The sequence below is a fragment of the Aquimarina brevivitae genome (assembly GCF_004216895.1).
GTDB lineage: Bacteria > Bacteroidota > Bacteroidia > Flavobacteriales > Flavobacteriaceae > Aquimarina > Aquimarina brevivitae.
This window is the reverse complement of record NZ_SGXE01000002.1, coordinates 230,687-288,357: the sequence shown is the minus strand read 5'-3', so window position 1 is coordinate 288,357 and position 57,671 is coordinate 230,687. Positions and strand designations below refer to the sequence as shown.

Below are 57,671 nucleotides of genomic sequence, written 5' to 3'. Positions count from 1 at the left end.
AAATTCGATGGTAAACCCCTTTCGGATAATTGGGATTTGAGTTCCCTACAAGCTGCGGCAGTAGCTAGAGCGCTGCAAAAAGATTTCAAGGTGGACCCTAAGCGCATCGAAGTAGTTGGTAAAAGTGAGTATGGTATGGAAAGTATAGAAACCGTTACCAGAATCATTATTGATCCTAATTTTGATAACTTTTACCAAACAGTTAAAAATAATATGAAAAACGATAAAGGATAAACTTCCTTTACGTTGAATTCTAATAGAATTTAAGGTGCACCATAACAGTGCACCTTTTTTATGACTAAGATTATTTCGATTTCATAAATTAAAGTAACTTACCTACTTTATATGCTGCTGAAATGAAAATAAAAACCATCGGACTTTTATTAGGACCACTATCTTTTGTGATACTGAATTTCTTTCTGCATCCCAAGGGATTAAATCCAAAAGGTATTGCTACACTAGCCATTGCCGTATGGGTGGCAGTCTGGTGGATTACTGAAGCGATACCCATTGCGGCCACTGCATTATTGCCGTTAATTTTATTTCCATTAACAGGAGTACTTTCGGCAAACGAAACTTCATCAGCTTTTGCAAATCAAATGCTATTTCTATTTCTTGGTGGATTTATCATCGCGGCAGCCATAGAAAAAACAAAGCTGCATAAACGCATTGCTTTAACTATTATCTATAGGGTTGGTACCAACTGGAACAAAGTGATTTTAGGTTTTATGATGGCTACAGCATTTCTAAGCATGTGGATTTCCAATACCGCTACTGCAGTAATGATGTTGCCTATTGGACTAGCCATAGTCACCAGTTTAGAGGTTTCTAAAAAACAAAAACAAGTGATGGGACGATCCCTAATGCTCGCAATAGCTTATGGATGTTCTATAGGGGGTATTGCGACCATTATAGGGACTCCAACCAATATCATCTTTGTAGGTATTGTGGAAGAACTCTATGGACAAACTATCAGTTTTACGCAATGGATGTGCATAGGTTTACCTTTTAGCCTCTTAATGCTAGTAATTGGTTGGGTTTATCTAACTCAGTTCAAATCTTTTCATAAGTTGCAAGAGATACCCGGGGGCAAATCCGCTATTTATAAGCAACTAAAAGAATTAGGTACAATGCAATATCAGGAGAAAGCAGTTTTCTTCATATTCATCGTAATAGCAATTTCTTGGATTTGTAGTTCATTTCTATTGAAAAAAATACTTCCAGGCATCAACGATACCGTAATAGCCATTATTGGCGTGCTACTATTATTTTTAATTCCTTCAGGGAAAAAGAAAAGATTAGGTATTATAGACTGGAAAACTGCAGAACGAATACCTTGGGGGATCCTACTACTATTTGGAGGAGGACTTGCATTGGCAGAAGGTTTTAAAACCTCTGGGCTAGCAGCCTGGATAGGAGATCAGTTGGTGATATTTAAATCACTGCCAATGCTATTAATGCTGTTAGGGATTGTAGCTGTAGTTAATTTTCTAACAGAAATCACCTCCAACGTAGCCACCGCAGCAATGCTCATGCCAGTGTTAGCTGCTCTGGCATTTTCAATTGATATTCACCCCTATTTTCTAATGATTGGGGCAACTATTGCAGCATCCTGTGCCTTTATGCTTCCGGTGGCAACACCCCCCAATGCAGTTGTATTTGGCTCTGGGTTACTTTCCATAAAACAAATGGTTCGTGCAGGATTGTGGATGAATATAATTTCTATCCTTATTGCTACAGTGATGGTTTACTATTTACTTCCGCTTGTTTGGCAAATAGAGTTCTCCACGTTTCCTGAATTATTTAAATAACCTATGTTGTTTAATGTGGCAGCTTATCTTTAAGTAGTCCGTAAACATAGGTTCCTAAAATTGCAGAAGCTATCACTACTAAAATAGGACTATAGCCGGCTCCTATCAAAGTAAACATGGGTCCTGGACACGCTCCAGCCAGCGCCCAACCTAATCCAAATAAAATACCTCCAAACATGTACCTGCTAAAACTCCGCTCTTTTGGCATAAAAACAATTCGCTCCCCGTATATTGATTTTAGTTTAAATCTTTTGATCAAAAATATCAGTAGTGCACCAACAATCAAAGCTGAGCCAATAATGCCATACATATGAAAGGATTTAAACTGAAACATTTCATAGATCCTAAACCAAGACGCTGCTTCTGATTTATACATGGTTATACCAAAAATGACTCCGATAACTAAATAAACGACTGCTCTCATATCTTAAAATAATAAAGGAAATAACAAATGAACCATGACCAAACCGCCTATAAAAAAGCCGATAACGGCTATAAGTGATGGTAATTGAAAATTGCTTAGTCCACTAATGGCATGACCAGAAGTACATCCACCTGCATAGCGTGCTCCAAAACCTACTAAAAAACCTCCTACAATTAAGAATATAAGGCTAATACCATCTCCAAAAACACTTGTGTCAAATAATTTCTCTGGTAAATAGGCAGATCCAGCATCATTAAATCCTAATGTGTTCAGTTCATGGATTACCTCTGGGTGTATGGCTACATCTGTTGTTGTACTTAGCAAATGAGCACCGATAAAACCGCCAATAATGGCACCGAGTACCACAAGTAGATTCCAGCGTTGAGATTTCCAGTCAAACCTAAAAAAATGGGTTGTTCTACCTGCTCCACAAATCGTGCAAAGTGTTCGAAGGTTGGATGACATTCCAAAATTTTTACCGACAAAAATCAACATTCCCATTACCAATGCAATCATTGGACCCGATATATACCAAGGCCAGGAATCCATTAAAATTTCCATATTTTTCTTTTTGACAAAAATAATCGATACCCACCCAAATGTCTGTAACAAATGTTACCTAGCACCTAAAAAGTAGCAAATTGCTTGTTGTAACTACTAGATCAAAACTTAGTAACTGGTTTCATCCAATTGAACTTTTCCTTTAAATGTTCTATACACAAAAATGGTATATCCCAAGACCAGCGGCCCACCTATCGCCACGAAAGTCATCATTATTTTCAACGATTTGGTAGACGAAGCTGAATTGTAGATATCAATATGGTACTTAGGGTCAATAGAAGACATCAAAAGATTAGGATATAGCTCTATAGCTACCAACATCAACAAAAATGCTATGGTTAACGAAGAAAAGAAAAAAGCAATTCGAAACCTCTTCTTATTAGCTAATCGCGGCACATTTGCAATACTCAAAAACGTTAGTACAGGAATTATAAAAAGGTAAGGGTTTTGTTTAAAATCATCTGATAAATGCGGAATATATAATAAGGTATACAAGGTAGTAATACCAAAACTTACCATAAAGAAAATCATTCCTTTCTTTAACAAAAGGGTAAGTTTTGCAAACATTCTTCCCTCTGTCTTAAGCAGCAAATAAATAGCTCCGTGTGCCATAAATAGCGCCAAGGAAGTACATCCCGTCATTAAGGAATAAGGATTAAGAAATTCAAAAAAGCCAGCTTCTTGATACAAATAGTTTTCGCCAATAGCGATTCCTTGAAGCACATTACCTAATACAATACCTAATAAAAATGCAAGCATGATGCTGGAGATACTATAACACGTATCCCAAAGTTTTCGCCACCATTTCATTTCTTCTTTACCCCTGAACTCTATGGCAATTGCTCTAAAAATAATAAATACTAAAAAGAGCATAAAAGGAATATACATTGAGGAGAAAAAGGTAGCATACATCAATGGAAAACCAGCAAATAATGCTCCACCTCCAATAACCAGCCAAACTTCATTACCATCCCAAACCGGTCCCACAGCATTGAGGGCAATTCGTCTTTGATACCCGCTTTTAAAAAATAAGTGCCACGCTCCTGCTCCAAAATCAAATCCATCCAATATGGCGTAGCCAGAAAATAAACCTCCTACAACTAAAAACCACCAAGTGGGATAATCTATTCCTAAAAATGTTTCCATAAATTAAGCGTTTCCTGTGAGTACTTCAGTAATACCTTTGGTTAGTGGTCGATCATCATCTTCAGACTCATCATAAGGCCCATGCTTAATTTTTTTATTGAGCAAGTAGACAAAGAGTAAAAACAACAAACTATACACCGCAAAAAATAGGATTAATGAAAACAAAATCTGATTGCTTGTTACCGCCTGCGAAAAAGCTTCAGAAGTTCTCAAAAGTCCATACACCACCCAAGGTTGGCGCCCCATCTCTGCAGTAAACCAACCTACTTGATTGGCTATTTGTGGTAATATAGCGGCAAATACAAATATCCACAACAACCATTTTTTTTCAAACAAAGATTTTTTAAACCAAAAGAAAACCGCTAAACACGTTAACAGAATTAACGTCATCCCTATGGCTACCATAATATGATAAAACTGAAAAACTGCATTTACCTGAGGCGGACGTTCATCTTTAGGAAAAGCGGTAAGCCCCGTAACTGGTGAATTAAAATTATAATGCATTAAAAAAGATAGTCCTCCGGGAATTTTAATCCCCGACACCCTTTGCTGTTCCTTATCTACCCAACCTAGTATATACATATCTGCCGGTGCATTTGCAGCAAAATGCCCTTCCATAGCAGCCAATTTAGCCGGTTGATATACCGCAACGCCTTCCGCAGAACTGTGACCTGAAGCCAATTGACTTAGCGAAAACACTGTGGCTACAACCAATGCTATTTTAAATGCTTTTTTAGAAATATCCACATACCTTCCTTTTATCAAATAATAAGCGTGTACACTCAGCACCAGGAAAGCACCTGCCAAGAAGGCACCCAACCATACGTGTAGTAATCGATCTACACTAGATGGATTAAATACCATCGCCCAAAAATCAGTAATCTCTGCCCGAGCGTTCAATCCTTCGCCTACGATATGATAACCTGCTGGTGTTTGTTGCCAACTATTTGCCACCACAATCCATATGGCCGAAAACATAGACCCTAAGAACACACCTACCGTAGCTACCAGGTGCACCCAAGGTTTGACTCGGTTCCATCCAAATAAGAGCACGCCCAAAAAACCACTTTCTAAAGCAAATGCGAAAATACCTTCTGCGGCTAAAGCGCTACCAAAAACATCCCCTACGTATCTGCTATACACCGCCCAATTGGTTCCAAATTCAAATTCCATAACGATTCCTGTTACCACACCAATCCCAAAGGTTAAGGCAAATATTTTAGTCCAAAATTTAGCGAGCACGTGATACTCTTTCTTTTTGGTGCGTACGTAAATACTTTCGAAAATGACCATCAACAGCCCCAAACCAATACTTAATGGCGGGTAGATGTAGTGAAATGCAACAGTAAAAGCAAATTGGATTCTGGCAAGAATTTCTGTATCCATAGAAGAGAAACTTTGTGTTTCAAAGATACGGTACAAAAATCAAAAAACTACTGCTGACCATCAGATTCTCTTTAAGAATCCCGCAAAAATAATTGCCTATTATTCAAAAAATAGCAGCGATCATTTTTACAATATCCATAAAAACACCCCACCACTTATTCCTCAAACTGTAACCAGAGTTACAAAGGTACTCATCAAAAAATGGTACTTTTGTACCTTATCTATGTTGATGATTATGGAGTATTATATTGAAGGCTTTTTAAATGCACTACTGGGCACTGTTAATTACACCTGGAAATCTATACTATTCCAGGTAAGCTGGTATCATAATTATTTCTGGGGGCTAATTCTAATTTCCGTCGTAGTTTGGGGATTGGAGTTATTGTTTCCGTGGCGAAAAAATCAGGCTGTTTTTAGAAAAGATTTTTGGTTAGATGCCTTTTATATGTTTTTCAACTTCTTTGTTTTTGCCATTGTTATCAGTGGGTTTTATAAACTAATAGCACTTTTTTTTAACGATTTAGGCATCAGCGCCACTTCTCTGGCAATAATTAATACAGCTAACTGGCCGATGTGGCTACAATTATTAGTGTTTTTTATCATATTGGATTTTGTGCAGTGGTTTACCCACCTGCTTTTACATAAATATCCAGTACTGTGGAAATACCATCAAATTCACCATAGTGTAAAAGAAATGGGGTTTGCAGCGCATCTGCGTTATCACTGGATGGAAAACATCTTTTACAAACCACTTAAAACACTTGGTGTAATGCTATTGGGAGGTTTTGAACCAGAGCAGGCTTACATCGTACATTTTATTGCGATAACCATAGGTCATCTCAATCACGCCAACCTTAAAATTACCTGGGGGCCCTTAAAGTATATTTTTAATAATCCTGTGATGCATTTATACCATCATGCCTATACTTTACCAAAAGGCAGTTTTGGTGTCAATTTTGGTATCAGTTTAAGTGTATGGGATTATCTGTTTAAAACCAACTATATTCCAGAAGACAGCGGAACTGTTGAAATTGGTTTTCCTGGTGATGAAAAAATCCCTAAGGATTTTCTGGGACAAGTAAGCTATGGGTTTAAAACAGAAAATAAGAAATCATAATCAAATTTTTGAATCCAATATCTATGTAGTTTCCAATTTATTTTAACCTATCATTTTTAATCTTAATCTCCAAATCAAATGAGTTATTGTACTTGCCAGGAAACCAAATAACCATAGAGCCAAGGTGATTCCTAAAATCGGCATACCACATTTAATATCGTTCTCAACAGTTTTTGGGTAAAGGAATTTTGGGAAAATAAAAATGTAACCTCCTAATATTAGTACATAAATAAAAAGATCTGAGAACCTTAATTTATATCTATTCTTAACGTAGTAGATTAGGAATTGAAACACTGAAATAAAGAAGATAAATAGTAATATCATGTTTGTACTTCCTTACCTTAAATTTTACTTATTATTTGATAGAGCAAAATAATATTTTTAAACAAAACCATTAGCTTCTAAAGTATTAGTTACCCAAAATAAAATCCACAGCCATCTGGGCGTGTAGATCTGTGGTAGAAAGTAAAGGAAGTACTGTTGCTTCATTTTTCATTAGTATAGGAAGCTCAGTACAGCCCAAAATAATACCATCCGCACCCTGCGTTTTTAATAGCTCTATTTGCTGCTTATAAAATTCCTTTGCTTCCGCTGTAAATTTACCTTGCGTTAATTCATCAGCTATATACTTATGACATTGCTCTAAATCCTTGGGTAGTAGGGTTTGGATACCAAAATCTGTTGCCAACACATTGCTTATAAAATCTCGCTGCATCGTAGGCTTAGTACCTAACAATCCTAATTTTTTCAATCCTTTATTAGCAGCCTCTTTACCTGTGGCACTTGCAATATGTAGTATCGGAATCTTAATTTTAGGCTGCACATATTCGTACACCATATGTGGCGTATTGGCACAGATAACAATAGCTTCAGCACCAGCTTCCTGTAGGGTTTGTGAGACTTCAAGATATTTTGCATTGATCTCATCATCATCTCCTTTTCGCATCACCTCAACGTTGAGACTGTAGAGTAATAACTCGGGATTAGCCTGTGCACCAATTTCGTTAGCCACCAAAGTATTGATCAATCGATAATATTCAACTGTAGCGTGCCAGGAAGTACCGCCTATAAGTCCTAGAGTTTTCATAAAAAGTTTTGTTTACAATCCTAAGATACCGCAATCTTTTTGTTTTTTGAAATATCTAGGGTTACTGATGGTACAAAAAGGGTATAAACCTCATAAAACCAAAAAAGTCCGCAAGTTGCGGACTTTCTATATTTATTATACAATTTATTTTAAGGTTGTTGGACACACATAATCAGTAACCGGTATAGCTGCTTCTTTAATTGCTTTAAAGCCACCAGCAACGTCGATTAGGTTATGAATTCCTCTACTCTTCAGGATTGAAGCGGCGATCATACTTCTATATCCCCCTGCACAGTGTACATAGAAGGTTTCTTTTTCTGGAAATTCAGTTAGATACTCATTTAAAAAGTCCAATGGCGTATTTTGCGCATCAGCAATGTGCTCTGATACATACTCACCTTCCTTTCGTACATCGTATACTGGAGTTTTATCGTCGGCTTCTAATTGTTTTTTAAAGGTATCTGCTGATACACTATCCACCGTATCATAATCCTTACCTGCTTCTTTCCAGGCTTCGAAACCACCTTTTAAAAAACCAAGCGTTTGATCAAATCCAACTCGGCTCAGTCTAGTTACTGCCTCTTCTATTCTACCCTCTGGAGCGACCAACAAAATTGGTTGTTTTACATCCGCAATCAATGCGCCTACCCAAGGTGCAAATCCACCATCTAACCCAATAAAAATGGACCTGGGTACGTGCCCTTTGGCAAATTCATTTTGATGACGAACATCTAAAACTATAGCTCCGGTTTCGTTGGCTGCCGTTTCAAATGCATCTGGAGATAAAGCTTGCGTACCCCGTTCTAACACCTCATCAATATCATCATAACCTTCTTTATTCATCTTCACATTTAGCGGAAAGTATTGTGGTGGAGGTAACAAACCATCGGTTACTTCCTTTACAAACTCTTCTTTTGTCATATCCTCTCGAAGTGCATAATTCATTTGCTTCTGGTTGCCTAAGGTATCTACGGTCTCCTTCATCATATTTTTACCACAAGCAGAACCAGCCCCATGTGCAGGATAAACGATAACATCATCAGCTAATGGCATTATTTTAGTGCGTAAACTGTCATATAGCGTTTCCGCCAATTGCTCCTGGGTCATGTTCGCTGCTTTTTGTGCCAGGTCTGGCCTACCTACATCGCCAAGAAACAAGGTATCTCCACTAAATATAGCGTAATCTTTACCGTCTTTGTCTTTTAATAAATAGGTTGTACTTTCCATAGTATGTCCTGGAGTGTGTAAGGCAACTATGGTTACGTTACCTAATTTAAACTCTTGTCCATCCTTTGCGATAATCGCATCAAAACTAGGGTTAGCTTGTGGACCAAAAATAATAGGTGCTCCAGTTTCTTTAGATAAGGTAACATGACCACTCACAAAATCAGCATGGAAATGCGTCTCAAAAATATAAGTGATTTTTGCGTTATTTTTCTTCGCTTTTTCTATATAAGGCTTTACCTCTCTAAGTGGATCTATAATGGCAACTTCACCTTCACTCTCAATATAATATGCGCCTTGTGCCAGGCATCCTGTATAAATTTGTTCTACTTTCATATTTCCTTAATTTTACGATGTAAAGATACTAATGCTATTAATTATATACCGTAACTTTTGTTACAGATATAACACCAGTTAATCTAAATATAGTTTACTTTTATTTTGCCAGGCTATTTTTCGCTGCAATTCTGTTTTTGTTGTAATTGAAGTACAATACTGATAAGCATCAACAGTTTTTACAAATAGATTATTGCGACCGATAAGATCAATCAGTCCACTACTAAAAATAATATCTCTTGCTGGCCCGATGGCTCCGCTTACCAAGAATGAAATGTTTTTCTTCTTCAAATCCATAATTACTTGTTTCAGCATATGTATAGCACTGCTGTCAATATAATTGATACTTTCAGCATTTAAAATGACCGTGCTCAGTTTGGCATTTTTTCTTTGAATTTCTTTGTATAATTCTTTTTTGAAATAATCCTTATTACCAAAATACAATTGAGCATCAAAGCGTAAAATAAGCACCTTTTCATCAATAATCACTTCATCCCCGAAACGATTAATATTTTTAAAATAATCTGTGCCTTTTATATTTCCTAAAATCGCAATATGTGGTTTTGAGGTTCTATAAACCAACAACAGCAAAGACGCTAAAACTCCTATTAAAATTCCCTCTTTGATGCCTATGAGTAGGGTTAATCCAAACGTAAGTAACAATAAATAAAATTCATCTTTGCTGTTTTTGTATAAAGTTATAGGATAAGAAATATCAATTAACCCGAATACTGCAACCATAATAATGGCAGCCAAAATCGATTTTGGTAAGTAGTAGAAAATAGGCGTTAAAAATAGTAATGTTAATCCGACTATTAATACACTTACTAATGCGGCTACCCCTGTTTTAGCTCCTGCCTGATCATTAACAGCAGTCCTCGAAAAGCCCCCCGTTACCGGATACGATTGAAAAAGCGATCCAACTATATTAGCCGTTCCTAAAGCAATTAGCTCTTGGTTGGCATCTACTTCATAATCTTGATGCTTTTCTTCTATTGCTTTTGAAACTGAAATAGCTTCCATAAATGCTATAAGGGCAAGGGTTATGGCTATGGTAAAAAGTTCTGGGAATTTCGTTGTATCTAAGGTTGGTAATACAAAAGATGGCAACCCCTCTGGAACATTCCCTACGATTTGTAATCCAAAGGCTTCTAAATTAAAAAAATATGTGGCTACAATACCTAAAATAACAATAACTAAAGCTGCTGGAATTTTGGTATGAATTTTTTTTAACCCTAAAATAATGAAGATGGAAATCAGACCAATGCTTACCGCTATTAAATTAATAGTGTGCAGTTTCTCAATTATATGTTGAAATAAGCTTATTAATTGTGTAGTGTTGGTTACGTTTATACCAAGCAAATGCTTCACTTGACTCATTCCTATGGTTATTGCGGCTGCCGAAGTAAAACCACTGATTACAGGTTTAGATAAAAAGTTTACCAAAAATCCCATCCGTAATAGCCCCAAAAGCAATTGTATAGCTCCCATAAATAAAGCCAGGAAAATAGCCATAGCAATGTATTCCTCGATCCCAGACAAAGCAAGTGCCCCTAATCCTGAAGCTACTAATAGCGAATCCATGGCAACGGGCCCTACAGCCAACTGTTTGGAAGTACCCATAAAAGCGTACATAACTTGTGGAACTAATGCCGCGTATAAGCCAAATACAGGTGGTAGACCAGCAATCATGGCATAGGCCATACCCTGAGGAATTAACATGATACCTACGGTGATCCCTGCGGCAATATCACCAGATAACCAGGATTTCTTATAGACAGGTAACCATTGTATAATTGGGAATATTTTTTTTAACATATGATACTTTCATTAACGCTGCTACAACTGCTTAGCTTTTTAACTTTTCAAAGGTAAGGTTCAGTTAGCAAAGGTTCAGTAACATGAGTTACAGTCCTTATTGAATACTATTTCGAACTAAATTATGTCTACTAAAAACAATTATGGTTTGAATGTTTTCTTCATGATCTACAAAAACATGATGCTTAATTACATCAATACCATAGGTTTTCACCTCATTCGCAATGGGTTCTTTTCCCCTTTAAACCTTAAGATCAAAAAAACAAATACGATTTCAATTGAAAACAACAAAACACAATACAACATCAGTATTTCTAATACTTTCAAGACGTTTTTTACCCAACTCATTATAAATAAATTACCAAAACACCATAAAATTTATACGTAAATACTGTAAATCAATCAGTTATATCAATATTTGAACTACCTTTAAGTACAAATGAACAAATCATTCAACCACATTTTCACACATGAAACGCTTTTTTGCTCTATTATTAATAGCAGCGCTAATTTTAGCGGTTGTAATTTTCTTTACTAATCCTAAACTACTCGACAAAGTTTGGCTTTGGCTGATTGGTTTTGCAGGAAGCATCATTGGTTTTTTTAGAAATATTTTTGATCAGCTGAAAGGTGCTTTTGGTTCTAAAGAAAAAGAAGAACCAACTGTCGATCAACTTACCCATACACACCAAAAGGAGGTTACTTCTCAACTCAAGGATGCAGAGCAAAAATTAAATGAATTAAAAAAAGAGATTGAAGAACAAGAAGCTGTTTTAAAAACAACTACACCTTTTTTAGGTACAACCATAACTTTGATTCGATACACCTATGATGAACACACTACGCTAGGTTTATTGTATGTCCGAGATAAATTTACCGCATATACTTTAGAGGATACCTATAGAGAAGAAAAAATTAAAGGAAAAACCAGGATACCATCGGGCACCTATCAAATAGGATTTAGAGAGATCACAGATCCTCCATCACCATTAACCCAAAAATATAGGAATAGGTCCGATTTAAAGGATTTCTTTACCCATCATTTGGAAGTAAAAAACGTGGAAAATTTCAATTTTATCTACATTCATATCGGTAATGATCACGGAGATACCGATGGTTGTATCTTAATTGCAGATGGCATACACGCCTCTTCTTTAGAAAAGAAAATACTTAGCTCAGTAAAAGCTTATACTAAATTTTATAAACACATCAAAGCGCTCCTGGAAGTCGGAGAGCCTGTTAGATTAGTGATTTATGATGAAGACTGGATCGAACAACTACACCTTAACAATCTTAAAGTACAGTCAGCATGAAAAATAATGATATAAACCAATCGGACAGCATGAAATCAAATGCTACCACGGATACCAATAAAAAGAAAAGTGAACTTATAGATGGGGACTACAAAAGATTCTTTTTTAGACACGCTAGTGTATTGACCTGGATTCTATTTGGCCTGGGACTGATATCAGCTGTTCTCATTTTTTTGATTACCAAGGACCCTTTTAAATCTGCAGCAGTAATCTTTTTATTAATCTGGTTAGTGGTTTTTTTACGCTATTTTTTATGGGCAGTTTATCACTACAATGTCAATTATGGCTATACGATTAGAGATTGGGAAAAAATAGAAGACGCTAAGCAACGACTCAAAAATGGCGAAGTGGTTTTACAAAGCGAATTAGAAGAACCAAAATTTAACCCATACCGCAGTCAAACCTTCGGCGTTCCTCCTGGAACAGTACGGGGTATGCTGGCATTTACGTTATTATTTGGTGCTATCTCAATTTTGATATCTAGTATGGGGATGGAACAAGGACTTTTGGAAAACCCCACGCTCCGCTATCAGTTTGAATTTTTTGAAACTGCCTTTTTGATGATGATGGCTTTTTATTTTGGAGATAAGTCCTTACGCTTTTTGCAGTCGAGGTGGAAAGATAATACACCTACATCGAACAATACGCCAGAAAACAATAGCCAGGATAGACCATCTGACGCAGCTCCGGGTGCTAAAACTACCAATTTAGCGGGCAACTTAAAATCACAAGATGAACAATTTATTCAAGAAGATGCTGCCTTCGCTGCGAAAGAAGGGTTGGAAGACAAAACCAAAGACCTGTCATTACTAAAGGACACACTAAATACATTCTCCGCAAGTACCATTGCTTCTACGGAGAAAGAATCAGCAAAGGTAGAAGAAGAAGATCTGGTTGCCGAATTTGGTGAAGATGGGCAAGGCCAACGTAATTATCCCTGTACTCCCATTATTGATGCCGGCCACGGCGGTACGATAGATGGCGAATATACCACTGGTAATAAAAAACGTTATAAGTTTATAGGAACAGATGAAGAGTTTGAGGTTTTAGAAGGTGTTGTAAACCGTAAGATTGCCAAAAAGCTAATTAAAAAATTAGAAGAAAACGGAATCCCATATTACAGCTTAAATGTTTTTGAAGAAGAGGACCTAAAGCTTAGTGAGCGTGTGGCAGAAGCCAATAGAATGTACACTAAGGATAAATCTGTTTATTATTTATCGCTGCACAGTAATGCAGCTTCTCCCTCCTTACAAGGCAAGGGTACTACTGCCAATGGTATTGAGATTTGGACCAGTGTTAATGAAACCCCTAGTGACCAGTTGGCAAGAATTGCTAAACGTGAATACCAAAAGTTTTTTAATGGCAAATTTAAATTTAGAGGGCTCAAAGAAAAGAACCTGTATGTACTCAAACACACACGATGTCCTGCGATGCTTGTAGAGAATTTATTTTTTGACAATTATCAGGAAGCAAAGTATCTAATGTCTGATGAAGGACAAGATGAACTGGCAGAATGTTTGTTCAACGTAATCAAAAGTATTCTGTATTATTATGAGGATTAGGTTAGTAAACATAATACTGTTGTTGATGATTTATTGCTTGTTTTGCGCTTGCGAAAAAGATCAACGTCCACTGGTTGTAGGAAAAATACAAGCAGCTTCTAAACTCGCCACAACAGAATTTACTATAGATAAAATTGTACACGGCACCAAAACAAAAAAATTATTCTGGGTAGTTAAACTCAATGAAGCACGATTTTTAGCCTATTCCAAAGCCATCATCAAAACCGGAATCGATCTCAATGACATTAAACCTGAAGACATTAAAATAGATGGTTCTAAAATTGAATTACAATTACCGCAAGTAACAGTACTCAACTTTTCGTACCCTCCAAGAGAGTTTCGGTTGGATGAAGAAATCACCGATAATAAATTCTTAAATGTTATTTCTTTAGAAGATCAAGAGGAGTTTTTTAGAAGAGCTGAGCTGGATATCCGAAATAACCTGGAATATATGGGGCTGGTAGAAACCACCCAGCAACATACCAGAACTTTACTTAGAGGCTTATTAAAATCCTTGGGGTACCAAGAAATATATATCAGTTTTACGAGTAATGAATTAGCCATTGACAAAGTAGATTTAGGCACAGCTAAAAGCGAATGATATGTTTTGGAGCTTTTTTATAAAATACGGCAAGCTACTCATCGATATTTTAATTATCGCTGCTATCATCTTTATTATAGTGCTAATCAACCCCTGGAATCTTTTTGGTGGAGGACTCAAACTTCAAAATACAGCTAATAATGTTACTGCCATAAAAGAAATCGGACAGCTTATTACAGCAGAGTACTATGGTGAAGCTATAGCAACCTACGACCAAACCGTATTAAAATTAATCGAAGAAGAAGATATTAGCGATCAGGCCAATGATATCTTTCGAGATATGAAACAATATGTATTAGATGTTCATCTGGAAGGTTTAAAGGAAAAAGATATCCTCGGAGAGCCTCAAGAGGAGAAGAAAAAAGGCTTCTTTTCATTCAATTGGCTGCCTTGGGTAAGTAAACCCAAAAAAGACTTCAAAGAAAAACTCAAAGACATACCCCAGACCGATTCTTTGTTTTATCACAAACCCATGAGTCCCGAAATACTAGGATTTTATTTTGACAAAAGAGTGCCTACGTCTACTGATAAAAATAGATATAGAAATTTGCTTTGGTCACTTTTTCAAGAAGTAAAAGCGAAAAGTCAGGAATTAAATGAAGCGGCATTTAATGAATACATGTTGAGCGATTTACCAATTAAAGAAGGTAAAGTATTCTCTGAATTTCATTATAATATCAAAAAGAAAGACAAGGACATTAAAAAAGAACTAAAGACCGATCTTGCGATAATTGGTAGAGGTTGGGTAAAAGCAGGTATTGATTTTGGTGAATTAAATGATCAAAACTTTGTGTATGATGAGAAACATCAAATTATACATATCTATGGCGTATACCCCAAAATTTTAGCCAAAGACATTAATCCCTGGTTTATCCCTGAAAAGCAAATACCAGGATTTCAAATCCTCGAAGCTAGAAATGCCAACTTTGAACACGCCAAAGTAGTCAAACAGTATTGTATCGATAAACTTGAAAAAATGGCATTGAAAGCCGGAATCATTGAGCAAGCAGAGCGACAAAGCAAAGAAACCATTAAAAATTTTATGGCCTTATTAACCGGTAATGAAATTAAAGAAGTACACTTTCATCACGACACCATTTCACGAATTACAAATCAAATTTTTGATGACAAGTTTGTAAGCTTTGAAGAAGCTAAACTATTGGATTCTATAATTCCGGGAGAAATTGAACATATTTTGGCCATAGATACCGCTACCGAGCAATGGTTGACCAATCAAAAAAACAAAGAGCTAAAACAAGCACGTTTACAAAACATTATTAGGGAGCTCAAAAAATGTTACTATCAAAAAAGACCAACAACTTACAACAGGTTGTCTTATTTGACCACTGCGGTTATTGCTGATAACATAGTGACTGCATCAGAGATAGCACAACTCACTGAAGCGAAATGGTCTATAGAAAATATCCTTATGGATAACATGAATGACTCTTTAGCGTTAATGCACGCTACTTGGTATACGGATAGTACACTTGCATTCATTACGAATTACAATACGATGATCGATAGGATATATGACAAAACGGATATTGTTGGTCAATCCGTTAATGACACCTTGGTTGATACAGATTTTAGTATTGACACTACGGCTACAAAAAAATATTACCAAATTGGTGTTTATGAAAATAAAATCAAATATCGCATAGTAGAGGACACCTTGTCTAAAGATGCTATACAAAAGCTAAAATATAGTATAAACGTTCCCAAAAATTGGAAAGAAAAATTAGCTACTCAAAAAGGATATTTTAAAAGAAAGGAAATCAGAAATGCTGAATTTTCTGGTGATTCCATTCGCAAATTAATTAATAATTTGAATGCTTTTAATTCCAGCATTAATCAAATTGACTGTGATTCGGTTACCCTAACTAGAAGTAATGACGACGACTCCTGGGTAATCCAAAACGATCCCTGCTTTTCAAATGAAGATCAGAAACTTGTTTTACAATACATTTTAAATCATTTTATCACTAAAAGCCAAGAATTCAATTGGTTTAGTACCTCCAGTAAAAAGGTAAAAAATAACCTCAGCGATGTCAATATTAGGGATAACTTAAAAGATGTGAAAGACATGGTTTTTGGTAATAATTAAAATTTTTTTTAATCAAAAAAGCTCCAGAACGATATGTCCCGAAGCTTTTTATCTCCCCTCTTTGCCTAACTAATAAACGCTACTAGTCTGGACAATTCACAAATAATTCAGTGTACTCTGCAACACAAACTGCTTGAGAAGCACAACATTAATTAAGTTTTTCTTAAATGTTTTTTTCTATTCTTAATAGTAATACTGTTAATGACAGAGATGAGATACCCTCTATTTAGTTACATAATACAACTACGTTAAGGGCATCCCTTACTAATCTCTGGCACATTCTAATTATAAATGAAATATTGCCATAACATAAACACTTTATAATATAGAATTGATCTCCCCTTGTAGGTTAACACCAATGAAAGCTACAGATTTGGGCAATGGCTAACATAGAAAACTTACTTAACAAACATTTTCAGTTGAGTTGAGGTAGTCGTTTTAACTTGAATAATATATTGTCCACTTGGAAAATCAGCAACATCGATATATTCTGTATTACTTTTGGCAGGTCTCTTAAGCACTTCTTTTCCAAGCAAATTCACAATTCTTATCTGCTCGTTTCCTCTATAGTTAGGTATGTTAATGGTAAGCACATTCGCTGCACCCACAGGATTAGGATATGCCATTAACTCCCCTTTAGCTGAAGTGCCGAATTGAGAAAAATTACTTAAAGTATTTCCTATTTTACCTACTCCAGCGTGAGCTATTACAATGGAAGGTACATCCTCAGTAGCATGCAATGAGGTACTATACGGGTACGGAATTGATAATTGACAAGAACCTGGTTCATTGACACTATCACTAGAAAAATCCCAACTAACATTCTCAAAAGTATTGTTACTTTGATCAACACTACCTGCGACATCTCCATAAGCCCAAACTATCGGGTTTATTGCGTCTTTAAAATAATTATTCTCAACCTTTAGACAAGCTCCCGCTCTGGTATTTATCCCTGTAGATCCTATACCGCTATAATAATTATTAAATACGTGACCGGATCCACCTCGATATAATGGAGTTCTGGAATTGACATTATCAAAATAGTTATGATGCATCGTCAATTTTCTATCATAAGTATCGCTACTAGAACTACCTACCAGCATCATTTTCCAACTATCATGTAAATAATTAAAAGAATAGGTAATAAACTCCACATCTCTTTTGCAGTCTAACAATCCATCATAATAATCTTTATCCACATTTTGATACTCTGCATAAAGTTCACAATGATCTATCCATATGTGATCTGCCGGACCTTCGATACCAATTGCATCTTTATCTCCGATAGTTACATTTCTTACGGTTACATTTTGAATAATGATATTACTAGCTTTATATATCTTGATCCCGATACCATCAAATAACCCATCGGTTTCTACCCCAATAATGGAAATATCCTGGACTTCTTTAACATCAATTTTTGAAGCGGATGTATTTGAAGGTGTTACCGTTCCATTAACATAAATAATAAGAGGCTCAGTAATATCTCCATCTTTTTTCTGCTGTATCGCTTCTAAAATACAATCACCCGTACTACAAGTGATACTAATACCTCCTTCTCCTCCTGTAGTTCCGCCATTTAATGTCGCATATCCAATTAAATCATAATTTACCGTATTGTCTTCGTTAGTAGGAGTTGCTGAAGCAGTATTCGAATTTAAAAAAGCATTTGCTTTGATCCAATAGTAATATGTGGTTCCCGGTATTACATTACTATCTGTATACGCTCTGGAATCTGTGGGAGAATACGCGATTCTAGATCTTCCCTTAGGGTCAGGATCTGTATCTCTATATATCTCAAGCGATGACACCGATAAGTCTTCTATATCCCAGAAGAGCGTAACGCTATTGTTTTCAACACTGGTGGATAAACGTACTGCTGAACCGCTTTCTGTTGCCGCTGAAGCAATATTAGAATTTAGTGAGGCATTCGCCTTGATCCAGTAATAATAAGTTGTCCCTCTGATGATTTCATTATCCGTAAAATTTCTACTATCTGGTGATACCATGGCAATTCTTGATCTTCCTTGAGGATTGGAATCCGTATCTCTATAGATTTCTAAGGAAGATACTGCCAAGTTTTCTATAGACCAGGACAAAGTAATGTTATCACCCCCTGCATTAGCAGATAAATTAATTTTAGAGCTACCTACGGGTTGGGCTGAAGCAACATTAGAATTTAATGAAGCATTAGCTTTTATCCAGTAATAATAGGTCGTTCCATTATCTAAGTTAGTATCCGTATATGTGCGGCTATCTGCGGATACCATAGCTATACGTACTCTACCCTTAGGGTCTGCATCTGTATCTCTATACACTTCTAATGCAGTAGCGCTCAGATCTTGTAACCCCCAATTCAATGCTACACTACCATCTCCAGCTTCAGTAGTTAAATAAATTGCTGGATTTCCCGGAGTGCCTGAAACTCGATTTGAGTTTACAGAAGCATTAGCTTTTACCCAATAATAATACGTAGTTCCATTGCTGACATTAGTGTCTCTAAAATTTCTAGAGTCACTTGCAGGAAATGCTATTCGGCTTCTTCCCTTAGGATCTGGATCTGTATCTCTATATACTTCTAATGCTGAAACGTCTAAATTTTCTACCGTCCAACTTAAATCCACCACTCCATCTCCTGCAGTACTAGAAAGGATTATTTCTGGATCTTTGGGCGGTTCAACTGCTCCAAATTCAATAGCACCTAGATCAGGGCTTGATCCATTATAACTGATACCTGTAACATTTGTACCGGCATCGATTAAATTACTACCTTCTTTTAACATTAAAAATCCATTAACAGTAGGGTCAGAGTTTGGTCCTTGAGCCAAAGTTTCAAAATCTGAATTATCTATTGCAAAACCACCCTCTTCTCCTACGAAAGAATTAGGTGCCGTATAATTTCCTCTTAGTCTATCTTTCTGAGTAGTACCAAAAGAAATGTTGTTTACAAAAGTATGGCCTCCTCCATCTCGGGTATGAAAATTATAACCTTCATTGTTAAATGAAGTGTTATTGCTAAATTCAATATTCCCTATATTACCATTATCCGTAAAGCCGTGTTTTCCATTATTGAAAGCGATACAACGACGAACGATATGATTAATTTTATGAGCGGAAGAGCCTAATTTATATCCATTTTTATCCCCTGCCCCAGAGGTGATACCGTCCGTTAACTTACCGTTATTATGGGCAATACAACCTTCTAGTGTAATAATGCCTATTGGACCGGTTTCACTTTTGGTATACAAATCCCATCCGTCATCAATATTATGATGTGCAATACAGTCTTTAAATACATTTCCGGTTCCACAAGTCAGTTTTGCTGCAAATCCATCTGCATCTTCATTATCGCTGTCTTTATTGTCATAAGATTCACATCTTAAAATCAAATTATTGGAAGGCCAATCACCAATAGTATTAGCGCTGGAGCTATATCTGCTTAACTGAAGCCCAGTATCCCTATTATTTCTAAAAATACAGTCTTCAATAATATTATTATTTCCGGAGAGTAACATTCCGTTATCTCCGGCTCCTTGAATAGTGATGCCCTTCCAATGCCAGTAATCTCCCTCAAGTACAACCCCTCTATTTGATGAGTTTTCACTCATCGCAAAGTTTAAAACCGCATTTTCGCCATTGTAGGCAAAAACTTTTATAGGATTTGAAGAGTTTCCATTTTTAGTGATTATGACTGAATTGCTGTAATTGTGATTTCCTCCTCTTAGATAGATTATATCGCCAGAAGAGACCAAGTCTATCGCTCTGTGTAAAGTTTGTAAAGGATCCGATAAATTACCTGAATTGTTATCGTTGCCATTCGGCGAAACATAGTAGGTTTTTGCACCAATCGATAGTGTGGCAAAAAGAAATACCAGTAAAGTGGTTAAAAAATTAAATTTCATGTGAATATGTTTAAAGTAAGTTTTAGCATCAACACCGGTGTTTTTTTAGTATTGATAAGTCATAATTATATAATTGAGTACGTTTAGGCATTGATCCAAAATGAAACTCAATCAGTAGGGCTGTCTACATCAAAATCTTAAAATTCATGACTTTTAATACTTTGACAACAAGACGTTTAATTGCGGTGCTAAGTAAAGGAGATATTCTATTTCTTAAAAGTATTTTTTGGATTCGGTACTCCTAATTTTAAAATGACGAGCTTTACACAATGCTTCAGTAACTTGAATTTTAAGCACTTAAGATGTGAATTGTTTTATAAACTCCGAAGGGTAAAAACCGGTCCTTTTTTTGAATAATTTGGAAAAAGGTTCTGCAGTTTTGAAACCTACTTCTCTTGCCATAGCTTCAACTGAAAAGTTTTTAAATGATTTATCGTTTCGCAATTTATTTAGGGCAAGATCCAGTCTTAAATCATTTAAATAATTTCTAAAACTCTTTTGATAATGAAATTTAATAATTCTACCCAGGTAATTTGCGTTAGTTCCTAATTTCTTTGCTAATGATGATGCCGTGATATCAGCATCTACAAACTTTTGTTGATCTTCAAACCTTCGCAGTCCCTGGAGTACAGATGTTATAATTTCTTTAGAAATATCGAGCTCATCAACAGGCATTCTGGCAGTTACATCTAATACCTCTTTTTTATTATGCTCTATGGTATGAATTTCATTCTTTGCAATTAAGAAATCGAACTGTTTTTTATAATAGTCGTGTAACTCATCCTTTTCTCTATTTTTTTTGCGTATGATTCGCTTTCTCCTCAGTATTTCGAAAATTAGAATTAGAATTAATCCAATTCCTATCACATACCATTTTTTAGATTTTTTAGACGTATCAGCTAACTGCTCCTGAAGCTCTTTATGCTCCTGTAATAAATTAGGCTTGTCAATTTTTTCGGTAATTTCATTTGAAACAAAAGCATAATTGGTGTGTGCGATACTGTCAAAACGTAAAAGTTGTTCAACAAAATACAATTGATTTTTGAGTTCTCTTCTGCTAGCATAGTATTTTTTGAGATATTCATATCCTGGTCGTACCGCCGGATAGATATTGCCTAATACCACGTAGATACTATCCATTTTTCTTAAATCTCGTACACCCTCTTTCTTTTGACCCAGCTTTATTTTAGACATCCCAAGTATATAATAGCATACCGCGACACTTTTAAAATTTTCATTTTCTATAAATTCTGGTACAGCTAATGCCGCACTATCTATAGCCAGTGCATATTCGGATTTATCAAAATGCACTTCTGCTCCATTAAGTCTTATTTTATTAAGGTTTGGTTTAGCCCAGGGATATTTTCTATATTTTTGGGCTTCCATATTTAGTTGATTTGCTGAGTCAAGTATTCCGTTTAATCGGTAAGAATTTGACAATAAATGCAATCGATTGAGATAAGCAATACCCATATTTTTATCGATAGTGTCTCCTGGAGCATTGTATAATAATTGTCGATTGTACAGATAACTTTTTTTAAAGTCTTTTAAGGCTTCTTGATTATTACCTACCTTTTGTTTCAAAATTGCCAGACTTGTAAGCGACATATCCTCATAATGCTCCAATTTACTGTCTACTGCTATCTGATATGCCTTGATTTCATTTGCTAATGCCTTTTTAAATTCTCTTCGATCACTGTAGTAGGTACCTTTTCGGTAATATGCCGCCCACAACCAAAACTTCTTATCAATAAATTGGGCATATTTAATTAAGCTATCAAGACCAGTAAAATATTTATCCTCACTCCTATAGGTCTTATTAAAATAGCCTCTTGCCATTTTAACAGTGTCTTTTTCTTGATATGCTTTTTTTAAAAAAGCGTTGGCATACAGGTCATATAAATCGTCATTGGTTAAATTATCATAAAAGGCATCATTTAATTCTTGATAACTTTTTGTTATTAAAGAATCGGCTTCTACAATCTCTTTGCTCCTATGAGTTTGAGCATAACTATTAGGTAGCCAACATAGGAACAGAAGATAAACACTACCAAAATATAGGTTATTCATGGGGCGACACGACTTTATATAGAATGTTTTTACTAGATAAATATAAAATTATAAATCGTATAGCAAACCTTGATTTCACTTTTATCAGCAATTAAAAAATCCAACCACTTCGGTGATTGGATTATATTGGTCGGGATGACTGGATTACCAAAGTGATCCAGATACTAGGGGTTGTTGCTCAACATAATCCTACACAGCCTTGCGGCTGTTTAGCTTTTTTAATTTCCTACCTTAAAGCTTTACAAGCCTACGTCTGGAAATTAAAAAATCCAACCACTTCGGTGATTGGATTATATTGGTCGGGATGACTGGATTCGAACCAGCGATCTCGCGCCCCCCAGACGCGCACTTTAACCGGGCTAAGCTACATCCCGCAATTTTTCGGAATGCAAATATAAAAAGTTTAAGAAAATAGCAGCCTTATTTCTTATCTAAATAAAAAGAACATTACATCATATATTAAACCCAAGTTAGAAATATAAAGTCTACTTTTTAACAATTGATTTGACCAATTTTCCTTTTTCGCTTTGGATAATCACTAAATATACTGCATTTTCCAGCCCAGATAAATCTAACATTTTTTCATTCCCCATATCTTCTAAATTAAATTTTTCAACTATCCGGCCCGCAATATCAAATACGGTTAGGGTATTTAGCTTGATAGCGTTATTACTTTGAATATATAGGAAATTACCTATTGGATTAGGATAAATTTTAATTTCATTTGACAACTCGGTTTCCTCCTCAATTCCGAGGGTATTTTCTACAGTTAATTGAAAACTACAAGATGCTGGGTTTCCGTTAGCATCCTGAACACTAAAACTTATCGTAAAGACTCCTTCGGATAACTGGGTACCAGGAATAGGATCCTGAGAAATCTGAGAAGTTCCACTACAATTATCACTAGGTTCAATTTGAAAATCTGCAATATAATCAGGCAGAACATATGTTTCACCGCTATTAATATTAACGGTTTGATCGGTTGGACAATTAAGTTGAGGATTTTCAGTATCTACAACAGTAACGATTTGTGTGGTGCTTTGTACGTTTCCTACATTATCAGTTACTGTCCAGGTAACGGTATTTTCTCCAGGTTCTAAGCTAGATGGACTAACAACAACACTTGCTACACCACAATTATCTGATGTTGAGGGTGGTACCAATTGAGAACTATCATACGAGCATTGTCCTAAATCTGTATTAACGGTAACAGCGCTTACCGTAACTATAGTAGGATTTTCATTATCCACAACAGTTACGGATTGTATAGAACTATTGGTATTACCTGCATTGTCTGTTACTGTCCAGGTGACAGTATTTTCTCCGAGACTTAAGCTAGAAGGGCTGGCCACAACACTGGCAATCCCACAATTATCTGTGGTTGTTGGTGGAACCAATTGAGTGCTATCAAAAGAACATTGTCCTAAATCTGTATTCACTGTAACAGCGGCTGGTGTAGCTATTGTAGGAATCTCATTATCTACAACAGTGACCGTTTGTATAGAACTAAGCGTATTACCAGCATTGTCTGTTACTGTCCAGGTGACCGTATTTTCTCCGAGGCTTAAGCTAGAAGGGCTGGCCACAACACTGGCAATCCCACAATTATCTGTGGTTGTTGGTGGAACCAATTGAGTGCTATCAAAAGAACATTGTCCTAAATCTGTATTCACTGTAACAGCGCTAAGTGTAGTTATTGTAGGATTCTCATTATCTACAACAGTGACCGTTTGTATAGAACTATTTGTATTACCTGCATTATCTGTTACTGTCCAGGTTACTGTATTTTCTCCAAGGCTTAAACTAGAAGGACTGGCCAAAACACTTGCTACACCACAGTTATCTGTGGCTACCGGAGGCGCCAACTGACTACTATCATACGAACATTGTCCCAAATCCGTATTAACCGTAACAGCACTAATCGTAGCTATTGTAGGATTCTCATTATCTAAAACAGTTACGGATTGTACAGAACTACGTGTATTACCTGCATTATCTGTTACAGTCCAAGTAACCGTATTTTCTCCAAGGCCTAAACTAGAAGGATTAGCCATAACAGTTGCTACCCCACAATTATCTGTAGTTGTTGGCGGAACTAATTGAGTACTATCATAAGAACATTGTCCTAAATCCGTATTGACCGTGATAGCACCAAGTGTTGCTATTGTAGGATTCTCAATATCGACAACAGTTACAGATTGTATAGAACTACGTGTATTACCAGCATTATCCGTTACTGTCCAGGTGACCGTATTTTCACCAAGACTTAAGCTAGAAGGATTAGCCGTAACACTTGCTACCCCGCAATTATCTGTTGTGGCCGGAGGTGCTAACTGACTACTATCATACGAACATTGGCCTAAATCTGTATTTACTGTAACAGCACTTACTGTTGCTATGGTGGGATCTTCATCGTCTACAACAGTTACTGTTTGAATAGAATTATTCGTATTTCCTGCATTATCTGTTACTGTCCAGGTTACTGTATTTTCTCCAAGGTCTAAATTTGTAGGACTGGCCACAATATTTGCTGCCCCACAATTATCTGTTGTGGCCGGAGGTGCTAATTGACTGCTATCATATGAACATTGGCCTAAATCTGTACTTACTGTAACAGCACTTACTGTAGCAATGGTAGGATTTTCATTGTCCACAACAGTAACTGATTGTATCGAACTATTGGTATTACCAGCATCATCTGTTACTGTCCAGGTTACTGTATTTTCTCCAAGGCTTAAGCTAGAAGGACTGGCCAAAACACTTGCTACCCCACAATTATCTGTAGTTGCAGGAGGTGCTAATTGAGTACTATCATACGAACATTGTCCCAAATCAGTACTTACTGTAACAGCACTTACTGTAGCTATGGTTGGATCCTCGTTATCCTCAATAGTAATCGTAAAACTACAGGTATTTGAATTACCAGCAGTATCTACCACAGTCCAAACAACAACCGTCCCATCAATCAATTGCGCTCCATCTAATGTATTTGAATTGTTAAAATCATTACTAATTGAAGCTACTGAACAATTATCAGTAGTTGAAAGAGGATCAAATTCAGTCCCGACTACCGTGTAAAAGCATTCACCTAAATCAGCCGACTTGGTTTGATTAGAAATACAATTTACAACTGGATTTTCAGTATCATTTACTGTCACTGTAAATTGACAAGAGTTGGTGTTTCCTGCAGCATCATTCACGGTATACGTTACTGTTGTAACACCAATATTAAAAACTTGACCGCTAGCATCATTAATATCAATTGAAGAACTATTCCCAGTAGTTGCACCGGTTAATGTCCAGGTTTGAGATACAATTTGACAATTGTCACTAGTAGTAGGAGTTAAACCATTAACAATAGCAGAACAGTTACCTGGATCATTTGATTGAATTATATCTGCAGGACAGCTAATGACTGGAGCAATCGATTCTTGTCCTGTTATAAACGTAAATATGACATTATCAGTAAGGGTTAAGTTTTCAAAAGTCAATCGGTTTGAATTAAAACTTGTGGGAAGTACTGTACTTGCACCTGTAGTAAAATCACCATCACCATCACTATCAATCAATAGTTTAAAATCTTCTAACAAGGTTCCTCCAACGGTTAATGCATTGAGATCAAAACTAAGTGTCACAAGTCCTGGATCCCCTGTTACATCAACCTTCCATTCTCTGGCTAACCGAGCAAAGCAAGACTCGGATGCTGGTATATCAGTTGATTGTTCAATCAAAGCAGCATTATCATGTCCTATCATTAAAAAATCAAGATTATCTAAACTAGTCGGATTGCTTAAAACAATATTTCCCTGGCCAACTTGTCCGGTTCCATCTCCACTTCCTGTATGTATACTGTTACTTTGCTCTTGCATAAGTCCACTAGCATCGTCTCTTCCAATACCAAAAACATCATTCCAATACGTAAGATCATTCCAAAAAATAGTTGTACCATCAGATGCTAAATAATTAACCACAGATGTATCCAAAGTTATTCCATATTTTAAAGCTAGATAAGATTCAATTTCAACCCTTTCAGTTAAACTTAGATTACTGGGAAAAAGAACTAACTCAGCTATATTTCCATTAAATGGATACCATCCTGAAGAAATATTGTCACCATCCACGTTATTCGTACCTCCAATCATCGGGGTAATTGAAATACTTGAAAAATCACCGCCACCACCATCAGTTATTGTTTGAGATCCTGAATTCAACCTACCTGTGGCAAAAGGAGATATAGAAGCAGAAACATCTAAATTATTAATGGTATAGTTATTATCAATTATGGTATTTTGATAGCTTTGATATGAACTATTTACGCCATTTCCAAAATAAACCCGTTGATCATTATCCGCAGCAAAAATTGCTTTTCCAAAGTTCACTCCTGATATGGTACTACCCGAAACTGCACCTCTATTTGTTGTCGAATTATATTTATACACCGCAAAACCCTCTACTACATCAATTTCCTGATTACCTTCGAGCCGATTAGTAGGTAACACATTTTTGGCATCTGTATTATTGAAAGATATCACAGGATTAAAATTAATTGCATTTTCCTCGTACTCTGGAGTTCCAACCACCGAAAAAGTATTAAATCCTGTCTGATCTGACCATCCATCAACTGTACTACCAGAGAAACTTACTCCTTTAGAAGCCTCGAGCCATAAAATTTCATTACCTACACCTCCTGCTGTTGGCACCTGGGTTATTAAGGAAAATGCTTGATTATCCGGTAAATTTATAGCATTAAAGGTAAGTACATTTGCTGTTAAATCATTAGGTTGCACTACCGTTAATTGTCCTGTACTAAGGTCACCATCACCATCATTGTCAATAATTAACCTAAAATCTAATGTTCCTGAGCCAGATACTGTTAATCCAGTAATATCTATAGTTAAATCTACGGTTCCCGGATTTCCAATTCGTTTTATCCACCACTCCCTGTCAAGCCTTCTATATCCCGAAAAAGATGAAGGTAACTGTTCACCCAATGATAACTCAGTTAGCGCATCCGTGTTATGACCCACAAGCAAATATTCTAAATCCTGTAAATCACTGGGATTACTTAATACAATATTAGCAGCACCACTTTGACCAGTACCGTCACCACTGCCAGTCATAATACTGTTGCTTTGTATTTTATTTAATCCGCCATTGTCATCTCTTCCAATTCCAAACACATCATTATGATAACTAGTATTTACAGTGGCATCCCAAATTATTGAACCTTGACTATTTACATAATTTCCAAAAAGATGAATTCCATACTTTAACGCCAAATAAGACTCAATTTTTTGTTTATCGGCATTCATTAAACTTGTAGCGTATAACACAACTTCAGCAATATCTCCGTTTAATGGGAACCATCCTGAGGTGACATTATCACCGTCTAGATTATTGGTTCCTCCTATCATCGGTGTTATAGCTATGGTAGCAAAATCACCACCTACTCCTGCTGAAATAGATTGATTTTCGCCATTTAATCTTCCTGTAGCAAAAGGAGAAATTGTTGATGAAATATCTAGATTATTTATGGTAAATCGAGTATCCAAAGCGGAATTCGCATAACTTTGATAGGTGCTATTTAATCCATTACCAAAATACACCCGTTGATCATTATCCGCTGCAAAAATGGCTTTCCCATAATTGGAACCTGATTGCGTGCTTCCGATTACAGCCCCACTATTTGAACTAGAGTTATATCTATACACCGCAAAACCTTCTACTACATTAATAACCTCATCTCCATCCAGGCGATTTGTTGGCAATGCATTTTTTGCATCCGTATTAGCAAATGAAATTACAGGACTAAAATTGATCGCATTAGAGGTAACCGTAGGTGAACCATTTACAGAAAAAGTGTTACGCTGAGTCTGATCCTGCCAGTTGGTAAGGTTTCCAGCATTTTCAGACACCCCTACATCTCCTTTGAGCCAAAGGTTAACTCCTGATACTCCACCAGGAGCAGTTTCATCATCTTGTATGACAAGGTTAAGTGTGCCGATGTAACCATCTCCATCAGTATCCAGATTAGTAATATCGCCCGATACCGAACTTATAGCAATTTGTATGTTCTTTTCTCCATCAACAAAAGCATTGTCGATGAGTGATAAATCAATTGGAATGGTATCGGATAGTCCATATTTTCCGACAGGAATAGTAAGCGTTTTATTCGTAAAGGTAAAATCTACTCCTTCCACCGCCGTTCCTCCAACCACTGAAAATGTAACTGTTGAACTAGATTTTACCTCACCATTGATTTGAAGACTTGGATTGAACGCATTATCAGTTTCATCTACAGTTATACTATTCACCGGAAACTCAGTTAGCGCATTTAAACCAATATTTATATTATCCAAAAAATTACCCGAACCACCAGTAGCAGGTGAAGTAGCTTCAAAACCAATTTGATACACTCCCGTGGCTCCAGTAAAGTTAAATGTTCCTGACACTTCATCCCAAGCCGAAGTGCCACTTGCAGTGTGCGAACTTATCGTAAACAGCTTACTATTACCATCTTGGCTATAAATTGAATACTCTACAGTTTCCGTCTGGCTTCCTATTCTTTTTCGATGATAATATTCCCATTCAATAGTTTCGCCATTTACTAAATATACTATTTGATATAATCGTGAGGGTTGTGATACATTAAGTTCAACAAAATATCCTCCTTCTTGAGAGTTTACACCATTAAAGCCGCTTTTCCAATGCTCAATTGCGCCTTCGGAATTATCGAAAGTAGGATGCGTTGAAAACCAACCATCAATTTCAGGATTATCGCCGATCTGTGATTCTAAATACACAACATTTTCTGTATGTGGTATACCGGAACCACTTTCAAAAGAAGGGTTTACTATAATTCTGTTTTGAGCAACGGCAAGGTTGCAGTATAACGCTAAGAAAAACAGAAAGGATAGGGCCTTGCTATAACTAAGAACTGGTAAAGATAGATTCATAAGGACGAATGTATTAAGGTATATTCCCTATTACAAAGAATATTTTTCTTTTTAATTTTATATAGAATTGAAGCAATTACTGAAATATTGATTTAATTCTATATAAAATTAACATGTTTTTCCTATTATCAATAACCCAATTACAAAAAACGTCAATATTTCTGTATAATGTTGAAAGTTCTGTGCAGCTTTAATGTGATATTGTTAACCATCATTTTAAAGAAAGAAATAACTTTTATGACAACTATGTAAAAAGTCCAAGGTGGTAAAAAACTAAAAATCCAATCAAAATATTGATTGGATTTTTAGTTGTCGGGGTGGCAGGATTCGAACCTGCGACCTCCTGCTCCCAAAGCAGGCGCGATGACCGGGCTACGCTACACCCCGATGGTCTTCTTTTTAAGCAGGTGCAAATATACATATTCTTTTTACTTATAAAAGCATCTTAGCAGCTAAAGTCAAGATTTAATCAAATTTTTTAAAATATCCTTAGCGTAAATTTTCCACAAGTTTTTGGATTCCTTAATTACTCTAAATATCTTCCGTTTTTTAAAACTGGATAAGTCATCAAACGCATGTCAAACAACACTCATCAATATAAGGTCATCGGTTTAATGTCCGGAACCTCCTTGGATGGATTAGATATCGCCTTTTGTAATTTTCAGTATGACTATGCCAAATGGTCTTTTACGATTTTAGACACAAAAACAATAGCCTATAGCCAACAATTAAAAAACAAATTACAACAGGCTCTTCATTTAGACGCTACTGAACTGTTGCTATTACATAACGAATACGGACATTGGTTAGGTACAGAGGCTAAGCAATTTATCGCGCAACACAACCTGGCAGTTGACTTTATTGCTAGCCACGGACATACGATTTTTCATCAACCCGATAAAGGACTCACCTATCAAATAGGTTCAGGACAACATTTGGCCAATGCTTCAAACAAGAAGGTGATATGCGATTTTAGAACAAAAGACGTTGCTCTAGGAGGACAAGGCGCCCCTTTGGTTCCCATTGGGGATAGATTACTTTTTAGTAAATATGATTTTTGCCTCAATCTAGGGGGATTCAGCAATATTTCTTTTGAAGAAAAAACAGGGAAACGAATTGCCTTTGATATATCTCCTGTAAATATGTTGCTTAATTACCTAAGTAACAAAATCGACCTGGAGTATGATAAGGGCGGTAACATTGCACAATCCGGAACTCTAAATTTGCGACTATTAGATCATTTAAACAAACTAGAGCACTATAATCTTAACCCACCAAAATCCTTAGGACAGGAATGGTTTACTCAACATTGCATTCCTTTAATAGAAAGCACAAAAGATACCGTCGCCAATCTATTACACACCTCTACAGTGCATATTGCACATCAAATAGGGCAAGTCATAAAATCTTACACGACTAAGCATAAAGCAAAAGTGTTCATTACAGGTGGAGGCGCTAAAAACAACTTTCTAATAACTACGATTAAAAAAGAATTAGAAAATCTTGCTGATGTGATCACTCCTAACGAAAAAATGATCGATTTTAAAGAAGCGTTGGTATTTGCATTTTTAGGGGTGCTTAGAGATAGAAACGAAGTCAACTGCCTACAATCAGTAACCGGAGCTACTAAAGATTCTAGCAGCGGTGTTATATACTACCCTTAGTCACTTTTTATAGCGTTGCCTGAAACCGATTTAAAAATCAAACAGATCTCAATTTGTATTAGGATTTAGTCAAAAACAATAGCTAAATTTGCCCCAAAAACAAATAGTAATGTTAATTATTGGTATTGCGGGTGGAACAGGTTGTGGAAAAACCACAGTGGTCAATCAAATTATAAGTGAATTACCCGTTGACGAAGTTTGTGTTATCTCTCAAGACTCTTATTATAATGATACAAGTCATCTACCCTACGAAGAACGCGTTAAAATAAATTTTGACCATCCTCAATCTATTGATTTTGAACTTTTAATTTCACATTTAAAAAAATTAAAAAAAGGAGAAACCATTCAACAGCCGGTCTATTCTTTTATTGACCACAATCGCACCGGAGAAACGCTTCCTACTAAACCCAGAAAAGTCGTAATTGTAGAAGGAATTCTTATTCTTACCAATCCGGCAATACGCAAAATGTTTGATATTAAAATTTACGTACACGCGGATAGTGATGAACGACTTATCCGTAGATTAAAAAGAGATATCGCCGAGCGTGGAAGAGACATCAATGAAGTACTGGACCGTTATCAAACTACCTTAAAACCCATGCACCAACAATTCATTGATCCTACCAAAGAATTTGCAGATATCATCATACCTAATAATAATTACAATACGGTTGCTGTTGATATCGTACGTACTATTGTTAAGGATCGCTTGAATTAACTTTTGTACCTTTACCACATTATTTTTTATAATAAGAATAGAAAACTTTGAAGATAAAGGAGTATTTTAATAAGCTTAGAAACAAGCCGGCACTGATCCCGGTATTTGCTATTTTGCTTAACAAATATGTACTCATTGTTTTATTATTTGTTATTTGGATGCTATTTTTTGATACGAATTCTTGGTTAATACACAGAGAGCTAGACCAAGAGATTAACGAATTAGAAAACAACAAAGAATACTACATTAAAGAAATTGTCAAAGATCAAAAAAATATAAAAACGCTCAAAGATAGTGGTGAGCTCGAAAGATTTGCACGCGAAGAATATTTTATGAAACGCGATAATGAAGAAGTTTATATTATAGAATACGAAGACAGTATCCCTAAAGACAACGAAAATGACTAAATCATTATTTGAAGAATTCAATCCGGTTTCTACTAAAGAATGGAAACAAAAAATACAATACGATCTCAAAGGAGCTGATTACAATGAAACGCTCATTTACAATTCCTTAGAAAATATTGCCATCAAGCCTTTCTATACTCAAGACGATATTAAAGAATCATCAGACTTCACTGTAGGTAACGCTTGGAAAAATAGTGTTAAAATTGAAGTTACTCACGCAGAAGAAGGAAACCAAAAGGCTAAAGAAGCCATCGATAAAGGAGCTGAGAGTTTATACTTTTTGATAACGGATACCGCTGTTGATCCTGCGATTCTATGTAAAGAACTCGATACGGAAGTGGTTTTATATATAACCACCGATTTCCTTTCCGTTTCCTTTGTTCAAAAGTTAAACGATTTTGCTGTTCAATCTAACCACACCATATATCTTTTAACAGATATTATTAATCAGCTGGCTAAAACAGGCAACTGGTATACCAATCTCAAAGAAGATCATAGTACACTGGATCAAATTGTTAGTCAAAGCACAGGGTTAAAAAGTGTGTTATCTGTAGATACGACTTTATATCAAAATGCTGGAGCCAATAGTATTCAACAACTGGCTTATGCCATAGCCCAAGCTAATGAATACCTTAATCATTTTAACCAAAACAAAAACGCAAATTTATCGCAAACTTCGATCGTGTTTCAGGTTGCTGTAGGAAGCAATTACTTTTTTGAAATTGCTAAAATACGAGCGTTACGAAATTTATGGGATAGCTTAATTGGTGCCTATAAGTTGTCTATAGATTGTCACATAATTGCAAGTCCTGGATTACGCAACAAAAGTATCTTGGATTATAATGTAAATATGTTACGCTCCACTACTGAGTGTATGAGTGCGATTTTAGGAGGAGCAGATACGGTTTACAATTTGCCTTATGATTATATCTATAATAAAGAGAATGAATTCGGAACCAGGATCTCATTAAATCAGTTGTTGATCCTAAAAGAAGAAAGTTATTTTGATCAGGTACATAACTCGGCTTCAGGATCTTATTATATCGAAAGCCTAACAACTACTATGGCTCAAGAAGCGCTTGAAGTATTCAAAAACATTGAGCAAGGTGGAGGCTTTCTAAATCAGTTGAAAGAAGGTATTGTCCAACGAAAAATTAAAGAAAGTGCCTCCAAAGAGCAAAAGCTATTTGATGATCAAAAGGTTATACTTACTGGTGTTAATGCGTATCAAAATGATGAAGAGCTCATCCCTCCCCTCCAAAAAGAGATATTTATACCTAAAGACAATAGAAAAACTTTAATTGAACCCATCATCCCCAAAAGATTGGCCATGGAGATAGAGAAAAAAATGCTAGCGAAATTAAAAGTTTAGAACTTTATTGCTATCTTAGCCCTAAATAGTACGCGTTTTAACAAATATTTAACCAACATAAAACTATATCTCAATCAATGCCCCAGATTAGATTTAGAAACATCGCTTTAATACTACTAATAGGTTTAAGCGCTATTAGTATATCTGCTCAGAAAAAATTTGATTGTCTCTCTGTGGACGAGACTGGTCTGCTTTCAAAATCGTTCAAAGCCTTTGAAGAAGATATTTTTGAGTATTACAATTTTGGTACTGATACAGTAAAGACATACAAAACCTTTCTTACCGAAATTGCTACCCTGTCGGTCAATCTGCGAAAATTACCTACGGATCGCTCTATACAAATTACCAGACAATTCAAAAAACAAGCTAACTCTAAAAATTCGTTATGGATTCGTTTAGCAGAATATGAAAATCAATATCCAGAATTAAAGGCAAAATCTGGTACCACAGATAAAAAAAATGGAGAAGAGATTTTCATATTCAACTACAGAGGCGGTGTAATACAATGTCTTAAAAACACGAATGAAAGTAGTGATTTCAAAGACATCATCTCCACACTCGAAAAAGATGCTAATGTAAGTACATCCCTTATTGCTCAGCGTTTATATTATATTACTGATAAGGAATTTAATACCTCAGAAATTAAAAAGTTTATTGCTTTTGACATTTACTACTCTATCCTAATGGTTATCGAAAAGGCATTCGGATAAAAGACCACTATTTTTAATGCTAAGTATATATTCAATTCTTATTTTTTAGTGATAATCACTGATAAAAGTGTATTTTTATGGTCTGTTTTTAATAATATATTAGGAAGATCTTACTAATGACCAGAAAAGACATTCAGCACATTCAATTAACAACTCCGAATACTACTGAACAGGCTTCAGTAAAAAAATATGCTACTGCAGAGGGCATTGAAATTAAGTCCCGATACACCACTGAAGACATCGAGGATCTCGAGCATCTCAATTTTGCGGCGGGTATTCCACCTTATTTACGTGGACCTTACTCCACGATGTATGTTAGACGTCCTTGGACAATACGACAATATGCAGGTTATTCTACAGCAGAGGAAAGTAATGCTTTCTATAGAAGAAATTTAGCGGCAGGACAGAAAGGACTTTCAGTAGCGTTTGATTTAGCTACGCACCGAGGTTATGATAGTGACCATGAAAGGGTATTTGGCGATGTAGGTATGGCAGGTGTGGCTATTGATACGGTTGAAGATATGAAAGTGCTGTTCGACCAAATACCATTGGATAAAATGTCTGTTTCTATGACCATGAACGGAGCGGTACTCCCCATTATGGCATTTTATATTGTGGCTGCGGAAGAACAAGGTGTACAAAAAGAAGCGCTTTCGGGTACGATACAAAACGATATTTTAAAGGAGTTTATGGTACGTAATACGTACATTTACCCACCTACGCCATCCATGAAAATCATCAGTGATATTTTTAGCTATTGTTCTAAAAATATGCCTCGCTTTAATCCTATAAGTATATCAGGGTACCATATGCAAGAGGCTGGCGCATCTTGTGATATTGAACTGGCTTACACCCTAGCGGATGGATTAGAATATGTCCGCAAAGGTATAGAAGCAGGTATGGATATCGATACATTTGCACCGCGACTATCGTTTTTCTGGGCAATAGGCATGAATCACTTTATGGAAATTGCCAAAATGAGAGCAGGTAGAATGCTTTGGGCTAAGCTGATGAAACAGTTTAACCCAAAAAACCCCAAGTCTTTAATGCTCAGAACACATTGCCAAACGAGCGGATGGAGTTTAACCGCACAAGATCCTTTTAATAATGTAGCAAGAACCTGTATAGAAGCAAGTGCAGCAGCCTTTGGAGGTACTCAAAGTTTACATACCAATGCCTTAGATGAAGCGATTGCCCTACCTACTGATTTTTCTGCTAGAATTGCCAGAAACACTCAAATTTTCTTACAAGAAGAAACCAATATTACAAAAACTGTAGACCCTTGGGCAGGTAGTTATTATGTAGAATCATTGACCAATGAAATCGCTGAAAAAGCTTGGGAGCTTATACAAGAAGTAGAAGAGTTAGGCGGTATGACAAAGGCTATTGAAGCCGGTATCCCTAAAATGCGAATCGAGGAAGCAGCTGCAAAAAAACAAGCCAGGATTGATAGTGTACAAGACGTAATTATTGGCGTTAATAAGCATAAACTGAAAGAAGAAGAGCTTATTAGCACGCTTAAAGTTGATAACAATGCTGTTCGCAAACAACAAATCCAAAGTTTAGAAAAAGTAAAACAAAATCGAAATGAAGAAGCGGTGCAACATGCGCTTTCCGCTTTAACCAATGCTGCAAAAAGTGGCCGTGAAAATTTGTTAACATTAGCTGTTGAAGCTGCCAGATTGAGAGCTACATTAGGTGAAATTAGTGAAGCTTTGGAAAAGGAATTTGGACGCTACAAAGCAGAAATAAAATCATTTACCGGAGTGTATGCTAAAGAAATAAAAGACGACCCCTCTTTTCATAAAGCCAGAGAGCTAGCCAATACGTTTGCCGATCTCGAAGGAAGACGCCCACGAATCATGATCGCTAAAATGGGTCAGGATGGTCACGATAGAGGAGCTAAGGTCGTAGCTACCAGTTATGCCGATGTAGGATTTGACGTAGATATCGGTCCCCTATTTCAAACTCCAGCAGAAGCAGCAAAACAAGCCGTGGAGAACGATGTACATATCGTAGGGGTTTCTTCACTAGCAGGGGGACACAAGTCTTTAGTTCCCCAGATTGTTGCCGAATTGAAAAAATATGATCGTGAAGATATTATGATCATTGTAGGTGGGGTAATTCCTCCGGATGATTATGATTATTTATATGATGCAGGTGCAGTTGCGATTTTTGGTCCAGGAACCAAAATAAGTGAAGCTGCCATTTCGATCTTAGAGATTTTAATAGCAGCACGAGCATAAGAAACTATGCGTGCATAGTTTTTTAAAATTAAATAGTAACTTTCGCCAACTTAAACAAAAAATAATAATAAAGAGAACATATGAATTATACAGCTAAAATGCTTCGAGACGATGCTCTTAAGGGCAAAAACATAGTAGTTACCGGTGGTGGTAGTGGACTAGGTAAAGCGATGACAAAATATTTTTTGGAGCTAGGTGCCAAAGTGGCAATAACTTCCAGAAACCTTGAAAAACTCCAAAATACCGCAAAAGAATTAGAAGGAGAAACCGGTGGAACTTGTTTAGCTGTACAATGCGATGTTAGACATAATGACCAGGTAGAAGCGATGAGAGATCAGGTGATCAAAGAATTTGGCACCGTGGATATTTTATTGAATAACGCTGCTGGTAATTTTATTTCTCCAACAGAACGTTTATCTGCTAATGCATTTGATACGATCATAGATATTGTACTTAAAGGAACCAAAAACTGTACACTAGCTTTTGGTAAGCATTGGATCGATACCGAATATAAAAACACTGTAGTCCTTAATATTGTTACTACTTATGCTTGGACAGGATCTGCTTATGTGGTTCCTAGTGCTACAGCAAAAGCTGGTGTATTAGCAATGACAAGGTCACTAGCCGTAGAATGGGCAAAATACGGCATGCGATTTAATGCTATCGCCCCAGGACCATTTCCTACTAAAGGAGCTTGGGATCGTCTGCTCCCAGGAGACCTAAAAGATAAATTTGACATGAAAAAACAAGTGCCTTTAGCACGGGTTGGTGAGCACCAGGAGTTGGCTAACTTAGCAGCCTATCTAGTTTCAGACTTCTCCGCTTATGTCAATGGAGAGGTAATTACCATCGATGGTGGTGAGTGGCTTAAAGGTGCTGGTCAGTTTAACCTTTTAGAGCAAATACCAGAAGCGATGTGGGATCAATTAGAAGCGATGATCCGCGCTAAAAAAAGTAAGTAAACACAAGGTATAGCTCAATACTTATAAAAAGCCACAGTTAGTGTGGCTTTTTTTGTTAACAATGTTAATATTTTAGATTTTTATAATATATAATTAATCGTATTTTTACCACTTAAAACCAAATCTTCCCCAATGGGTAAAATAATTGCAATTGCCAATCAAAAAGGTGGCGTAGGAAAAACTACAACTTCGGTTAATTTAGCCGCAGCACTAGGTGTTTTAGAGAAAAAAGTATTGTTAATCGATGCTGACCCTCAGGCTAATGCCACTTCTGGATTAGGTATAGACGTAGAAACTATTGAAAAAGGAACATATCAAATACTGGAGCATACTATTGCGCCAGAAGAAGCAATTATAGAGACGAACTCTCCTAATGTAGATATTATTCCCGCACATATTGATCTAGTAGCGATCGAAATTGAGCTCGTAGATAAGGATCAAAGAGAGTACATGCTGCAAAAGGCGCTGGGTAATGTGACCGAAAAATACGACTACGTACTAATCGATTGCGCACCATCTTTAGGGTTGTTAACCCTTAATGCATTAACCGCATCAAATTCTGTTATCATTCCGATTCAATGCGAGTATTTTGCATTAGAAGGTTTAGGGAAGTTATTAAATACCATAAAAAGTGTACAAAAAATACACAATAAGAACTTAGATATTGAAGGACTCCTATTAACCATGTATGACTCGCGTTTACGACTTTCTAACCAGGTCGTAGAAGAGGTGCAAAAACATTTTAACGAAATGGTATTTAAAACCATTATTCAGCGAAATATAAGACTAAGTGAGGCACCAAGTTATGGAGAAAGTATCATTAATTATGATGCAGCGAGTAAAGGTGCGAGCAACTACTTAAGTTTAGCACACGAAATTATAAAGAAAAACAGTTAAGGATTTATGGCGAAGGCAACCAAAAAACAGGCACTAGGAAGAGGGCTCTCTGCGCTATTGAAAGACCCAGAGAATGATATCAAATCTGTAGATGATAAAAATGCAGATAAGGTAGTTGGAAATATTATTGAACTCGAGTTAGAAAGTATTGAAGTCAACCCTTTTCAACCAAGAACCAGTTTTAATGATGAAACCCTACGTGAATTAGCAACCTCAATCAAAGAAATTGGGGTGATTCAACCCATTACGGTTCGTAAGCTGGATTTTAATAAATATCAGCTGGTATCGGGAGAAAGACGTTATCGTGCTTCTAAACTTGCAGGGTTGGAAACCATACCTTCTTATATCCGTATTGCCAATGATCAGGAATCTCTGACCATGGCTTTAGTAGAAAACATTCAGCGCCAGGATCTTGACCCGATCGAAATTGCATTGTCTTATCAACGACTGATGGACGAAATTAAACTAACGCAGGAGCAGCTGAGTGATCGCGTAGGTAAAAAAAGATCTACTATTGCGAATTACCTTCGTCTTTTAAAACTTGATCCAATTATCCAAACCGGTATGCGCGATGGTTTTATTTCCATGGGCCACGGAAGGGCGTTGATTAATGTAGACGAACAACAAAAACAATTAGACATCTACGAAAAAATTATCGGAGATTCCCTAAGTGTCCGCAACACTGAAGAATTAGTGAGGTCTTTAAATGACAAATCAGGAGCAACAACTGGAACAAAATCATCGGCAACTACAACAAAAGTGCCGGAATATGTATCCAAAGGCGTTAAAGAATTTGCTGAATACTTTGGTGCAAAAATTGACGTTAAAGTTTCTCCTAACGGAAAAGGAAAACTTATAATTCCTTTTTCATCAGAAGAAGATTTTAAAAGATTAAAGAAGCTGGTCAATAGTGAAAAATAAGGTCTACTACATTCTCATATTTTGTAGTCTCTACATAACTGCTGTTACTGCTCAGGATAAAAACGATGAGCTAAAGATAACTACAGAAGAGGTGGCAGTTAAAAAGAAAAAAGAAAAAGAAATACCTCCTTACGAACCTTTGGCACCCGCAAGAGCCGCTTTTTATTCTGCAATACTACCCGGATTAGGTCAAGCCTATACCAAAAAGTACTGGAAAATACCGATCGTTTATGGTGCCATTGGAACAGGAATTTATTTTTACAGGCAGAATAACAACACCTATAGGGATTTAAGAAATACCTATAAGGCCCGACTAGCAGGAGAAGATCCTAATAATTTGGAGTTCTCAAACCTTACAGACAATCAGTTAATTGATTTACAAAGAAGGTTTAGAAGGGATGCAGAGTTGGCGTTGTTAGTTACAGTAGGGCTATATGTACTCAACATTGTAGATGCTAATGTTACAGCACATTTACAACAATATAGCATCTCAGAAGATCTTTCCCTTCGACCAAAAATGAACTTTAATGATTTAAACGCAAAGCCTAATTATGGGCTTTCCCTGAGCTATAGCTTCTAGAAAACGACTATTTATGAAAATTGCACTTCTCGGATATGGAAAAATGGGTAAAACCATTGAAAAAATAGCAACAGACCGAGGCCATCATATTGTGCTTCGTGTAGATAAAGACGATACGGATTACGAACTCGCCGATGCAGATGTAGCGATTGATTTTAGTGTACCGAATGCGGCAGTTTCAAATATTACCAAATGCATTACTAAGGGTGTTCCTGTGGTATCAGGAACCACTGGATGGTTAGAAGAGTATGACAAAGTAATTGCACTTTGTAAAGAAAAAAAGGGAGCTTTTATCTATGCTTCTAATTATAGCCTGGGCGTTAATCTTTTCTTTGAGCTCAACAAAAAGTTAGCAAAAATGATGAATGGGATTTCTGATTATGAAGTAACTATGGAAGAAATACATCATACTCAAAAGCTAGATGCTCCCAGTGGAACCGCAATTACTTTGGCAGAAGGCATCATTGCAAACTCCAAAAAAGAAAAATGGAGCCTGGATCAAGGAGATGCTACAACCATACCTATAACCGCCAAACGTATAGAAAATGTACCTGGAACGCATTCGATAACCTACAGTTCTGCAGTTGATGACATCGAAATAAAGCACACGGCTCACGATAGGTCAGGATTTGCACTAGGTGCTGTGATCGCTGCGGAATGGTTGCACGGAAAAACTGGAGTTTATACCATGAAAGATGTTTTAGGACTCTAAGGCTGTAACACAAACACTGTTTACGATATTTATTAAAAAAATTACAATATGACACTTACAGAATGGTTTATTTTTTTCCTGATTCTTCAGGTAATTCATTTTGCAGGAACCTGGAAATTATACGCCAAAGCAGGGCGTAAAGCCTGGGAAGCCCTAATACCGGTTTACAACGCAGTTATACTGATGAAAATTATCAATCGTCCTTGGTGGTGGGTAATTTTATTGTTTATCCCAGTGATTAATGTGATTATGCTCCCTATCATATGGGTAGAAACTATCCGTAGTTTTGGTAAAAATAGCACGCAAGACACTATTTTGGTTATCGTAACACTTGGTTTTTATATCTTTTATGTCAATTACGCAGTAGCCGTTGACTATATCGAGGATCGTGATTTGAAACCTAAAACTGCTGCTGGCGAATGGGTGAGCTCCATCCTATTTGCAGTTATTGCTGCAACTTTGGTGCACACTTACGTTATGCAACCCTACACGATACCGACCGGATCCTTGGAGCGTACTTTACTTGTAGGTGACTTTTTATTTGTGAGTAAGTTCCACTACGGGGCAAGAACTCCGATGACAGCAGTTTCTTTTCCTATGGTACACGATACCATTCCTGTAGTGAAAACAAAATCGTATCTAGCCAATCCACAATACCCGTATTTCCGTTTACCTGGTTTTCAAGATATCGAACGTAATGACATTGTAGTTTTCAGTTTACCCAATGATACTTTGCGTTACTTTTTTGATCAATCCAATATTTCGGTTTACAAGCCTATTGATAAAAAATCAAATTATGTTAAACGCTGTGTTGGCGTTCCTGGAGATAGCTTATCCATCCGAAATGGTTATGTGTTTATCGATGGCAAACAAAATGAACTACCAGACAGAGCTCAATTACAATTTTCATATACAGGTACTACCAACGGAGGTAATTTTAGCAAACAAAACCTATACAACAGGTACCACATAAAGCCAAATGAATTTTTCTACAACGGCCAACAGTTCAGTTCAGCAGGTCTAACTGACGAAGCTGCAGAAAAATTTAAAAATCATCCATCTGTTACTTCTTTGGACAGAAATGTTATGAAGGTAGGTTTAAAAGACCCGTCCATTTTTCCTAATAATGGTAAAGTAGATTGGAATCGCGATAATTTTGGTCCAATTTATATTCCTGAAGCAGGAAAAACAGTAAAAATGGACCTTAAAAACTTCTCCTTATACCGAAGAATTATCGAAGTGTATGAAGGCTCAGAGATGGGTATCGCCAATCAACTTTCTGTAGAAGGAAATCAGGTGCTATTAAATGGTCAACCTTTGAAGGAATATACCTTTAAACAAAACTATTATTGGATGATGGGTGATAATCGCCATAATAGTGAAGATAGCCGTTATTGGGGTTATGTACCTGAAACACACATCGTAGGTAAACCGGTGTTTATCTGGTTAAGTTGGGACGGTAATGCCAAAGGTATTATGAATAAAATCCGTTGGGAACGTCTATTTACTACGGTAGGTGGCAGCGGTAAACCAGTATCGTATTTCGTTTATTTCTTAGTAGCACTGGCGATTTATATCGCGTATATGCAATTTAGAAAAAGAAGAAAGAAAGCATAAACCGCACAACGCATTAATTTTATTTTGGAAAAAATTCTATTACATCCTACCTATTTTGGCAGCGTAGCTCAATATGTTGCGCTTGCCAATGCGGATGCGTTGGTTTTTGAACACGAAGATAATTATCAAAAACAAACCTACCGTAACCGCATGTATATCTATGGGACCAATGGAAAGCTTTCCTTATCCATCCCTATTAAACATACGGGCGATAAAAGTGGGCATCAAAGGTATAAGGACATTAAAATTGAAAATGATTTCCCCTGGCAATCTCAACATTGGAAATCTTTAGAAACGGCCTATCGTACTTCTCCTTTTTTTGAGTTCTATGAAGATGATTTTTATCCCTTATTTTCCAAAACTAAAAATTATCTATTAGACTTTAATTATGAGTGTATGCAAGTGGTTATGGACTGTTTGCCCTTAGACATTAGTAGTACCAAGACGGAATCCTACCATAAAACTCCTCAAAATAGTACTGATTACAGATTTTTGGTGGAAGCAAAGAAAGAAAAATCATATTCGTTAGAACCTTATCATCAGGTCTTCGCTGACAAACACGGCTTTTTAGCAAACTTATCCATTTTGGATTTACTGTTTAATGAGGGAACCAATGCACTACCCTATCTTGAAAATCAATCCATTTTTTAATGTTGCGCTTTAGTATTCACTATGGCCTTCATTTTGTAATTCCTTTACTTCTATTGGTGCTGTTATATAGATCGCAATGGAAACAATTGTATATTTTTTTTCTACTCGCTATGGTAATCGATTTAGACCATCTGTTAGCTAATCCAATTTTTGACCCTAACCGCTGCAGCATCAATTTTCATCCTTTGCACACCTATTATGCAGCAATAGGCTATTTGACACTCGTATTACCGCAAAAAACCAGATGGTTAGGAATTGGTCTACTATGGCATTTACTTACAGATCAAATCGATTGTTGGATGCAAGGTTGGTCACTTTGATTCTTAATCTTCCAAAAAGCCTGAAATCCAGGTATAGACAACCACTCCTAAAGGCACTGAAGCACCTATCCAAAAAGCATCCTCTACTATCAAAAACCCAAAAAAACCCATAAAAAGGGTATATATCACTACAACAAGACTTATAGTTCTGGTCCATTTGCTTTCTGCTAGAATTCCCCTGGTAGCAGGAATGATAGTCGCAAAAAATGCAATAGCAATTAACAGTATTAAAGTATTATCGTAGATACCATATAACACACTGGCTATAGTTCCCAGTACTAATAAGATAAAGAAAATAGTACCTGAGGCTTTTTGGTTCTTGCTTAATAGGTACTTTCCATAGGAATGAAAACGTAAAATCATATTAGACATAGGTTCCATGATCCAACCTCCTACAACAAACAACATATAAGGTACGATGACGAGATAAGCTAAGTTTTCATTGCCCGAAGAGGCCAATACTTTAGCCAATATTCGATATACAATAAATAATCCAATAATAAATCCCCATTGACTTTTGGATGATTTATTAGCCATCCAAAAGGCATATTTTAAATACGTTCTATACACAAAATTTTTAGCCTTTATAGCTTCTTGCATCCCTTCTTGTGCATAGGCATTTGTAGGGTCATTATGTAAGGATTCTTTAAAGTGATTTAGTGCCTTTTTATGATTGCCTTGCTCAAGGGCTATCCATCCTACGTTAGCGTGAGAAAAACTGCCTTCAGGATCTTGGTACAGCGTATTTTGAATGGTATCATTTGCCTCATCTGTACGATTAAGTTTAGTCAGCGCCTGTGCTCTTATGTTTAGACAAAACACGTCATTTGGGTCAAGCTCTAAACCTTTATTTGCTAAGCCAAGCGCAAGAGCATAATCTTTAGAAATTAAGTGCAAATGTGCTTTAAAACCAAAATATCCAGAATAGTAAGGGTTCAAACGTATCGCTTCATCAATACTCTGCTTACTAAGTGCTTCCTTATCAGAAGCAGCGGCGATTATAGCTCTTTTATAAAACAACTCATCATCGTTAGGATATATAGCCAATAAAGAATCGTTTAATGTATTTGCCCTGGCAAAGTCCTCTTTTTCAATATAACAACTTACCAGTAAACTTTTTGCTCCATAATGGTCAGGATCTTGTTGTAATGCCTGTTGCAAGTATTCTATTGCAGCATCAAATTTTTGCACCTGAAACAGTTGATACCCTCTTTCAAAAACTGAATCCTCCATTTACTTTTTGATATTTAAATAGGTCAAAATTTCATCGTATAATCCAGAATCATTTGCATAAAGCGCATAATTCTTTGAGGTCACAAACCACTCCTTAGTGCTGGGTTTAATTTTTTTGATGCTTTTTAATATATCTTTTGTTGACAAGGGCTTAGGAACACCGTCCGCAAAAGACGCCATCAACTTATCTTCAATGGCAATATCAATTACTGCTTGAATGTCTGCGCCTGAAAAATCTTTAGACAGCTTAGCCAGTTTTGTATAATCGATGTCTGCAATAGGTTTATCCTTAAGCATTATTTGATAAATAGCTGCTTTTGCTTTTTGATCTGGTGGAGACACAAATATAATTCGATCGAACCTACCCGGTCTTCTAAACGCAGGGTCCAGATGCCAAGGTGTATTGGTTGCACCAATGATCAAAATCCCTTCATTATTACTTTCTATGCCATCCAACTCCGCCAAAAATTGATTGATCACATTACGACCTGCTGATTTATGCATATCGTTGCGATTGGCACCCAATGCATCTATTTCGTCAATAAAAATGACACAGGGCGTATTTCGACGCGCCATTTCAAATAATTCGTGCAGATTTTTTTCGCTATTACCAATCCACATGTCCAAAATATCATTGATACCGACATTAATAAAATTTGCATTGATTTCTCCTGCTGTTGCTCTTGCCAGATGCGTTTTACCACAACCAGGTGGCCCATATAATAAAATACCTCCTCCTATTTTTTTACCATAAGCTTTGTAAAGCTCCTGATGCTCTAAAGGTTTAATAATTTTTAAAGCAATTTGATTTTTTACCTCATCCATCCCACCAACATCTGTAAAATCTATAGCTGGTTTATTAACTAATTGTATGGCATCTTCATCTATAAAGTCATCCTCATCTCCACCCGACAGCTGAACTCTAAGTTTGGTATCAAAATCTTCATTTTCATAATCTGGATCCAGTTCCATCATGTCTTGATAAATTTCCTGTGCTTCAGCGATTGCATTGTTCGCTAATTTACAGTAACAAAGCAATTCTAACCACTGAAGATTAGAAGCATCTTGCTCTAATAATTCTTCAAGAATAATTTCTGCAGCGGCATATTTTTTCAATTTTACATAACAGTCGGCTAAACCAAATTTAGCTTTGTTATGGTTACCATCTAACTGAAGTACTTTGATGTATTGGGCTTCGGCATTGACAAAATCACTCTTTTCAACATAGATTTTGGCTACTCTGATCCGTAATGGTATATTATCAGGAGAAAATGATAAGGCTTCTAATAAATCTTCTAGGAAATCGTTGCTCATAGCATACAGGATTAAACGTATAAAAATAAGCTACAAATCTAAAATTTAATTCGTGATAAAATAGGATAATGATCGGATAGTTTAGCGTCAAAGGTTTTGAACTCCACTACTTCCAATTCTTCGGCAACTAGTATGAAATCAATACGTAGGGGAAAGAAATCAAATTCAAAGGTTTTTCCAAATCCACTGCCGGCTTCTTTAAAAGCGTCCTTCAAACGTTCCGAACGAACTAAATTGTACACATAAGAAAACGCTGAATTATTGAAATCACCAATCACTACATTTTTATAAGGCGATGATTTGAGGTGGGTTGATAACAATTCGGCCTGATTTTGCTGCTTTTTAAAAGAGCTCTGAATACGTTGTAGCAGTTTCTTAGAGTCTTCTTTCGCCAGGGCTTCTTTATCTGGATTGATCTTATGCGATTGTAAATGTACATTGTACACCCTAAGCGTATCATTATTTACTTTAATATCCGCAAAAATAATATTGTTTGGTGTTTTCTTAAATTGTAACGATCCTTTATTGACGATAGGGAATTTAGAGAAAATAACCAACGCCAACTCCCCGTTGTCATTATTAAAATCTTTATAGGTATAGGGATATTGGGCAAAGTCAATATGGGGCGTGTCAAAATATTCTTGCACACAAAAAATATCTGGTTGCTCTTGTTTGATAAGTGTTGAAATCTGATGGGGTATGCTATCTGAGGCTATCCAATTGAATCGATTAAAGCTATGTACATTATAACTCATCAGTGATACACCTTCGGCAGCAGCTACTTTTGTTGTATTACTGATTTTATACAGTGATAAAACATGACTCAGTCCTAACATTAGTACTAACAGAGATAGTAATAGTCGCTTGTTGAGCTGAACAGCCCAGTACACCAAAAAAAAGATGTTAACCAGTAATAATAAGGGAACTGCTAAACTTAATACGGACAATAACGAAAAGGAAACTGGAGACACATACGGTAACAAATACGACAGCAATAACGCAAAGGCAACGACGGAGTTTGCGACAAATACAAGTTTGTTTAACAATTTTCGCATATTATTCTTTACCGGCCTTAAAAAGAAAATCCTTTTCTTCTTTCGTCAGACTATCATACCCGCTTTTGCTGATCTTATCCAGTATGGCATCAATCTTCTTTTGATTATTATCTTTAACATCTGATGACGTTTTGGAACGATAAGAAGAAGTGGTCGAGGATGAAGTACGACCTTTACTTTTATGCACGGTTTTAAGCGGACTTTTCTTTTTGGGTTTAAATATACTGGCAATACTATCCATTAGTCCCTCAAACCAGCTACCTATATCTCTTCCTTTTTTAAGTTGCATGGCATAGGCATACCCAAAAGCCGCGCCTCCAAGATGTGCTATCATACCCCCGGCATTACCCGTGGCAGCATTTTGATTAGGGAGCTGTACCAAATCCATCAAAACCATAACCAAACCAACCTGCCATAACTTTACGGTAAAAAAGAAAATACGAATCGCCGCATTGGGAGTATATGTGGCAATAAAAATCACAATTGCCAGTACGGCAGCAGACGCCCCAATTAAATATCCGTTTCTACCCGCTAAAGCTGGAAATAAATTATAAGCCAATACGAATAGGGCACCACCGGCAATACCCCCTAATAGGTAAATGGTTAAAAATCGCTTTTCAGTAAACAAGTTCAACACATATTGCCCAAACCAATAGAGCATCAGCATGTTCCAAAAGACATGCCAGAATCCAAAATGCAAAAAGCTATAGGTAACCAACCCCCAAACCTGATAGATAAAATCAGTAGGATTACTGGGCAAAACAAACCATTTCATCGTTTGCTCGGGACCATATCCGAAAATCCAGGAACCCAAAGTAGCTCCAATGAATATGAGTGCATTAATAACGATCAGTTTGATCATTACATTTGATGTCTTCCATTTATATGTCAAATCATTACTTGCCATAACTAATACCAACGGTTCTGATTAAACGAATTTTTTTTCCAATACCACATCGTGATAAAACCTATTAAGGCTCCGCCGATATGTGCAAAATGAGCTATATTTTGACCTAAAAAAGAATTGCCAGTCAATCCAAAAATCAAATCTAACCCAATTAAACCAGGAATAAAATATTTAGCCTTAATTGGTACAGGAAAAAAGATTAACATTAAGGATGATTCTGGAAAACTTATACCAAAGGCAACTAAAATTCCATAAATTGCTCCTGAGGCACCCACAGCTGGATCACTAAATGAAGAGTTAAAGCTTTCAATAGTAGCTCGATAGGCTATATCAAATGCTTCAGCGTTAACTCTATACCCTTGTTTAATCAAATCATAAATGTCATTTGGATTGACTCCTAAATCTATTAAAGTATTGAATCCTGAAGTAAATTGATAATAGTTATATAATAGATGAAGACCCATAGCTCCTAGACCACAGGAAAAATATAGAAAAATAAATTTATTTTTTCCTAAAATTTGTTCGACTGGACTCCCAAAAGCCCATAACGCGTACATATTGAAAATTAAGTGCATTAAACCACCATGCATAAACATATGGGTAATCACCTGCCAGAACGCAAAGTTTTCATTCTTGGGAAACCAAAGACCAAACATCTCAATAGCCTTGTCTCCCAGGGTCAGTGACCCTACAAAGAAAATAACGTTAATGATTAATAAAACTTTTACTGTCTCTGTAATTCTACCCATAAACTAAAATTTCTTATCGATTTCGTCTACACTCATTGTAATGAATGTTGGTTTATTATCTGGCGTATAATTTGGTTCTGTACACGCAAAAAGACGATGTACCAGGTGTTGCTGTTGCTCCGTTGCTATAACTGTTCCTGTTTTTATGGCCACACTCTTGGCAATAGATCGTGCCAACAAATCTGTTTGTGAAAAGGAAGTATCCGGAACCTCATTACTCAAATCTGCTAATAATTGCTCCAATAATAAAGAGACTCCCCCTTCGCTAACAGCAGTTGGAATACCGGTGACCACGACTTCTTCTTCGGCTAGCTTTTCGAAAACAAAGCCCGTATTTTGAAGCTGTTCTTTAATTTCTTGTAATAACGCTATTTCTTGCCTCGTATAGGATAATTGTAGCGGAAATAATAATTGTTGACTAACCGCATTGGACATAGTAATATGCTTTAGCATTTCCTCATACACTATTCGCTGATGTGCTCTGCTTTGATTAATAATCAACATCCCACTTTTAATCGTGGTAATAATATATTTTCTTCGCCATTGATAGGTTAGCTGATGATCCAAAGCAGCATCCTCGTTTTCATCAAATAATTGAGAAGTTACTTCTGTCGTTTCGAACTCCACTGCGCTAAAGGAATTACCCTCATTACTTTGTTCTTCTTCCGCTCCTTCTAGCCCTACATATAAGTTTTCCCAGTTTGCTGCGGTATCCCTTCGATAACTTGATGCTGTTACTTTTTTGGGAGAAAAACCAGTAGACGAATCTTCTTTAAAAGGATTAAAATTTCGATCAACCTCTACGGTAGGTTGCTGGGCCGCCTTTTTCTTAAACGCATAAGGGGTATCAAAAGTATGATCCCGCTCAAAATCCAACACAGGTGCCACATTAAATTGACCCAAGCTATGTTTTATCGCAGAGCGAAGCATAGCATATAAGGCGTGCTCATCATCAAATTTAATCTCCGTTTTAGTAGGGTGAATATTGATATCGATGGTTTTTGGATCTACGTCCAAATAAATAAAATAGGTAGGGTGTGCTTTATCCTTTAACAAACCTTCAAAAGCAGCGTTAACCGCGTGATTAAGGTAGGCACTCTTAATATATCTATTATTGACAAAGAAAAACTGTTCTCCTCGGGTACGTTTTGCAAATTGAGGTTTACCCACAAATCCCGTAATCGTTACCAATTCCGTTTCTTCTTCTACTGGCACCAATTTTTCATTGGTCTTACCACCAAAAATATGAACAATGCGTTGGCGATGATTCGCCACAGGAAGATTAAACACCTCACTGCCGTTATGGTACATTTCAAAGCGAATATCCGGATGTGCCATCGCTACCCTATGAAATTCATCAATGATATGTCGTAACTCTACATTGTTTGATTTTAAGAAATTGCGTCGTGCTGGGATATTATAAAACAAGTTTTTTACACTGATAGCAGTTCCTGTAGGAGTTACACAAGGCTCTTGTCCACTAACCTGACTGCCTTCTATTCTTAGTTCAGTACCAATTTCATCTCCATCGCGACAGGTTTTTAATTCTACGTGAGCAATAGCAGCAATAGAAGCTAACGCCTCTCCACGAAACCCTTTGGTATGTAATTGAAATAAATCTTCCGCTAATTTTATTTTCGAAGTAGCATGCCGCTCAAAACACAATCGCGCATCGGTGACACTCATCCCAATACCATTGTCAATAACTTGTATCAATGTTTTACCAGCATCTTTAACCACTAACTTAATCGTAGTGGCTTGCGCATCAATAGCATTTTCAAGTAATTCTTTGACTACAGAAGCAGGACGCTGCACCACCTCTCCGGCTGCAATTTGATTGGCTACGTGATCAGGTAAAAGTTGAATTATATTAGACATTTATCGCCTTGAGGTAAATATGGATAAATCAAAATCAATTAAAAAGAGAAAAATAAGAACGAGGACAGCAAAAATCACCAGGATCCTTCGGTTTACACGTCGATCTGATTGACCTTTTAATTCGTCCCAGGCAGTAACGAATCGATCCTTAATATTCCCTGTCTTACCGACAGTAGATCGGTATTGATCAAACTTATGTGTTATTTGATATGGACTACCTTCTCCATTATTTTCCCAATATCTGGGCGTATAACTATACTTCTTATTTTTCCTTGTCTTAAAAATTCCCATAACTTATTCAAATATAATTAAAATACGAGCTATTCTAAAGGTTTTTGCCTTAGAATAACGCTAAACTTTTATCAACAACTTCCTTGCCGAAAAAGTTTATATACTCGAAAAAATAGGAAAATCTGACAATCAGGTAGCTACCTAAGTATTATTTGTAAAATTTGGCATCTTTGCGTAGTTGCGCCATTTTGATGGCAGCAATTGCGGCTTCGGTACCCTTGTTGCCGTGTTTGCCTCCGGATCGGTCTATAGATTGCTGCATATTGTTATCCGTAAGCACGCAAAAAATGACTGGGATATCACCTTGAATGTTTAAGTCTTTTATCCCTTGGGTAACACCATCGCAAACAAAGTCAAAGTGCTTGGTCTCGCCCTGTATTACAGAACCGATAGCAATAACCACATCTAGCATTTCAAACGATTCCATAATTTTTTTGCAACCATAGATCAGCTCAAAACTACCAGGAACATTCCAGCGCACAATATTCTCCTTTATTGCACCACAATCGATTAGTGCATCAAAAGCGCCTTGGAACAGGCCCTCTGTAATGGTATCATTCCATTCTGAAACAACAATCCCAAACCGAAAATTTTTCGCGTTTGGGATTGTTGCTTTATCATACTGAGATAAATTTTTATTTTCCGTAGCCATCTGTATGTTTGTGTTAGTTTCAGCTTAGCAAAGCATCAGGTAACCTAACGCTTTTCTCCGCATCAACTACTTATTTCATCGCCTGAGCTCTTCCTAAATGTACATCTACCTGATTCGCTTCAGGACTCTTAGGAAACTCGTCTTTTATTCTTTCTAAATATTTAGTTGCTACATCTGCCTTGTTTAAAGAAAGCGCAGTAATAGCCGCTTTTAATAAAAATTTAGGAGTAGTAAACTCATTATCTCTCGCCTTTGCCGCTTTCTCATAATAAGAAAGTCCTTCTTCCATTTGATTCAATTGTACAAAAGCATCACCTATACCACCTAATGCTAAAGGCTGTAGTATTTGATCATCACTCGTAAACTTATCTAAATAATCAATAGCATTTTGATAGTTATTGGTATTAAGATAGGCGAAACCTGCGTAGTAATGTGCTAAATTAGCAGCTTTAGTTCCTCCATAATTGTCTATGATTTCTAAAAAACCATATTTACCTTCACCTCCATTAAGCGCCATATTGTATAAGGAATCTTGAACAGTTTCGTTACCGTTAACTGCATTATCAAAATATTGCTGTGCCTTAAACATTTCATTAGCTGCTTCTTGCTCTTTTGGTTGCTGAATAAACTTATCATAACCCAAATAAGCTAGCACTACTAAAGCAATAACACCTACAAAACCAAAAATATATTTCTGATTCTTAGCAACCCACTCTTCAGTTTTTGAAGCCCCTTCATCTAGTGTGTTAAATACTTCTGCCGTTGTAGAGTTGTCTTCAATAACTTCTACTTCTTCTTCCTTATTTTTTGGTTTATATCCTCGTTTCTTATAAGTTGCCATAAATTATCTTTATTGAAGGGCAAAAATAAAATTTTTATTCATAATTAAAAGCACAAGTTTTTATTATTTTTTGATAATTTGCAAAGCCCTACAAATAATTTATTTTTACTAACTACACCCTGAAGATCAATAGTTTATATGATATTAAAATCGCTCGTATTATTAAATTACAAAAACTTTGAGTCGCGTAATTTCGATTTTGATGAAAAAATAAATTGTTTAGTTGGTAACAATGGGGTAGGTAAAACAAATATCCTTGACGCAATTTACCACTTATCTTTTGGTAAAAGTTATTTTAATCCCATAACCAGTCAGAATATACGACATGATTCTGACTTCTTCGTAGTTGAAGGGATTTATGAAAAACAGGAACGCGAAGAAAAGGTTATTGTTAGTGCTAAACGAGGACAAAAAAAAGTAATTAAAAGAAATGGCAAGGCCTATGATACCTTTAGTGAGCATATCGGTTTTTTACCATTAGTAATTATCTCACCCGCAGATAGAGATTTAATCACTGAAGGCAGCGAAACTCGAAGAAAGTTTATTGATGGTGTGATCTCACAAAGTGATCAAGGCTATTTAACCACTTTGTTAAAATACACTAAAGCCGTTTCACAACGGAATGCCTTGTTAAAGTATTTTGCTGCGAACCATACCTTTGACCAAGACACTTTAGCCGTATATAATGAGCAACTACATGAATTAGGGTCGGTAATTTACGCCAAACGGAAAGAGTTTTTAGCTGTTTTTACCCCGATTTTTTTAGAGCGTTACCACGCGATTACCTCGGGTAATGAAGAGGTTTCATTAACCTACCAAAGCAAGCTTGAACATACTGACCTATTAACACTATTGCAAACACATCTCGAAAAAGATCGAGCGCTGCAGTATACTAGTGTCGGAGTTCATAAAGATGATCTGGCGTTCACCATTAATGAACATCCTATCAAGAAGTTTGGGAGTCAGGGACAACAAAAATCATTTTTGATTGCCTTGAAATTAGCACAATTTGAATTTATTAAAATGCAAAGTAAAGTCAATCCTTTATTGCTATTGGATGATGTTTTTGATAAATTAGATGAAACGCGTGTAGAGCATATTATAAAGCTTGTCGATGATCAAAATTTTGGACAACTTTTTATTAGTGATACCCATGCCGATCGAACTGAAAATGTTGTAAAAAAAATATCGCAATCCTACAAAATGTTTAAACTGTCATAATGCAAATACAAAAATCACCTTATATCATTCTTTTACTTACGGTACTGTTCAGTGCTTGCTCGCAGTATGATCCGAATACGATACCGCAACACCTTGAAGGCTACTGGGAAATCACAAAGGTACAAACCCAAGATGGTGAACATAAATCCTATACTTATAATCAAACGATAGATTTTATCACCCTACAGGACTCGATAGGGATTAGAAAAAAACTACAGCCTCAGTTGAATGGAACGTTTATTACCTCAACAGACCAGGAATCCTTTACGGTAGAACAAAAAAATGATAGCATTTATTTACACTACACCACTCCGCTAGATCAATGGACTGAAACTGTACTCAAAGCAGATAAAGAAGAGCTTATCGTAAAGAACCAAAATGGTACCACCTATATATATAAACGGTACGAAAAACTAAATTTATAGTATGGCAAAGCGATCTAATGACCATCAAAGCCTAAGCGAAGTGCTGAAAGAACTTATGGAAGGCAGTAAACTTCAAACCGGACTTGATAAAGTTGCGGTACGAGATGCCTGGCAGCAGGTTATGGGAAAAGCCATAAACAATTACACTCAAGAGGTTTTGCTTAGAAACGAAACCTTATACATATCATTAACTTCTTCCGTTTTACGAGAAGAGTTAAGCTACGGTAAAGACAAAATCATTATTAACCTCAACGAAACTCTTGGCAAGGAGCTAATCAAAAAGTTAGTGTTACGATGATTTCTTCAAGCGATCTTTAACAAACTCTATTTGGGTTTTACCGTGTGGTTTTGGCAATCCATCCTCACCGATATTTACCATAGTGATGTTTTCAACTCTAATTATGGTTTTGCGAGTAAGTTTGTTCCGTACTTCACACTGAAGAATAATGGAGGATTTGCCAAATTTGACTACATCCATTCCGATTTCTACTATATCTCCTTGAACTGCAGAACTAACAAAGTTAATCTCGGACATAAATTTAGTAACAATTCGCTTATTCTCGAGCTGAATCGCAGAGTATAAAGCTGCTTCTTCATCGATCCACTCTAATACACGACCTCCAAATAAGGTATTGTTGGGGTTTAAATCTTGTGGTTTTACAATTTTTCTTGTATGATATCTCATAATGTTCCCTTTTCCTATAAAGTTAGCAAATCATACTTGTAAATGCTAATGAAAAGAAACCGAATACTCCCGTTTTACCAACTTACAAAAACCTGGTAAACTGTTTTTTAGGATTCACAATTTTTTCGCTTTAAACTGTGGTTTTGATAAGGTAACCCTTACTAATTAATCACGATTTCTTCACAAAACTGAACCCCATTAGGACAATCAGGTGTTTCTGTAGTGATGCATACCTGGTAGGTGCCGGGATTGAATTGAAAGAACAACGTATTATCTCCATCAGGACCACCATCGGTTTCTATAAACTCCCCATTAATCGTCCAGTTATACGTAATATCATTCATTCCTGCAAAATCTGCAAAGAAGTTATATGCAGGATTAGTACCATCCTGTTCTGCGATGAAAAACAGGTCTGGACAAATGGGCTCTACGCGTATCTCTCTACAAAAACCAGTACCCTGCGGACAGGTGTTATTTTCGTATTTAATACAAACGTTATGTAACCCTGGTGCTAAATCCTGAAGTATCGTATTGTTTCCATTTTGACCACCGGTAGCGATAACCACGTCATCTACAGACCACTCATAATTGATTCTGTCTATGAATTCAAAATCAGCAACAAAGGTATAACTCGTAGTACCAGGTTCTTGCTCAAAGGTAAATTCCATTATAGGACAAAATTCTTCTACTACAATTTGCTGACAGAATGGAATTTCTTGTGTACAGGTCGGTGATTGATATTTGATACATACAAAATAGGTTCCAGGGGTATCAAATTCAAATTCTAAAATGTTATCTCCATCCACTGCAGGACCATCTCTTTCTATAACCCGATCACCTACAAACCAATCATAGGCTTCTGTAAAATCTTGAGGCAATATCGCTTCAAAACGGTATCCTAATACCTCAGGATTGGTTCGCTCGACTGTAAAAGAAAGTTCGCTAGGACAACCTGCGGTACACGCTTCTATAAGTCTGTAAAAACCAAAATAGGAAGTTACTTCGACTACCTCCTGCGTATTTAGTTGTGTTACTCTTATCGGAAATTCAAAAAGCGGTTGGTAGGTTTCAGGCTGCGATGCCAAGAACTGTGACAATGCTTCATCACTTGCAATATCAGTTCGATCACCAGCTTCTGAAAATAATACTACAGGATATTTCAGCTCGAAACAATTATTTTGATAGGCTTCAAAATCTTCTCTAAAGTTAGGTATTTCGCATTCTCTTAATACATTGAGAAATACATCTTCATTTTCTATGGTCACAGGGGTAGCACTACCTCTTTCTATAATTTGAAAAGGATAAGCAATTCCTTCGATATTAAAATTTAAACTTTGATTGCTTATGGCGTTTTGCAACGCATCATAATTTTCGATAGTAACGCGAGAATCATTAGCACTAAGTCCCAAAGAAATAGGATATACAAACTGAAAGCACAACTGTGTTTCAGGAGCATCTGAATTTTTGATAAAATCCAAATACGAAACCAGAGAAATACTAGGAGTTATCGTACCCTCCGTTTCATCCGGAAATATGGAATCATCATTTACACAAGATGTGGCAACACCCAGGAAAAGACAAACCAATACGTGTATGTAGATTAATTTTGATTTCAATGTTCTGCTTTTTATATATAACGCTTAAGCAGCGTTTTACCCTACCTTTGAATACTTTTTTATCAACAGTAAAGATAGAAAATTAATTTTCACAGTAAGGCTAACGAAAAAAAGCCCCGAGAAATTCTACTTTCTCGGGGCTTTTAACCTAATTAACTAAACTCGCAATATGTTACTCTACCACTAATGTTTTACAAAAGGTTGTTCCTTGTGGACAATCTGGAGTTTCTGCAGTGATACAAATTTCATAAGTACCTGCTCCAAATTGGTAATACATATAGTCATCTTTTTCACCAGAATCTACAATCTCTCTATGTACGATATCTCCGTTAATAGACCAGTAATAAGACGTTGTTTCTATATTCGTAAAGTTGGCAAAGAAATTATACCCAGGAGTATCGCCCTCTTGCTCAATCTCAAAGAAAAGATCAGGACAAGCGCCATTATTCTCTTCGATTTCAATCACTTTACAGAAACGCACACCTTCAGGACAGTTTGGTGTTTCTATCATCATACAAACCTCATAACGACCTGGATTAAACTGATAATAGAAGATATCATCAGATCCTGTAGTATTAGCTACACTCTCCCCATTAATAAACCAATGTATGGTTGTATTTTCGATGCCTTCGAAAGCTAATGGATAGAAATAGTATGCAGGATTGTCTCCGTCTTGCTCTGGCTCAAATGAGATATCAGGACAAGTAGCTGCTATTTCAATTACTTTACAATACGATGTTCCTTCAGGACAATCAGGGGTTTCAATTTTTAAACACACCTCATAACGTCCAGGTCCGTCAAACTGATAGTAGAATGGATTGTTATGTGGATTTTCTGGAGAGTCTCCAACATAGTTTCCATTAACAAACCAACTTAATACCGTATCATCAATACCATCAAAAGCTCTTGGGTAAAAATAGTAGGCTGCATTATCTCCGTCTTGCTCTGCTTCAAATGAAAGCTCTGGACAAGCTGCTCCTACTCTAAATTCTTTACAATAGATCACACCTTCTGTACAAGTATCCGTAAATGCTTTAAGACAAACTTCGTGTGTACCATTTTCAAATTGATAGGTCAGAACAGAATTATCTTCGCTACCCGTACTTTCTACCAATTGTCCATCAACATACCAAGCTAACTCTACTACTTGATCTGTCTGTTCTACCTGTGCTTCAAAAACATATACGCCTACGGTTCCAGGCTCTTGCTCCTTAACAAAGCTAATCTCTGGACAATCTTCTGCTACCTCAGTAACTTCAATAACTTTACAGTACTCTGCACCTTCTGGGCAATCCGGTGTTTCTGTAGCGATACAAACCTCGTATCTTCCTGGGGTATCAAAATTGTATATAAAATAGTTATCTTCATCTGGTGCAGAATCTTCTAAAAATTCTCCGTTGATAAACCATCCATAAGACACTTCATTAATACCTTCAAAATCAGCAATAAATTTATATTGGTTAGGTCTTTCGTATTGTCTGGACTCAAAGAATAAATCCGGACATGGATTTGTTTCATCACGCTCTACCGTAATTTCCTTACATACCTCAATAGGGCAATTTTCGTCAGCAACAGCAACACAAACCGTATAGGTTCCCGGTTCGAA

At 36.4% G+C, this 57,671-nt stretch carries 46 protein-coding genes and 2 tRNA genes (2 of these 48 running past the window's edge); 24 read left to right on the top strand and 24 right to left on the bottom strand.

The window, feature by feature from the left end:
• Both EV197_RS09095 and EV197_RS09090 read left to right on the top strand, forming a co-directional pair.
• On the top strand, positions 1 to 234 hold the 3' end of the coding sequence (locus EV197_RS09095; RefSeq protein ID WP_130286442.1) for an OmpA/MotB family protein. It extends 585 nt beyond the left edge of the window; 234 of the gene's 819 nt are visible here — the last part of the coding sequence; its start codon lies off the left edge, out of view; the stop codon is at positions 232 to 234.
• Between the two features lie 122 nt (positions 235 to 356).
• Positions 357 to 1,811 (top strand): SLC13 family permease, encoded by a 1,455-nt coding sequence (locus EV197_RS09090; RefSeq protein WP_130286441.1) that lies wholly within the window; start codon positions 357 to 359, stop codon positions 1,809 to 1,811.
• Between the two features lie 10 nt (positions 1,812 to 1,821).
• On the opposite strand, the gene EV197_RS09085 is transcribed toward EV197_RS09090, so the two are convergent.
• The 4 genes from EV197_RS09085 to EV197_RS09070 form a co-directional block, all read right to left on the bottom strand.
• The gene (locus tag EV197_RS09085) at positions 1,822 to 2,235 is read right to left on the bottom strand and encodes a YeeE/YedE family protein (protein ID WP_130286440.1); all 414 of its coding nucleotides are present in this window, start codon (positions 2,233 to 2,235) and stop codon (positions 1,822 to 1,824) included.
• A 3-nt stretch (positions 2,236 to 2,238) separates the two neighbouring features.
• Complete coding sequence (locus tag EV197_RS09080; RefSeq protein WP_130286439.1) at positions 2,239 to 2,796, bottom strand: YeeE/YedE family protein; 558 nt, start codon at positions 2,794 to 2,796, stop codon at positions 2,239 to 2,241.
• A 108-nt stretch (positions 2,797 to 2,904) separates the two neighbouring features.
• A complete protein-coding gene (gene cydB / locus EV197_RS09075; RefSeq protein ID WP_130286438.1) occupies positions 2,905 to 3,942 on the bottom strand; it encodes a cytochrome d ubiquinol oxidase subunit II in 1,038 nt (345 codons plus the stop codon).
• A 3-nt stretch (positions 3,943 to 3,945) separates the two neighbouring features.
• Positions 3,946 to 5,328, bottom strand: coding sequence for a cytochrome ubiquinol oxidase subunit I (locus EV197_RS09070; protein WP_130286437.1), 1,383 nt, complete (start codon positions 5,326 to 5,328; stop codon positions 3,946 to 3,948).
• Positions 5,329 to 5,563: 235 nt separating this feature from the next.
• Between EV197_RS09070 and EV197_RS09065 the strand changes: the two genes are divergently transcribed.
• Entirely contained in the window at positions 5,564 to 6,445 is an 882-nt protein-coding gene (locus tag EV197_RS09065; RefSeq protein WP_130286436.1) for a sterol desaturase family protein, read from the top strand.
• 409 nt (positions 6,446 to 6,854) lie between these two features.
• Here EV197_RS09065 and EV197_RS09060 read toward each other — a convergent pair whose 3' ends face one another.
• From EV197_RS09060 to EV197_RS09050, 3 genes are all read right to left on the bottom strand, one after another.
• On the bottom strand, positions 6,855 to 7,532 hold the full coding sequence (locus EV197_RS09060; protein WP_130286435.1) for an aspartate/glutamate racemase family protein: 678 nt from the start codon (positions 7,530 to 7,532) through the stop codon (positions 6,855 to 6,857).
• 144 nt (positions 7,533 to 7,676) lie between these two features.
• On the bottom strand, positions 7,677 to 9,092 hold the full coding sequence (locus EV197_RS09055; RefSeq protein WP_130286434.1) for an MBL fold metallo-hydrolase: 1,416 nt from the start codon (positions 9,090 to 9,092) through the stop codon (positions 7,677 to 7,679).
• A gap of 78 nt (positions 9,093 to 9,170) precedes the next feature.
• Positions 9,171 to 10,910, bottom strand: coding sequence for a SulP family inorganic anion transporter (locus tag EV197_RS09050; protein ID WP_130286433.1), 1,740 nt, complete (start codon positions 10,908 to 10,910; stop codon positions 9,171 to 9,173).
• Between the two features lie 470 nt (positions 10,911 to 11,380).
• Between EV197_RS09050 and EV197_RS09045 the strand changes: the two genes are divergently transcribed.
• From EV197_RS09045 to EV197_RS09030, 4 genes are read left to right on the top strand one after another with little or no spacing between them, the layout of a single operon-like run.
• Entirely contained in the window at positions 11,381 to 12,223 is an 843-nt protein-coding gene (locus tag EV197_RS09045) for a DUF5675 family protein (protein WP_130286432.1), read from the top strand.
• A complete protein-coding gene (locus EV197_RS09040; RefSeq protein WP_130286431.1) occupies positions 12,220 to 13,785 on the top strand; it encodes an N-acetylmuramoyl-L-alanine amidase in 1,566 nt (521 codons plus the stop codon). Before EV197_RS09045 ends, EV197_RS09040 begins: the two co-directional genes overlap by 4 nt.
• Before the next feature lie 25 nt (positions 13,786 to 13,810).
• Positions 13,811 to 14,386 carry a DUF4230 domain-containing protein gene (locus EV197_RS09035; RefSeq protein ID WP_242610713.1) on the top strand — a complete coding sequence of 192 codons (576 nt, stop codon included), beginning with the start codon at positions 13,811 to 13,813 and terminating at the stop codon, positions 14,384 to 14,386.
• A gap of 1 nt (position 14,387) precedes the next feature.
• Positions 14,388 to 16,493, top strand: a complete 2,106-nt coding sequence (locus tag EV197_RS09030; RefSeq protein WP_130286429.1) for a DUF4230 domain-containing protein — start codon at positions 14,388 to 14,390, stop codon at positions 16,491 to 16,493.
• A 398-nt stretch (positions 16,494 to 16,891) separates the two neighbouring features.
• On the opposite strand, the gene EV197_RS09025 is transcribed toward EV197_RS09030, so the two are convergent.
• The 5 genes from EV197_RS09025 to EV197_RS09005 all read right to left on the bottom strand — a co-directional run bounded on the left by EV197_RS09025 (position 16,892) and on the right by EV197_RS09005 (position 29,808).
• On the bottom strand, positions 16,892 to 20,395 hold the full coding sequence (locus EV197_RS09025) for a pectate lyase family protein (RefSeq protein ID WP_130286428.1): 3,504 nt from the start codon (positions 20,393 to 20,395) through the stop codon (positions 16,892 to 16,894).
• A 297-nt stretch (positions 20,396 to 20,692) separates the two neighbouring features.
• Positions 20,693 to 22,465, bottom strand: a complete 1,773-nt coding sequence (locus tag EV197_RS09020) for a helix-turn-helix domain-containing protein (protein WP_130286427.1) — start codon at positions 22,463 to 22,465, stop codon at positions 20,693 to 20,695.
• A gap of 296 nt (positions 22,466 to 22,761) precedes the next feature.
• Positions 22,762 to 22,839, bottom strand: a tRNA-Pro gene (locus tag EV197_RS09015).
• A 111-nt stretch (positions 22,840 to 22,950) separates the two neighbouring features.
• Positions 22,951 to 29,421: a DUF8202 domain-containing protein gene (locus EV197_RS09010; RefSeq protein WP_130286426.1), complete on the bottom strand. Its 6,471-nt coding sequence runs from the start codon at positions 29,419 to 29,421 to the stop codon at positions 22,951 to 22,953.
• Between the two features lie 312 nt (positions 29,422 to 29,733).
• Positions 29,734 to 29,808, bottom strand: a tRNA-Pro gene (locus EV197_RS09005).
• Between the two features lie 188 nt (positions 29,809 to 29,996).
• Here EV197_RS09005 and EV197_RS09000 point away from each other — a divergent pair.
• The 14 genes from EV197_RS09000 to EV197_RS08935 all read left to right on the top strand — a co-directional run bounded on the left by EV197_RS09000 (position 29,997) and on the right by EV197_RS08935 (position 43,198).
• Positions 29,997 to 31,085 (top strand): anhydro-N-acetylmuramic acid kinase, encoded by a 1,089-nt coding sequence (locus EV197_RS09000; RefSeq protein ID WP_130286425.1) that lies wholly within the window; start codon positions 29,997 to 29,999, stop codon positions 31,083 to 31,085.
• A gap of 109 nt (positions 31,086 to 31,194) precedes the next feature.
• On the top strand, positions 31,195 to 31,803 hold the full coding sequence (gene udk, locus EV197_RS08995) for a uridine kinase (protein ID WP_130286424.1): 609 nt from the start codon (positions 31,195 to 31,197) through the stop codon (positions 31,801 to 31,803).
• A gap of 47 nt (positions 31,804 to 31,850) precedes the next feature.
• Complete coding sequence (locus tag EV197_RS08990) at positions 31,851 to 32,210, top strand: FtsB family cell division protein (RefSeq protein ID WP_423190650.1); 360 nt, start codon at positions 31,851 to 31,853, stop codon at positions 32,208 to 32,210.
• Complete coding sequence (locus EV197_RS08985; protein WP_130286423.1) at positions 32,203 to 33,582, top strand: methylmalonyl-CoA mutase subunit beta; 1,380 nt, start codon at positions 32,203 to 32,205, stop codon at positions 33,580 to 33,582. The genes EV197_RS08990 and EV197_RS08985 overlap by 8 nt, the downstream gene beginning before the upstream one ends.
• 77 nt (positions 33,583 to 33,659) lie before the next feature.
• Positions 33,660 to 34,292, top strand: a complete 633-nt coding sequence (locus EV197_RS08980; protein WP_130286422.1) for a hypothetical protein — start codon at positions 33,660 to 33,662, stop codon at positions 34,290 to 34,292.
• 116 nt (positions 34,293 to 34,408) lie between these two features.
• Positions 34,409 to 36,538 carry a methylmalonyl-CoA mutase gene (gene scpA, locus EV197_RS08975; RefSeq protein ID WP_130286421.1) on the top strand — a complete coding sequence of 710 codons (2,130 nt, stop codon included), beginning with the start codon at positions 34,409 to 34,411 and terminating at the stop codon, positions 36,536 to 36,538.
• An 80-nt stretch (positions 36,539 to 36,618) separates the two neighbouring features.
• Positions 36,619 to 37,500: an SDR family oxidoreductase gene (locus EV197_RS08970; protein WP_130286420.1), complete on the top strand. Its 882-nt coding sequence runs from the start codon at positions 36,619 to 36,621 to the stop codon at positions 37,498 to 37,500.
• Positions 37,501 to 37,632: 132 nt separating this feature from the next.
• Positions 37,633 to 38,397 (top strand): ParA family protein, encoded by a 765-nt coding sequence (locus EV197_RS08965; RefSeq protein ID WP_130286419.1) that lies wholly within the window; start codon positions 37,633 to 37,635, stop codon positions 38,395 to 38,397.
• Positions 38,398 to 38,403: 6 nt separating this feature from the next.
• Positions 38,404 to 39,318 carry a ParB/RepB/Spo0J family partition protein gene (locus EV197_RS08960; RefSeq protein ID WP_130286418.1) on the top strand — a complete coding sequence of 305 codons (915 nt, stop codon included), beginning with the start codon at positions 38,404 to 38,406 and terminating at the stop codon, positions 39,316 to 39,318.
• Complete coding sequence (locus tag EV197_RS08955) at positions 39,308 to 39,898, top strand: DUF5683 domain-containing protein (RefSeq protein WP_130286417.1); 591 nt, start codon at positions 39,308 to 39,310, stop codon at positions 39,896 to 39,898. Before EV197_RS08960 ends, EV197_RS08955 begins: the two co-directional genes overlap by 11 nt.
• A gap of 13 nt (positions 39,899 to 39,911) precedes the next feature.
• A complete protein-coding gene (gene dapB, locus EV197_RS08950) occupies positions 39,912 to 40,610 on the top strand; it encodes a 4-hydroxy-tetrahydrodipicolinate reductase (RefSeq protein WP_130286416.1) in 699 nt (232 codons plus the stop codon).
• Between the two features lie 48 nt (positions 40,611 to 40,658).
• The gene (gene lepB, locus EV197_RS08945; RefSeq protein ID WP_130286415.1) at positions 40,659 to 42,227 is read left to right on the top strand and encodes a signal peptidase I; all 1,569 of its coding nucleotides are present in this window, start codon (positions 40,659 to 40,661) and stop codon (positions 42,225 to 42,227) included.
• 24 nt (positions 42,228 to 42,251) lie between these two features.
• Entirely contained in the window at positions 42,252 to 42,878 is a 627-nt protein-coding gene (locus tag EV197_RS08940) for a WbqC family protein (RefSeq protein ID WP_207224200.1), read from the top strand.
• Positions 42,878 to 43,198, top strand: a complete 321-nt coding sequence (locus EV197_RS08935; protein ID WP_130286413.1) for a DUF6122 family protein — start codon at positions 42,878 to 42,880, stop codon at positions 43,196 to 43,198. Before EV197_RS08940 ends, EV197_RS08935 begins: the two co-directional genes overlap by 1 nt.
• Positions 43,199 to 43,201: 3 nt before the next feature.
• On the opposite strand, the gene EV197_RS08930 is transcribed toward EV197_RS08935, so the two are convergent.
• The 9 genes from EV197_RS08930 to EV197_RS08890 form a co-directional block, all read right to left on the bottom strand.
• Positions 43,202 to 44,431: a tetratricopeptide repeat protein gene (locus EV197_RS08930; RefSeq protein ID WP_130286412.1), complete on the bottom strand. Its 1,230-nt coding sequence runs from the start codon at positions 44,429 to 44,431 to the stop codon at positions 43,202 to 43,204.
• Positions 44,432 to 45,745, bottom strand: coding sequence for an ATP-binding protein (locus tag EV197_RS08925; RefSeq protein WP_130286411.1), 1,314 nt, complete (start codon positions 45,743 to 45,745; stop codon positions 44,432 to 44,434).
• Positions 45,746 to 45,783: 38 nt separating this feature from the next.
• On the bottom strand, positions 45,784 to 46,800 hold the full coding sequence (locus tag EV197_RS08920; protein ID WP_130286410.1) for an endonuclease/exonuclease/phosphatase family protein: 1,017 nt from the start codon (positions 46,798 to 46,800) through the stop codon (positions 45,784 to 45,786).
• Between the two features lies 1 nt (position 46,801).
• The gene (locus EV197_RS08915; RefSeq protein ID WP_242610712.1) at positions 46,802 to 47,662 is read right to left on the bottom strand and encodes a rhomboid family protein; all 861 of its coding nucleotides are present in this window, start codon (positions 47,660 to 47,662) and stop codon (positions 46,802 to 46,804) included.
• A 47-nt stretch (positions 47,663 to 47,709) separates the two neighbouring features.
• Complete coding sequence (locus EV197_RS08910) at positions 47,710 to 48,456, bottom strand: rhomboid family intramembrane serine protease (RefSeq protein WP_130286408.1); 747 nt, start codon at positions 48,454 to 48,456, stop codon at positions 47,710 to 47,712.
• A gap of 3 nt (positions 48,457 to 48,459) precedes the next feature.
• Positions 48,460 to 50,334 (bottom strand): DNA mismatch repair endonuclease MutL, encoded by a 1,875-nt coding sequence (gene mutL, locus EV197_RS08905; protein ID WP_130286407.1) that lies wholly within the window; start codon positions 50,332 to 50,334, stop codon positions 48,460 to 48,462.
• Positions 50,335 to 50,625: a riboflavin synthase subunit beta gene (locus EV197_RS08900; protein ID WP_130286406.1), complete on the bottom strand. Its 291-nt coding sequence runs from the start codon at positions 50,623 to 50,625 to the stop codon at positions 50,335 to 50,337. It lies immediately after the preceding gene.
• Positions 50,626 to 50,773: 148 nt separating this feature from the next.
• The gene (gene ribH, locus EV197_RS08895) at positions 50,774 to 51,277 is read right to left on the bottom strand and encodes a 6,7-dimethyl-8-ribityllumazine synthase (RefSeq protein ID WP_130286405.1); all 504 of its coding nucleotides are present in this window, start codon (positions 51,275 to 51,277) and stop codon (positions 50,774 to 50,776) included.
• Between the two features lie 70 nt (positions 51,278 to 51,347).
• On the bottom strand, positions 51,348 to 52,118 hold the full coding sequence (locus tag EV197_RS08890) for a tetratricopeptide repeat protein (protein ID WP_130286404.1): 771 nt from the start codon (positions 52,116 to 52,118) through the stop codon (positions 51,348 to 51,350).
• A 138-nt stretch (positions 52,119 to 52,256) separates the two neighbouring features.
• On the opposite strand from EV197_RS08890, the gene recF reads away from it, so the two are divergent.
• Genes recF through EV197_RS08875 form a run of 3 tightly spaced genes read left to right on the top strand, consistent with a single transcriptional unit; the run spans position 52,257 to position 54,062 of the window.
• The gene (recF, locus tag EV197_RS08885) at positions 52,257 to 53,339 is read left to right on the top strand and encodes a DNA replication/repair protein RecF (protein ID WP_130286403.1); all 1,083 of its coding nucleotides are present in this window, start codon (positions 52,257 to 52,259) and stop codon (positions 53,337 to 53,339) included.
• Positions 53,339 to 53,764, top strand: a complete 426-nt coding sequence (locus EV197_RS08880) for a lipocalin family protein (RefSeq protein ID WP_130286402.1) — start codon at positions 53,339 to 53,341, stop codon at positions 53,762 to 53,764. Before recF ends, EV197_RS08880 begins: the two co-directional genes overlap by 1 nt.
• A 1-nt stretch (position 53,765) precedes the next feature.
• Entirely contained in the window at positions 53,766 to 54,062 is a 297-nt protein-coding gene (locus tag EV197_RS08875; RefSeq protein ID WP_130286401.1) for a DciA family protein, read from the top strand.
• Here the strand turns inward: EV197_RS08875 and EV197_RS08870 are convergent.
• From EV197_RS08870 to EV197_RS08860, 3 genes are all read right to left on the bottom strand, one after another.
• Complete coding sequence (locus tag EV197_RS08870) at positions 54,054 to 54,449, bottom strand: acyl-CoA thioesterase (protein WP_130286400.1); 396 nt, start codon at positions 54,447 to 54,449, stop codon at positions 54,054 to 54,056. The two genes, EV197_RS08875 and EV197_RS08870, sit on opposite strands and share 9 nt — an antisense overlap.
• Positions 54,450 to 54,610: 161 nt before the next feature.
• Positions 54,611 to 56,065 (bottom strand): hypothetical protein, encoded by a 1,455-nt coding sequence (locus tag EV197_RS08865; RefSeq protein ID WP_130286399.1) that lies wholly within the window; start codon positions 56,063 to 56,065, stop codon positions 54,611 to 54,613.
• A gap of 172 nt (positions 56,066 to 56,237) precedes the next feature.
• Positions 56,238 to 57,671, bottom strand: partial view of a hypothetical protein gene (locus tag EV197_RS08860; protein ID WP_130286398.1) — the 3' portion only. Its footprint extends 255 nt past the window's final position; 1,434 of the gene's 1,689 nt are visible here — the last part of the coding sequence; the start codon falls outside the window, past its right edge — the gene reads right to left on this strand; it ends in the stop codon at positions 56,238 to 56,240.

Coding starts and splice junctions, on each gene's coding strand:
- EV197_RS09055 (WP_130286434.1), bottom strand. CDS start 9,092: ATGAAAGTAGAACAAATTTATACAGGATGCCTGGCACAAGGCGCATAT.
- EV197_RS08960 (WP_130286418.1), top strand. CDS start 38,404: ATGGCGAAGGCAACCAAAAAACAGGCACTAGGAAGAGGGCTCTCTGCG.
- EV197_RS09010 (WP_130286426.1), bottom strand. CDS start 29,421: ATGAATCTATCTTTACCAGTTCTTAGTTATAGCAAGGCCCTATCCTTT.
- EV197_RS08910 (WP_130286408.1), bottom strand. CDS start 48,456: ATGGGTAGAATTACAGAGACAGTAAAAGTTTTATTAATCATTAACGTT.
- EV197_RS08930 (WP_130286412.1), bottom strand. CDS start 44,431: ATGGAGGATTCAGTTTTTGAAAGAGGGTATCAACTGTTTCAGGTGCAA.
- EV197_RS08985 (WP_130286423.1), top strand. CDS start 32,203: ATGACTAAATCATTATTTGAAGAATTCAATCCGGTTTCTACTAAAGAA.
- EV197_RS09090 (WP_130286441.1), top strand. CDS start 357: ATGAAAATAAAAACCATCGGACTTTTATTAGGACCACTATCTTTTGTG.
- scpA (WP_130286421.1), top strand. CDS start 34,409: ATGACCAGAAAAGACATTCAGCACATTCAATTAACAACTCCGAATACT.
- EV197_RS09035 (WP_242610713.1), top strand. CDS start 13,811: ATGATTTATTGCTTGTTTTGCGCTTGCGAAAAAGATCAACGTCCACTG.
- EV197_RS08870 (WP_130286400.1), bottom strand. CDS start 54,449: ATGAGATATCATACAAGAAAAATTGTAAAACCACAAGATTTAAACCCC.
- EV197_RS08980 (WP_130286422.1), top strand. CDS start 33,660: ATGCCCCAGATTAGATTTAGAAACATCGCTTTAATACTACTAATAGGT.
- EV197_RS09080 (WP_130286439.1), bottom strand. CDS start 2,796: ATGGAAATTTTAATGGATTCCTGGCCTTGGTATATATCGGGTCCAATG.
- EV197_RS09070 (WP_130286437.1), bottom strand. CDS start 5,328: ATGGATACAGAAATTCTTGCCAGAATCCAATTTGCTTTTACTGTTGCA.
- EV197_RS08965 (WP_130286419.1), top strand. CDS start 37,633: ATGGGTAAAATAATTGCAATTGCCAATCAAAAAGGTGGCGTAGGAAAA.
- EV197_RS09030 (WP_130286429.1), top strand. CDS start 14,388: ATGTTTTGGAGCTTTTTTATAAAATACGGCAAGCTACTCATCGATATT.
- recF (WP_130286403.1), top strand. CDS start 52,257: ATGATATTAAAATCGCTCGTATTATTAAATTACAAAAACTTTGAGTCG.
- EV197_RS09045 (WP_130286432.1), top strand. CDS start 11,381: ATGAAACGCTTTTTTGCTCTATTATTAATAGCAGCGCTAATTTTAGCG.
- udk (WP_130286424.1), top strand. CDS start 31,195: ATGTTAATTATTGGTATTGCGGGTGGAACAGGTTGTGGAAAAACCACA.
- EV197_RS09065 (WP_130286436.1), top strand. CDS start 5,564: ATGGAGTATTATATTGAAGGCTTTTTAAATGCACTACTGGGCACTGTT.
- EV197_RS08935 (WP_130286413.1), top strand. CDS start 42,878: ATGTTGCGCTTTAGTATTCACTATGGCCTTCATTTTGTAATTCCTTTA.
- EV197_RS08900 (WP_130286406.1), bottom strand. CDS start 50,625: ATGGGAATTTTTAAGACAAGGAAAAATAAGAAGTATAGTTATACGCCC.
- EV197_RS09040 (WP_130286431.1), top strand. CDS start 12,220: ATGAAAAATAATGATATAAACCAATCGGACAGCATGAAATCAAATGCT.
- EV197_RS09050 (WP_130286433.1), bottom strand. CDS start 10,910: ATGTTAAAAAAAATATTCCCAATTATACAATGGTTACCTGTCTATAAG.
- EV197_RS08890 (WP_130286404.1), bottom strand. CDS start 52,118: ATGGCAACTTATAAGAAACGAGGATATAAACCAAAAAATAAGGAAGAA.
- lepB (WP_130286415.1), top strand. CDS start 40,659: ATGACACTTACAGAATGGTTTATTTTTTTCCTGATTCTTCAGGTAATT.
- EV197_RS08925 (WP_130286411.1), bottom strand. CDS start 45,745: ATGAGCAACGATTTCCTAGAAGATTTATTAGAAGCCTTATCATTTTCT.
- EV197_RS09020 (WP_130286427.1), bottom strand. CDS start 22,465: ATGAATAACCTATATTTTGGTAGTGTTTATCTTCTGTTCCTATGTTGG.
- EV197_RS08880 (WP_130286402.1), top strand. CDS start 53,339: ATGCAAATACAAAAATCACCTTATATCATTCTTTTACTTACGGTACTG.
- EV197_RS08915 (WP_242610712.1), bottom strand. CDS start 47,662: ATGATCAAACTGATCGTTATTAATGCACTCATATTCATTGGAGCTACT.
- EV197_RS08970 (WP_130286420.1), top strand. CDS start 36,619: ATGAATTATACAGCTAAAATGCTTCGAGACGATGCTCTTAAGGGCAAA.
- dapB (WP_130286416.1), top strand. CDS start 39,912: ATGAAAATTGCACTTCTCGGATATGGAAAAATGGGTAAAACCATTGAA.
- EV197_RS09060 (WP_130286435.1), bottom strand. CDS start 7,532: ATGAAAACTCTAGGACTTATAGGCGGTACTTCCTGGCACGCTACAGTT.
- EV197_RS09000 (WP_130286425.1), top strand. CDS start 29,997: ATGTCAAACAACACTCATCAATATAAGGTCATCGGTTTAATGTCCGGA.
- EV197_RS08875 (WP_130286401.1), top strand. CDS start 53,766: ATGGCAAAGCGATCTAATGACCATCAAAGCCTAAGCGAAGTGCTGAAA.
- EV197_RS09025 (WP_130286428.1), bottom strand. CDS start 20,395: ATGAAATTTAATTTTTTAACCACTTTACTGGTATTTCTTTTTGCCACA.
- cydB (WP_130286438.1), bottom strand. CDS start 3,942: ATGGAAACATTTTTAGGAATAGATTATCCCACTTGGTGGTTTTTAGTT.
- EV197_RS08920 (WP_130286410.1), bottom strand. CDS start 46,800: ATGCGAAAATTGTTAAACAAACTTGTATTTGTCGCAAACTCCGTCGTT.
- EV197_RS09085 (WP_130286440.1), bottom strand. CDS start 2,235: ATGAGAGCAGTCGTTTATTTAGTTATCGGAGTCATTTTTGGTATAACC.
- ribH (WP_130286405.1), bottom strand. CDS start 51,277: ATGGCTACGGAAAATAAAAATTTATCTCAGTATGATAAAGCAACAATC.
- mutL (WP_130286407.1), bottom strand. CDS start 50,334: ATGTCTAATATAATTCAACTTTTACCTGATCACGTAGCCAATCAAATT.